The organism is Modicisalibacter tunisiensis (assembly GCF_020148005.1).
Lineage (GTDB): Bacteria > Pseudomonadota > Gammaproteobacteria > Pseudomonadales > Halomonadaceae > Modicisalibacter > Modicisalibacter tunisiensis.
The window spans coordinates 1424620-1481241 of sequence record NZ_JAGXFD010000001.1; the positions used below are offsets into that span (position 1 = coordinate 1424620).

The following is a 56622-nucleotide window of genomic DNA, read 5'->3' on the forward strand; positions in this document are numbered from 1 at the left end:
GATGGTGCCCAGGAGAGGACTTGAACCTCCACGTCCGTAAGGACACTAGCACCTGAAGCTAGCGCGTCTACCAATTCCGCCACCTGGGCCGGGGCAAGTGGCCACGAATCATACCGATTCCTGGCACGAATGCAAGCCCCTCGGCGGCAATTCGTCGGTGGATGGCGGCCGCGGGTTGCCGGCCGATGGTTGGGTCGCCTTGCGCACGGCGCTATACTGCGCGCATGACAAGCCCCTTATCAGCCGCGCCGCGTCCGTCATCGCCCGCAACGACAATCAAGGAAGCAACAACATGAATCACTGGACGTTAAATGACGATCCGCACGCCGCGCGCGAAGCCGAGAAATACGACAAGCCGGTGCCCAGCCGCGAATACCTGCTGGACCGGCTCGAGGAATACGGCAAGCCGATCACCGACGAGAACATGAGTCGCATGCTCGGCCTGACCGACGACGACCAGGTCGAGGCCGTGCGCCGCCGTCTGGCAGCCATGGAGCGCGACGGCCAGATCCTGCGCAACCGTCGTGGCGCCTACGCGCTGATCGACAAGCTCGATCTCATCAAGGGCAAGGTGCTGGGCCATCGCGACGGCATCGGCTTCCTGCTCCGCGACGACGGCAAGAAACCCGACCTGGTGCTGCCGCCGCGCCAGATGCGCCGCGTGTTCCACGGCGACCACGTGCTGGTGCGCATCAGCGGCCGTGATCGCCGCGGTCGCGACGAGGCGACCATCGTCGAGGTGCTGTCCCGCAACACCCAGGCGCTGGTCGGCGTGTTCCGCGAGCGCTCGAGCGAGTTCGGCGTGCTGATCCCCGAGAACACCCGCATCACCCAGGAGGTGATCGTTCCCAACAGCGCCACCGGCGGCGCCCGGGACGGCCAGGTGGTGTCGGTGCGCATCACCCAGCAGCCCGAGACCCGCGTGCAGCCGGTGGGCGAGGTGACCGAGGTGCTCGGCGAGCGCATGGACCCGGGGATGGAGATCGACATCGCCATCCGCAGCTACGAGATTCCCGACGCCTTCCCGCCCGAGGTCGAGGCCCAGATCGACGGCATGTCGGATCAGGTGGCCGAGGCCGACAAGCACCATCGCATCGACCTGCGCGACACCCCGCTGGTGACCATCGACGGCGAGGACGCCAAGGACTTCGACGACGCCGTCTGCGCCTGGAAGACCAAGTCGGGCAGCTGGAAGCTGCTCGTGGCGATCGCCGATGTCTCGCACTATGTGCGTCCGAGCTCGGCGCTCGATCAGGAGGCGCACGTCCGCGGCAACTCGGTGTACTTCCCCGGCCAGGTGGTGCCGATGCTGCCCGAGCTGCTCTCCAACGGGCTGTGCTCGCTCAACCCCGAGGTCGATCGCCTGACGCTGGTCTGCGAGATGAACATCTCGAAGACCGGGGCGATCAGCCGTTATCGTTTCTACGAGGCGGTGATCCGGTCGCACGCCCGCCTGACCTACACCCAGGTCGGCGAGATGCTCGAGTCCCCCGACAGCCCGCTGGGTCAGGAGCTCTGCCAGCGCTATCACAGCCTGCTGCCCTCGCTGCACAATCTGCACGCGCTCTACAAGCTGCTGCGCCAGTCCCGCGAGGAGCGTGGCGCCATCGATTTCGAGACCACCGAGACCGAGATCCTGTTCAACGCCGAGCGCAAGATCGAGGCCATCGTGCCGCGCTCGCGCAACGACGCCCACAAGCTGATCGAGGAGTGCATGCTGGCCGCCAACGTGGCCACGGCCCGCTTCCTCGACAAGCACGACCTGCCTGCGCTGTATCGCATCCACCAGCCGCCGGCCGCCGAGCGCCTCGACAAGCTGCGGCTGTTCCTCAACGAGCTGGGCCTGACCCTGCCGGGCGGCGACGAGCCCACGCCGCAGGACTTCCAGACCCTGCGCGAGACGATCAAGGACCGCCCCGATGCCGACATCATCCAGACGGTGATGCTGCGCACCATGAGCCAGGCGGTCTACTCGCCCCACAACGAGGGGCACTTCGGGCTGGCCTACCAGGCCTATGCGCACTTCACCTCGCCGATCCGCCGCTACCCGGACCTGCTGGTGCACCGCGCGATCCGTTCGGTGATCCGCGGGCCGCGCCAGACCAGCAACGTGTTGCGTGCCGAGGGGGCGCCGGTGGAGAAGCCCTCCACCTGGTGCCCCTACACCTTCGAGCAGATGATCGAGCTCGGCGAGCACTGCTCGATGACCGAGCGCCGCGCCGACGACGCGACCCGCGACGTCACCGACTGGCTGAAGTGCGAGTTCATGTCCGACAAGGTCGGCGACACCTTCGAGGGCACCATCGCCTCGGTGACCCAGTTCGGCATCTTCGTGCGTCTCGACGACGTCTACGTGGAGGGGCTGGTGCACGTCACCTCGCTGCCCTCCGACTACTACCACTACGAGCCCGAGAAGCACCGTCTCAAGGGCGAGCGGGGCGGCTTCGCCTACCGCCTGGGTGACGGCGTCACCGTGCAGGTCGCGCGGGTCGACCTCGACGAGCGCAAGATCGATTTCGAGCTGGTCGACGAGCATCCGCGTCGCCAGAAGCCGCCGCGCAAGGCCGGCGGGACCCGCGGCAGCGGTGACGAGAGCGGCGGGCGCAAGCGCTCGCGGCGCAAGTCGCGGCCCGGCAAGCGCGAGCGTCGCGGCGGGGAGTCGTCGTGAGTCGCCGTCAGGCCCGCGCGCCCGTCGGCGGCAAGGGCCGGGGGCGCGGGCCGGCGAAGGCGCCGCGCATCGCGACCCCGCCCGGGCTGGACGGCGTGTTCGGCGTGCATGCCGTCGAGGCGCTGCTCGAGCGTGGCGAGACCCCCCGCGAGCTCTGGTATCAGGAGGGGGTCGCCGAACGCCGGCTCGGCGAGCTGCTCGCCCGCGCCGAGGCGGCCGGTGCGCGGCTCGTCGCCCAGCCCCGCGAGGTGCTCGACGGCCTGGCCCAGGGGGCCAGTCATCAGGGGGTGATCGCCTTCTGTCCGCCGCTCGAGGCGCAGAGCGAGGAGACGCTGTGGCATCGCCTCGGCGGCTGGCCGCACGCCGAGCCGCCGCTGCTGCTGGTGCTCGACGGCGTCACCGACGTGCACAATCTAGGCGCCTGCCTGCGCAGTGCCGACGCCGCGGGCGTGCACGGCGTGGTGGTGCCCAAGGACAAGTCGGCGCCGCTCAACGCCACCGTGCGCAAGGTGGCCTGCGGGGCCGCCGAGAGCGTGCCGGTCTATCGCGTCACCAACCTGGCGCGCGCCCTGGGCCGGCTCAAGGGCGCCGGCGTCTGGGTGCTGGGCACCGCCGGCGAGGCGACCGACGACGTCTTCGCGGCCGACTTCGCCCGCCCCGTGGCGCTGGTGATGGGCGCCGAGGGCAAGGGGCTGCGGCGGCTCACCCGCGAAGCCTGCGACACCCTCATCAAGCTGCCCATGGCGGGCAGCGTCTCCAGCCTCAACGTCTCGGTGGCCACCGGCGTGTGCCTGTTCGAGGCCGTGCGCCAGCGCCGCGGGGCGGCCGGCGGCTGAACGCCGCTTGCATGGGGTGGGGCGCATCACTACAATTGTGCGGTTCTTTGAACACCCTCACCCCGTACTCAAGACTCCTTGCTTCCGCATGGCCGGTTCCACTGTCGCCATCGGGAAGCTGTCAAACCGAAAGGAGATACCATGCGTCATTACGAAATCGTGTTCATGGTCCACCCGGATCAGAGCGAGCAGGTTCCGGCGATGGTCGAGCGCTACACCAGCCTCGTCACCGACAACGGCGGCACCGTGCATCGTCTCGAGGATTGGGGGCGCCGTCACCTGGCCTACCCGATCAACAAGATTCACAAGGCCCACTACGTGCTGATGAACATCGAGTGCCGCGGCGAGACTCTCGAGGAAATCGAGAACATCTTCCGCTTCAACGATGCCATCATCCGCAGCCTGGTGGTGCGCTGCAAGGAAGCCGTGACCGAGGCGTCGCCGATGATGAAGGCCGCCGAGGACAAGGGTCGTCGTCGTGACGAGAAGTCCGACAAGCCCCGCGCCGAGCGCACCGAAGCCGCCGCCAACTGAATCGCTGCCCGTCCAGGAGGATAATCCATGGCACGCTTTTTCCGTCGCCGCAAGTTCTGCCGCTTTACCGCCGAGGGCGTGAAGTATATCGATTACAAGGATATCGATACCCTCAAGGCCTACATCACCGAGACCGGCAAGATCGTTCCCAGCCGCATCACCGGCACCCGTGCGCGGTACCAGCGTCAGCTGTCCACCGCCATCAAGCGGGCCCGTTACCTGGCGCTGCTGCCGTACACCGATAGCCACCAGTAAGCCGATACCACGCAATGCTACCCCTGGCTCGCTGGGTCATGCGCGGCACGCCGCATGCCGCGGGTGCCGCTGCCGCCGCCGCCCTCGTGCCGTGGCTGTTCTGGCTGAGCGCCGCGATCGCCTCGCTGGTGACGCTGCGCCGCGGCCTGGCACCGGCCATGCCGGTGATCATCGCCGCCGCACTGCCCACCGGCTGGTGGTGGACGCGGGGTGACAGCATCCCGCTGGCCACGCTGCTGCTGGTGACGCTGATGGCGGTCGTGCTGCGTGCGCGCCGTCGCTGGAGCGAGACGCTGATCGTCGGTGCGCTGGCCGCGGCCGTCATGGTGCAGCTGGGCGTGTTCCTGCCGCCTGGCGGCGTCGATCCGCTGCTCGAGACGCTGCGCCAGAGCTCGCCGGAGTTCGCCCGCATGCTCGACGAGCTGGCCGCCCAGGGGGTGTCCACCGAGCGGCTGGCCACGCTGCTGATCGGCGGCATCACCGGGCTGATCGTCATGCTGGCCAGTGTGGCCTGCCTGGCGCTGGCCCGCAGCTGGCAGGCCGGGCTCTACAACCCGGGCGGCTTCCGCAGCGAGTTCCACGGCCTGCGCCTGACCCGCCGGGAACTGCTGGGGCTGTTCGCCATGGCCATCGTCGGCGGTCTGGTGACCTGGCCGGCGCTGGTGTTCATGAGCTGGGTGCCGCTGCTGATCGGTGGCATTGCGTTGATTCACGGCCTGATTGGTCTCAAAGGGATGAACGGGTTATGGCTGGTCGCCTTCTATGCGCTGCTGCTGACCACCTGGCCCATGATTCTGATCGTGCTGCTGCTGGGCCTGGTCGATACCTTCGCGGATTTCCGCGGCCGGCTGGCCCGCAGCCAATGACAAGAGGTTAACGAGATGGAAGTCATTCTGCTCGACAAGATCGGCAAGCTGGGTGCGCTGGGTGACAAGGTCACCGTCAAGCCTGGTTACGGCCGCAATTATCTGGTCCCCTACGGCCTGGCCGTGCCGGCGACCAAGGACAACGTCGCCGCCTTCGAGGCACAGCGTGCGGAACTCGAGGCCCAGGCCGTCGAGCGCCAGCGTGAAGCCGAGGAGCGCGCCGAGCAGCTCAACGACATCGAGCTGTCGCTGGTCGCCAAGGCCGGCGACGAAGGCAAGCTGTTCGGTTCCATCGGACCGCGCGACCTGGCCGATGCCCTGACCCAGGCCGGCCTCGACGTCGCCAAGAGCGAAGTCCGCATGCCCGACGGTCCGATCCGCGCGACCGGCGAGTACGACGTCCAGCTGCACCTGCACGCGGAAGTCGACGCCACCGTGCGTATCGTGGTGGTGGCCGAGTAACACGCCCTGCACGGCCGGCCCGGCCGGTCGAGAAACAGCGCGGCGCCTTCCGGGGTGTCGCGCTTTCTTTTGCGCGCGCGCCGGCGTTCGGGCCGGCGCGCGGCGCGACGAGATAGGCTAGAATGGCGCGGCGGTCGACACGACCTTCCCGCCCCCGATGTCGGAACGAGCCCATGAGTGACTCCCTGGAACTGGATCCGGAAGCGGCCGCCCTCAAGGTGCCGCCGCATTCGCTGGAGGCCGAGCAGTCGGTGCTGGGCGGCCTGATGCTCGACAACGCCGCCTGGGATACCGTCTCCGAACGGCTGGTGGCGGATGACTTCTACCGCTACGAGCATCGCCTGGTCTTCAACGTGATGATCCAGCTGGCCGAGGGCGCGCATCCGCTCGACGTGGTGACGCTCTCCGAGGCGCTGGAGTCCCGGGACCAGCTCGATACCGTGGGCGGGCTGGCCTATCTCGCCGAGCTGGCCCGCAACACGCCCTCGGCCAGCAACATCCGCGCCTACGCCGACATCGTTCGCGAGCGCGCCACCCTGCGCAAGCTGATCCAGGCCGCCAGCCAGATCGCCGACGGCGCCTTCGCCCCGCAGGGCCGCCCGGCCGACGAGCTGGTCAACGAGGCCGAGCGGCTGGTCTTCCAGATCAGCGAGTCGCGGCCCAAGATGGGCGGACCGATCGGCATGAGCGACCTGCTCACCAAGGCGGTGGACCGCATCGACGAGCTGTTCAACATGCAGGGGCAGATGACCGGGCTGTCCACCGGCTTCCGCGACCTGGATGACATGACCTCGGGCCTGCAGCCCTCCGACCTGGTGATCATTGCCGGGCGTCCGTCGATGGGCAAGACCACCTTCGCAATGAACGTCGTCGAGCATGCGGTGATCTCCAGCGACAAGCCGGTGATGGTGTTCTCGATGGAGATGCCCGCCGAGGCGCTGATGCTGCGCATGCTTTCCTCGCTGGGGCGAATCGACCAGACCCGGGTGCGCACCGGCCAGCTCGAGGACGAGGACTGGCCGCGGCTGACATCGGCGGTCAACCTGCTCAAGGACAAGCAGCTGTTCATCGACGACACGGCGGCGCTGTCGCCCAACGAGATGCGCTCGCGCATTCGGCGTATCGTTCGCGAGCACGGCAATCTCGGCATGATCATGATCGACTACCTGCAGCTGATGCAGATTCCCGGCTTCTCCGAGAACCGCACCGGCGAGATCTCCGAGATCTCGCGTTCGCTGAAGGGCCTGGCCAAGGAGTTCGGCTGTCCGGTGATCGCCCTGTCGCAGCTCAACCGCTCGCTGGAGCAGCGGCCCAACAAGCGTCCGGTGATGTCGGACCTGCGCGAGTCCGGCGCCATCGAGCAGGACGCCGATCTGATTGCCTTCGTCTATCGCGACGAGGTCTACAATCCGGATAACCCCGACAACAAGGGGCTGGCCGAGCTGGTCATCGGCAAGCAGCGCAACGGGCCGATCGGCACGGTGCATCTGGCCTTCATCGGCAAGTACACGCGCTTCGAGGATCTCGCCCCCGACAGCTACGGCCAGCACTTCGGCGAATGACCCGGGGTTGAGGCCGGGCGGTGCGGCCGTATAATGCCGCCCCTCGGGCGTCAACCGGCCCCGGGTGACCATCGACGGCACAGACGACAGAGGAGAGAGGCATGGCGGGCGGATATCGTCGCGGCTATCGCAAGCGTACCCCCAAGCTGGAGGCACGCGGCACGCTCGAGAGCATCGAGCGCGAGGGCCCCTTTCAGGAATGGCTGGGCATGCCCGACCTGTACCGCTACACGCTGGTGGTCGACGGCGAGACCTACAGCTACCAGACCGAGGACGCCGAGCTGCCGGTCGGCGAGGGCGACTACGTGGTGTTCCGTTACAAGCAGACCAAGGCCGGCAACTGGGTCGACCGCAATTCGCTGGGCATCGCCATCGATCCCTCGACCTACCGGCCCGATGCCTGAGGAGCGCCGCCGCCGTGGGCGGCGCCGGTCGCGAAAGGATGCGTTTGTCACGAGAGTGTCATCGTCATGCCGCTCAATGGCGGCATGAATCCCGACATCTCCTGTATCTCGCCAGTTGCCGGGCTGGATGCCTTCATCGACACGGCGGCCATCACGGTTCACTTTCAGCCGATCGTGTCGGTGCATTCCGGCCATGTCTTCGCCTATGAAGCCCTGTCCCGCGGGCCGGCCGGCACGTCGCTCGAGCCGCCGCTGGCGCTCTTCCGGGCCGCCCGGGCGCAGCGCCTGCTGGCACCGCTGGAAGCGGTGTGTCGCGAGCGGGCCATGACCCGCTGGGTCGATGCGGGCCTCGACGAGCGGCTGTTCATCAACGTCTCGCCGGAGGTGCTGCTGGACCCGCAGCATCGCAGTGGCGAGACACGGCGCCTGCTCGAGATCCTGGGGTTGCCGCCCCATCGCGTGGTGATCGAGCTGACCGAGCAGTCACCGGGCATCGATCCGACGCTGATGGCCGAGGCGGTGCGCCACTATCAGTCGATGGGCTTCGCCATCGCCCTGGACGATCTCGGCGAGGGCTATGCCGGGCTGCGCCTGTGGTCGGAGATCGCCCCGGATTTCGTCAAGCTCGACCGGCATTTCGTCAGCGGGCTCGACGGTGACCCGGTCAAGCGTCGCTTCGTGCGGGCGATCATCGACATCGCCCACAGCATGGGCTCGCAGGTGATCGCCGAGGGCGTCGAGCGGGAGGCGGAGCTGGCCTGCCTGGGGGAGCTGGGGGCCGACTACTGCCAGGGCTGGCTCTTCGCCCATCCGGCGCCGGACCCGGCCCGACGGCGGCCGGCGCTGGACGAGCGGCTCGCGACCCTGACGCGGCGCCACCGTCGGCCGCTGGAGGCGGTGATCATCGAGCGACTCTGCACCGCGGTGACGCCGCTGCCGGCAGACGCCAGCGTGGCCGAGGCCAGCGAGCGCTTCGCCGCCGAGCCCGACTCGCGCTGCCTGGCGGTGGTCGACGAGCAGGGCATCCCCATCGGCGTGCTCGACCGCCAGCGCCTCCTGGCACTGGTCGGCAAGCGCTTCGGCTTCGACCTCCACGGGCGCCAGCGGGTCACCCGGGTGATGCGTCACGCCCCGCTGTGCGTGGAGGGCAGCGCCTCGCTGGATCAGGTCTCGCGCAAGGTCACCGGGCGCGAACGCGACCTGCGCGACGAGGACTTCGTGATCACCGCGGCGGGGCGCTATCGCGGCATGGGACGGGTGGTCGACCTGCTGCAGGTCATCACCGAGCAGCGCGTCGAGATCGCCCGCCAGGCCAATCCCCTGACCCAGCTGCCCGGCAATGCGCCAATCCGCGCCGCCCTGGACCGCTTCGCCGGGCGCGCCCGGCCCTTCATCGCCGCCTATCTGGACCTGGATCACTTCAAGCCGTTCAACGACCGCTTCGGCTACGCCCTGGGCGATCGCCTGCTGCTGGTGCTGGCCGAACTGCTCGGCGAGTCGCTGCGCGACGGCGACTTCCTGGGGCATCTGGGCGGCGACGACTTCGTGCTGCTGCTCGACGACACCGGCGATCGCCACGCCCGCCTGGCCGACATCCAGCGGCGCTTCCGGCGGGCCTGCGAGGCGCTGGTGCCCGACGCCATCGTCCGGGCCGGCGGTTTCGACGGGGTGGACCGCTTCGGCCAGCGGCGTGTCTTCGGCCTGCCACGGCTGTCCATCGCCGCGCTGGTGCTCTCCGGCACGCACCGGCCGACGAGCTTCGGGGACTGCTGGCGCAACCTCAAGGCACAGGCCAAGCGCGACGCCACGGGGCGCGTGGTGGCCCGTTATCCGGCGTGAACTTCAGCCGCGTTGCGTGGTCTGGAAAGATTGACCGATGACATGGACCTGTCACACCCGGTGGCTAGCCTGAGTGGATAAGCAGGCCCACCAAATGGATCGACAAGCACAAGGAGGGAGCCTCATGGAGCTTCACGCACTCAAGCACTACGTGCACGAGCACGACAATTTCGAAGTTCGCGTCATCAGCCACGCCGGCAGCCGTTTCTACCAGGTCGAGCTCGAGGACCTCGAGGGGCAGCGCCACCTGCTGACCCGCCGGGGCAAGCCGATGCTGTTCCGGGCGCTGGACGATGTCTACCTGGAACTCAAGCGGGCCGGCATCCATCGTGCCTATCTGGTCCAGTTCGTCGCCCACGACGAGATGATCGGCCACGAGGCCCACTATCACGAGCCGCTGGCCTCGCGCATGCCGCTGGTCTTCTGAGGCTCAGTACCGGGTCGGCAGCAGCCGGCCCAGGGTGAAGCGGTGCCGCGCCACCCACAGATAGCCCCGATCGAGCAGCCCCTTGAGCCCCGGCCGGAGTGACAGCCACACCAGCCGGCGATAGCCCAGCAGGGCGAGCATCGCCCGAACCGCCGCCATTCCCGCGAACCACTCGCCTCGCCCGTCGCGGGCGAACATGCGTCCCAGCAGCTCCTGCCACTCGCGTCCCCAGGCCGCCGGCGAGAAGTCCGCCGCGCGGATGTTCACGCAGCGGATGCGCTCGCGATGGCGTTGCCGCTGAATCCAGGCGACCTGACGTTGGCAGATCGGGCAGTCGCCGTCGTAGAGCATCGTCAGTGGTGGCTGGGCGGTGGCCGGTGAGGTCATGACGCCTCCGAGCGTTGCCGAGGCAGGCGTACTGCCCTGGTGTTCAGTTGTTCAATGATTGTACAAATAACCGGCATAGTCATGCTTCATTCCCCTGGCGAGCCGGGGGCTTGATAGACTGCCCGCACTGTCACCTGCTTGCGTTCAAGGAGAGTCGTTCATGTCCCAGCCCCGCTTCGGTGTCCTGCTGGCCAACCTCGGTACCCCCGATGCGCCGACCCCGGCGGCGGTACGCCGCTATCTGGCGGAGTTCCTGTGGGACGAACGGGTGGTCGATGTCTCGCGGCCGCTGTGGTGGCTGATCCTGCACGGGGTGATCCTGCGCGTGCGCCCGGGCCGAGTGGCCCGCAACTATGCCGCGGTCTGGCAGGCGGAGGGCTCGCCGCTGCTGGCGATCGGCCGCCGCCAGCAGCGCGCCCTGGCCGAGCGTCTCGCCGAGTGCTTCGGCGAGACGATCCCCGTGGAGCTGGCAATGACCTACGGCAACCCGAGCATGGAGCGGGCCGGCCAGGCCCTGCGCGATGCCGGGGTGTCGCGCATCCTGGTGCTGCCGCTGTTCCCGCAGTACTCGCGCTCGACCACCGCGGCGGTCTTCGACCGTCTGGCGCGGGCGCTCAAGCCCTGCCCGCATCTGCCCGAGCTGCGGTTCGTGAACAGTTATCACGATCATCCGGCCTACATCGAGGCGCTCGCGGCCAGCGTGCGCGAGCACTGGGCGAGCCACGGTGGCGAGCGGGGGCGGCTGCTGATGTCCTACCACGGCATTCCCCGGCGCTATGCCGAGTCGGGCGACCCCTACCCCCAGCAATGCGCGGCCACCAGCCGGGCGCTGGCCGAGGCGCTGGATCTCGCCGACGACGCCTGGCTGATGAGCTATCAGTCGCGCTTCGGCCGCGAGGAATGGCTTCGGCCTTACACCGACGAGACGCTGCAGGCCTGGGGCGGCGAGGGTGTCGAGCACGTCGACGTGATCAGCCCGGCCTTCGCCGCCGACTGCCTGGAGACCCTCGAGGAGCTCGAGGTAGAAAACCGTGACAACTTCCTCGGCGCCGGCGGCCGGGTCTATCGCTACATTCCGGCGCTCAACGACCGTGCCGATCACATCGCGCTGTTCGCCCAGCTGGTGGAGCAGCACTCCCGCGGCTGGTAGGGCGTCAGGGCAGGCGGTCGCCGTTGGCCTCGTGCTCCTCGTCCTCGGCCAGTTCCTCGATCTCGCCCCGGGTGCGCGGATCGCGGGGGAGCTTCTGGTGCAGCGCGCTCTTGGCCAGCAGGTGGGCGGACACCGGCGCGGTGATGAACAGGAAGACGGTGATCAGCATCTCCTGGAAGCTCGGGCCCTTGCCGACCAGCGAGAAGTAGAGCATCGAGGCCAGCAGCACACAGCCCACCCCGAGGGTGGTGGTCTTGGTGGGGCCGTGCAGGCGCATGTAGATGTCGCGCAGGTGGGTCAGCCCCAGCGAGCCGATGAAGGCGAACGCGCCGCCGGCAATCAGCAGGCAGGCGATCACGCCCTCCATGAGGTTGTAGAAGCCGATCATGTCTCGCTCCTTGGCCGGTGTCGCGCCGGCGTCATTCGATGATGTCGCCGCGCAGCAGGTACTTGCAGACGGCCACGGTGCTGATGAAGCCGAGCATGGCGATCAGCAGGGCGGCCTCGAAATAGGTCTTGTCGTTGAGCCAGATGCCGAGCAGCACGATCAACGCGATGGAGTTGACATACAGGGTATCCAGCGCCAGCAGGCGGTCGGGCTGGCCGGGACCGATCGCCGCGCGATACAGGCACAGCAGCATGGCGGCGGTGAACAGGGCCAGGCTGATCCAGAAGGCGATGTCTAGCATCCGAAGATCTCCTTGAGCGGTCGTTCGTAGCGCTCGCGTATCGTGTCGATGGTGGCCGGGATATCGTCGGTGTCCAGCACGTGGATCAGCAGCGTGCGGCGGTCCTGGCGCAGGTTGGCCGATACCGTTCCCGGCGTCAGCGTGATGGTGCTGGCGAGGATGGTGATGGGGAACAGTTCCTCGAGCTCCAGCGGATACTCGATGAAGGCCGGCTGCATGCGTCCGCGCGGGTCGAGGATCAGCTTCGAGACCTCCAGGTTGGCGACGATGATGTCGCCGAGCAGACGCAGGATGTAGCGCACCAGCAGCCAGGGGCGCTTGATGGTCGGCTGGTGTTCCCAGAAGCGCCGGGTGAGCAGCGGAATGACGATGGCCAGAAAGCCACCCAGCAGCACCTGGCCGAGGGCCAGGCTCTGCTGCAGCATCAGCCAGACTGCCAGCAGCAGGATCGACAGCAGCGGCATGGGCAGCCACGGTTGCGCGGGAATCATGAGTCACCCTCCGTCCGGTGGCGTTCGAGGATCGCCTGGATGTAGGCCTCGTGGTCGGCCAGCTGGTCGGCCGCGGCCTCGGTGTAGGCGCTCAGCGGCCCGGCGAAGGCCACCAGCAGCGGCGAGGCGCCGATCAGCAGCAGCAGGCCCAGCGTGCGCAGGGCACCGATGCCCGGGGCGTCCCCGCTGTCCCGGGATTCGCTGCGCTCGCCGCCCCCCGAGGCGCGCCAGAACACCGTGGAGCCACTGCGCGACAGGGCGACGATCGCCGCCAGGCTGCTCGACAGCAGGATCGGCCACAGCCAGGCCTGCTGATCCGGGGTCGCCGCCTGCAGCAGCAGCGCCTTGCCCACGGCCCCCGAGAAGGGCGGCACCCCGGCGACGGCCAGGGCGGCGACGAAGAACAGCGTGCCGAGCAGGGCGACCTGCTGCACCGACCGGCCGCGCACGATGCGGGCGCCGGCCTTGCCGCGCTGGCGGGCGATGCTGTCGACGAGCAGGAACAGCCCGCCGGTGATCAGCGTGGTGTGCACCATGTAGTAGAGCAGGGCGCCGTGGGCGTCGAGGCTGTTCATGCCGATGCCGGCCAGCAGCGTGCCCACCGAGATGATGATCAGGTAGGCCACCTGGGTGCGCAGATCCCGCGACGACAGCACGCCGATCCCGCCGAGCGCCAGGGTGGCCAGCGCCAGCCACCACACCCAGGGCTGGGCCAGGTTGGCCAGCGAGCCCGCCTGGGGGCCGAAGATCAGCGTGAACACGCGCAGGATGGCGTAGATGCCCACCTTGGTGAGGATCGCGAACAGCGCCGCGACGGGCGCCGGCGCCGCCGCATAGGCGCGCGGCAGCCAGAAGTACAGCGGCAGGATCGCCGACTTCATGCCGAAGACCACCAGCAGCAGCATGGCCCCGGCCTCGGCCAGCACCAGCCGGCCGCTGTCCAGCCCCGGCGCCCGGGCGGCCATGTCGGCCATGTTGAGGGTACCGATGGTGCCGTAGAGCACGCCCAGGCCGATCAGGAACAGCGCCGAGCCGGCCAGGTTGAGCACCACGTAGTGGAAGCCCGAGTGGATGCGCGCCTTGCCGCCGCCGTGCATCAGCAGCGAGTAGGAGGCGATCAGCAGCACCTCGAAGAACACGAAGAGGTTGAACAGGTCGCCGGTCAGGAAGGCGCCGTTGATGCCCATCAGCTGCAGCTGGAACAGGCCGTGGAAGTTGGAGCCTTCCTCGTCGCTGCCGGCGCTGGCATAGCACAGGCTGCCCAGCGCCAGCAGGGCGGTGAGCGTGACCATCAGCGCCGAGAGCCGGTCGAGCACCAGGATGATGCCGAACGGCGGCTGCCAGTCGCCCAGCGCATAGTACTGGATGATGCCGCTGGCGCTCTGGCGCATCAGCAGCACGCCGCAGACCAGCAGGGCCACGGTGGCGGCCAGGGCGATCAGGCGGCGCGGCGTCGCCGGCCCCTCGCGCTTGAGCAGCAAGCCCAGCCCGCTGAACAGCGGGATCAGGATCGGCAGAACGATCAGGTGATTCATCAACTGCGTTCCTCCCGCGGCTCGTCCACCCGGTTGCCGTTGACGTGGTCGCTGCCCAGATCGCCGCGCGCCCGCATGGCGAGAATGACCGAGAAGGCCGTCATGGCGAAGCCGATCACGATCGCCGTGAGCACCAGGGCCTGAGGCAGCGGGTCGGCGTGGCTGCCGCCCTTGTCGTCGAGCACCACGGCGCCCCCCGTATCCAGCCCGCCCATGGAGAACAGGAAGAGGTTGACCGCATAGGAGAGCAGGGTCAGTCCCACCACCACCGGGAAGGTGCGGCCGCGCAGGGCGAGGAACAGACCGCAGGCGGCGAGCACGCCGGTGGTCATCGAGAACAGCGCTTCCATCAGGCCTTCTCCTTCTGCTTGCTGGGGCGGTGGGGCGTGGTCAGCTTGCCCAGATTGGCCAGGATCATCAGGGTGGCGCCGACCACCGTGAGGTAGACGCCGAGGTCGAAGAGCATCGCCGTGGCCAGCTCCACGTCGCCGATCAGCGGGATATGGAAGTGGCCGAACGACGAGGTCAGGAACGGGTACCCGAACGCCCAGCTGCCCAGGCCGGTCAGCGCGGCGACGCCGACCCCGGCGACGGCGATCGGCTGGTACTGGAAGGACAGCCGGCGCTGGCTCCAGTCCACCCCGCGGGCGATGTAGATCAGGATCAGGGCCACCGCGGTGACCAACCCGGCGATGAAGCCGCCGCCCGGGGCGTTGTGGCCGCGCAGGAAGATGAACACCGAGACCAGCAGGGCCAGCGGCAGGATGGTCTGGGAGACGCTGACCAGGATCATCGGATGGCGATCCTTCGACCAGGGGCGGCCGTCGGCATCGCTCGAGGGCATGAACAGGCGCAGCCGGTTGAGCAGCTTGTAGATGCCCACCGCGGCGATGCACAGCACGGTGATCTCGCCCAGGGTGTCGAAGCCGCGGAAGTCCACCAGGATCACGTTGACCACGTTGTGGCCGCCGCCGCCGGGCACGCTGTTGTCGACGAAGTACTGCGAGATCGACTCCAGCGGCCGGGTCAGCACCGCGAAGTTGAGGCTGGCGACGATGCCGCCGAAGCCCGCCGCCAGCAGGGCATCACGCAGGATACGCGGCGCGCCGGATTCCTTGGGGGTGCGCTGCGGCAGGAAGAACAGCGCCAGCATCAGCAGGATCATGGTCACCACCTCCACCGCCAGCTGGGTCAGCGCCAGGTCGGGCGCCGAGAAGCGCGCGAAGGCCAGCGAGGTCACCAGGCCGACGATCGACAGCATCAGCAGCGAGACCAGGCGCCGACGGTGCAGCACCGCGGTGGCCAGGCCGGCGAACATCGCCATCAGCGCCCCGGCGACGAGCAGTCCGTCCAGCGGCTGCAGCGGCAGGGGGCCGCGCAGCTGCACGGTATGGGTCAGCGTGCCGCCGACCAGGCAGAGAATGGTGATCACCAGCCACAGCATGTAGCGCTGCAGGGAGCCGTTCTCCAGGGTATCGATCAGCTGCTGGGCGCCGCGCACCACCCACTGCACGGCCGCCTCGAAGTTCAGGCGGGCGTTCTGGATGCGGAACTGGCGCTGGAAGGCGAACAGGTGGCGGCGCTGGACATAGAGCACGGTACCGCCGATCAGGGCGATGGCACTCATCAGCAGCGGCAGGTTGAAGCCGTGCCACACCGCCAGGTGCAGTTCGGGCACGGGGCCGACGAGGGCGGCCCGGGCGGCGGCGTCGATCAGGGTCGTGGCGGTCAGCGCCGGCATCACGCCGACCACGATGCACAGCGCGGCCAGCAGCAGGCCCGGCGCGACCATCGGCAGCGGCGGCTCGTGCGGGGTCCGAGGCAGCTCCCGCGGCGGGCCGTTGAAGAAGACGTTGTGCACCAGGCGGATCGAATAGGCCACCGACAGCAGGCTGCCCAGGGTCGCCAGCGCCGGGATCAGCCAGCCCAGGCCGCCGAGCAGCGACGTCTCCAGGGTCTCGGTGAGCATCATCTCCTTGGACAGGAAGCCGTTGAACAGCGGCACCCCCGCCATCGCCGCGCCGGCGATCACCGCCACGGTCGCGGTCAGCGGCATGGCCCGCCACAGCCCCTGCAGCTTGCGGATGTCGCGAGTGCCGGTCTCGTGGTCGACGATGCCGGCGGTCATGAACAACGCCGCCTTGAAGGTCGCGTGGTTGAGGATATGCAGCAGCGCGGCGACCACCGCCATGCGCTGGTCGAGCCCCAGCAGCAGGGTGATCAGCCCCAGGTGGCTGATCGTGGAGTTGGCCAGCACGCCCTTGAGGTCGTACTTGAGCAGCGCGAAGTAGGCGCCGTAGAGCAGGGTCGCCAGGCCGGTGAGACCGACCAGATAGAGCCAGGCCTCGCTGCCGGCCAGGGCCGGGTGCAGGCGGGCCAGCAGAAAGACCCCGGCCTTGACCATGGTCGCCGAATGCAGGAAGGCCGAGACGGGGGTCGGCGCGGCCATGGCATGCGGCAGCCAGAACTGGAAGGGAAACTGGGCCGACTTGGTGAAGGCGCCCAGCAGCACCAGCAGCAGCGCGGGCAGGTAGCGCGGGTCGGCCTGGATCATGTCCCGACTGTCGAGCACGGTCTGCAGGTCGTAGGTGCCGACGATATGGCCGAGCAGCAGGAAGCCGGCCAGCAGGCACAGGCCGCCCGCACCGGTCACCGTCAGCGCCATGCGCGCGCCCTTGCGGGCCTCGCTCTGGTGGTACCAGAAGCCGATCAGCAGGAAGGACGACAGGCTGGTCAGCTCCCAGAAGAACCACAGCAGCAGCAGGTTGTCGGCCATCACGATGCCCAGCATCGCCGCCATGAACAGCATCAGGAAGGCATAGAAGCGCGGCAGGTTGTCCTTCGGCGACAGGTAGTAGCGGGCATAGAGGATGATCAGCAGCCCGATGCCCAGAATCAGCAGCACGAACAGCAGCGACAGGCCATCGAGGCGCATGGCGAATTCGAGCCCCAGGGCCGGTATCCAGTCGAAGGCGGCGCGTGGAACGCCGCCGGCGAAGACCGTGCCGGCATGCAGGCCGGCGACGATCAAGGCGAGCGCCGGCGGAATCGCCGTCATCAGGGCGCAGCGGCCGCGTCGGTCATTCGAGCCCATGACGGGCAGCAGGCTGCCGACCAGGGGCAGCAGCACGATCAGTAACACGGACATGAACGACTCGCTCTTGTCGTTGGCATTCTGGCGGGCCGGGCGCTCGGCACCGCGGCATGGCTCACAGTTCAGTCGTCGCGGCGACGACCATCAAGCGCAAATGCGGGGCGGGTCGGTCAGGAAGGGGCGGCGTACGGCGCGGGGCGTCAGCATCCAGGCGGGCGTGCGATCCGCGAGACGCGCGATGGGCAGAGTGTCGGCACCGAAATGGCGGCGCGCACGGCCGGTACCGTGCGGGGGACGATCCGTCATGGTGTCTTCCTCCCTTCATGGCTCCCTGGCGCGTCGGGAATGGCTAGTCGACTGATTTTATTATGAAAATAAGTCGGAAAGACAGCGCCGAAATGAAGTCAGTGTTCGACTCTACCACGCCCCCTGCAGTGTATCCAGCCGCCGTGCCGGCCCAATAATGTACAAAATATGTACCTTTAAGGGTAAAATGTTGTACAGCAATGGTTCCCGGAAAGCCGAGACGACGCGGGCGATGCGCGCCCGGCGGGTCGCAAGGAGGTGCAATGAGTCGCGTGCTGGTGTGGTTGCGCAATGATCTGCGCGTTGCCGACAACCCCTTGTGGTGCGTCGACACGCCTGCCGAGACGATGCTGTGCGTCTATGTGCTCGATCGTCGCTGGCTGACGCCGTGGCGGCCGGGCGATGCGCGGGCCCGGATCGGCCCGGCGCGACTGCGCTTTCTCTGGGAAAGCCTGATGGCGCTGCGCGGCGAGCTGCTGGTGCGGGGCAGCGATCTGCTGGTGTGCGTCGGCGACCCGGTCGACGAACTGCAGGGCGTGCTGCGGCGTGCTCCCGCGGACGTGATTCGCGTGCGCGAGGACCCCGGCTGGCAGGAGAGCGACGACGTGCAGCGCCTGGCCAGCCGTCTGCCGTCGGCGGTGAAGCTCGAGACCGTCTCCGGCGGCACGCTGTTCACCCGCGAGCAGCTGCCCTTCTCCCCGGGCGCGTTGCCCGACACCTTCAGCGCCTTCCGCCGCCGCGTGGCGGGGCTGGCGCCGCGACCCTCGCGGATGGCGCCGGTGACGCTGCCGCCGTGGCCCGACGAGGCGCCGCGCGGCCTGCCGCCGCTGGCCCGGGTGTCGCCGGAGGCCGCCGGGTGGCGGGTCGACCCCCTGGGTGGTCCCTGGCCCGAGGGCGGCGAACGGGCCGGGCGCGAGCGGTTGCAGCGGTTTCTCGCCGGGCCGCTCGATCATTACCGGGACACCCGCAATGCGCTGCTGGGCGACGACGTCTCGAGCCGGCTGTCGCCCTGGCTGGCCTGGGGCTGCCTGTCCGCGGGGCAGGTCATGGCGCAGCTGGCCGAGCGACCGGCCGACGATGACGCGGCCGTGACCGCGTCCCGCGAGGCCTTCGTCGACGAGCTCCTGTGGCGTGAGTACTTCCACTGGGCCGCCCGTCAGGACGGGGCGGCGCTGTTCGGCGAGCACCGCCTGCCGGTGGCGCACGAGCCGGCCCTGGAGGCCTGGTGCGCGGGAGCCACGGGGGTGCCCTTCATCGATGCCGCCATGCGCGAGCTGGTGGGTACCGGCTGGCTGTCCAACCGCGCGCGGCAGAACGTGGCGAGCTTCCTGGTCAAGGACCTGCAGGTCGACTGGCGGCTGGGTGCCGCCTGGTTCGAGCGCTGGCTGGTCGACTACGATGCCGCCAGCAACTGGGAGAACTGGCGTTACGTGGCCGGGGGCGGCCGTGACCCTCGCCGGGATCGCTACTTCAACGTGATGCGTCAGGCGCTGCGCTACGACGCCGACGGGGACTATGTCGCCCACTGGCTGCCCGATCTGGCGTCGCTGCCGCCGGGACCGGCCCGACACGCCCCCTGGCGTCATCGGCCGGCGCGCTTCGGCAGGCCCTGGGTGGAGCCGGAAGCATGGCGGACGGTCATGACGTCATCGGCGGTTGTTACTGGTCAGTAACCGGCAAGCCGGCTAAGCTGTGGCGTTGCACGGATAATCAACGGTTGCAAGGATGCTGCCATGTTCACTGAGGTATCGCCCTCCGTCCGCCTGCCCTTCGGGCTGGGGGCCGTGGGCCTGTTGCCCTTCGTCATTGCCACGGCCGGGGTCTACATCGCTCCGGTACTGTGGCAGGCCCTGGCCATCAAGGCCTTCCTGTTCTACAGCGCGCTGTGCCTGACCTTTCTGGGCGGCGTCCACTGGGGCGTTGCCATGAGCCGCGACCGCGAGTCGAATCCGGCGTTCGCCACGCGGCTGTGGGTGAGCCTGATGCCCGGCCTGGTCGGCTGGGCGGCGCTGATGATCGAGTACCGGCTGGCGACGCTGGTGCTGATGATCGGCTTCTGGCTGCTGCGCTTCTACGAGCGCACCGATGCCAGTCTCGTGCGGTTGCCGGGCTGGTATCAGGGGCTGCGCAGCCTGCTTTCGCCCGTGGTGGTGGCCTGCCACCTGGCGGTGGTGGTGCGCCTGAGCCTGCTCGGCTGAGTACCGCGCAGGATCGGCAGGCGTGCAGGGGGCGTCTGCCGTGTCGCCTCTCGGCCCCGGGGCAGGCTCACGAGGCGCGGCAGGGATCATGGCGCTCGGGTAGGGGCCAACGAAAAAAAGCGGACCGGTCAATGACCGATCCGCTTCTTCGAAATTTGGTAGCGGGGGCCGGATTTGAACCGACGACCTTCGGGTTATGAGCCCGACGAGCTACCAGGCTGCTCCACCCCGCATCAAATTGTGGAGCCCAGTATACGCAGAAACTGAGTCACGTCAAGAGTCCGTCGGGAATTCGCACAGCGAGCCGAATATTGACCATACTGGCGGGGCGAGGTCACAAAGATGACATCGTCGGTCGAGGAGACTGTTAGTGGTTGAACGTCATGACTCAGGGGGAGAACACATGACACAAGCAGCACCCGTCGCCTGGGTAACCGGTGGCACCGGCGGCATCGGTACCGCCATCTGTCGTGAACTGGCCAGGGAGGGTTATCAGGTCGTGGCCGGCTATCACAATCCCGACAAGGCCCGGAACTGGCTCGAGGAGCAGCGAGCGGCCGGTTTCGACAACATCGCGCTGTCGGGCGCCAACCTGATCGACTACGAGGACTGCGAGGCGGGGGTCCGCGAGATCCGTGACACCTACGGGCCGGTCAGCGTGCTGGTCAACTGCGCGGGCATCACCCGCGACACCACGCTCAAGAAGATGAGCCCCGAGCAATGGCGCGAGGTGATCGACTGCAACCTCAACAGCGTCTTCAACACCTGCCGCTGCGTCATCGAGGACATGCTCGAGTCGGGCTACGGGCGGATCATCAACATTTCCTCGATCAACGGGCGCAAGGGCCAGTTCGGCCAGGCCAACTACTCGGCGGCCAAGGCCGGCATGCATGGCCTGACCATGGCGCTGGCCCAGGAAACGGCGGCCAAGGGCATCACCGTCAACACCGTGTCGCCCGGCTACATCGCCACCGACATGATCCAGAAGGTGCCGGAGAAGATCCGCGAGTCGATCCGCGAGTCGATTCCGGTCAAGCGCTTCGGCGAGCCCGACGAAATCGCACGGGCGGTGTGCTTCCTGGCCGACAAGGGGTCCGGCTTCATCACCGGGGCGAACCTGGACATCAATGGCGGGCAGTTCATGGGGTAAGCCCTGGCCGGCGCCCCGTCACTCATCACCCGCACCCGCGAGCGAGGCCCCGGCCTCGCTCGCGGCGTTTCGGGGCTCGCTCAGGGCGGCGGTAGCTCGGCCAGGGCCGCCAGGTGGTGATCCATGTCGGCGGCTTCGCGCCGCCAGGGATCGGGGGCGACCGGGCCGGTGGCGAGGATAGCGGCGAGTACCCCCTCCAGTTCCTCGGCGCGGGTCAGGTCGCGTCCCAGCCCGTCGTTGAGCCGCTGTACCTGGATGGCCAGCCGCAGGGGCTCGTCCTCGCGACTCACCGCGGCGCCGGCCAGCAGGGCGAGGTGCACGCGCAGGCGGGTCAGGTGCTCCGCGACCTCGGCGGCCGGCGGCGGGTCCAGCCGGGCCGCGTTGCGCCGCTCGTGGGCCGACTGCAGCGGGGCGCCCAGCGCCGGAGGCGCCGGGACGTCCTCGGGCGGGCGGCCGTCGATCAGCCGGGCGTCGGCGGCCAGATGGGCCTCGAGCAGCGGCCGCAGTGCCTGCCAGCGAGCGATCGTCTCGCTGACCGCCAGGCGTGCCAGGCGGTCGCGGCGCGCGCGGACGATGCCCGACCACCGTCGGCGCATGCCGTCGCTGCGCCGCCCCTGGGGCAGCGGCTCGAGGCTTTCGGCCTCGGCGATGGCCGCCTCCAGCGTGGCCACGTCGTCGCTGGAGGCGGGCTGCCAGGCATCCAGGCGCTCGATCAGGGCCTGCATGGCCTCGAGGCGCTGGCGGCTGCGCTGGGCACGGTCGTCGCGCTCGTTCTCGCGCGCCGCGAAGATGGCGTCGCAGTAGCCGCGAAACGCCCGCCACAGGGTCTGCTCCTCGCCCTTGGGCGCCCGGCCGAGCTCACGCCAGCGCCGCTGCAGTGCCTTGGCCTGCTCGGCGCGGGAGGCCGCCCGGGTGTCGGTGTCCTCCTGCAGCAGGCGGGCCGCCTCGACCAGCTCGCGCTTGGCCGTGGCGATCTCCTGGGCGCGGTGATCGATCAGTTGCTGCAGGGCGTGACGGATGCGGCCGAAGCGCTGGCCGATCGTCCGGGCCTGGTCGCGGGGCACGGGGGCGAAGCGCTGCCACTGCTCGCGCGCACGGTCACGGATCTGGCGCAGGGCGTCCGGATCGGCATGCGGGTCGGGGTTGTCGAGCAGCGCCTCGAGCTGCTCGCAGAGGCCTTCGCGGGCGGCCAGGTTCTGTTGCCGCTCGGCCTCGCGCCGCTGCTTCCAGGGGCCCAGGCGCTCGTGGATGCGGTCCGAGGCGGCCCGAAAGCGCGTGGAGAGCGCGCGGTCGGCGGCGGCGTCGCCGAGGTTCTTCCAGTCCTTGACCAGCTGCCGGTGCTGGCGATCCAGTTCGGCATCGCTGTGGGTGGTGTCCTCGGCCAGCGCCTCGATGGCGTCGCACAGCTGCTCGCGCTTGGGGCCGGCGACGAAGCCGCGCCAGTCGCGCAGTTCGGCAAGCTGGGCGCCGAGCCGCTTGAGAGTCGGCTGGTGGCGACGACGTTCCGCCTCGGGCAGCAGGGCGAGGCGCTGGCGCAGGCTCTGGTGCAGGCGGCTGGCGCGCTTGAAGGCGCCGCGGTCGAGCAGGTCGTCCAGGGCGTCGAGATCGCGGGCGAAGCGGGCGCTCTGCTGCGGCGACCCGGCCGGCTCCGCGGGCGGCGTGGCGAGTACCTGCCGGGCGCGGGCGAGCTGCGGCGTGGGCGGCAGGTCGCCGGGCCAGTCGATGCGGTCCAGGATGCCGGTCAGGGCGGTGGCGTCCTCGGCCTCCAGTGCCGCCGCCAGCTCGGCCCCCTGGCGGTCGAGCCGTTCCCAGGCCTGCAGCAGGCGATCGTACTCCTCCAGCGCGCGGGCATAGCGTTCGCTGAGTGCGGCCTCCGGCGCGTGACGGTCGGAGAGAGTCTGCCACTGGTGGGCCACCAGGTGCTTCTGGGCCTGCAGGCTGGCCATGTCCTGGTCGGTGAGGCATTCGCCCTGGGTGAAGCTGGCCAGGGTGTCCTCCAGCGACTCGATCAGCGAGCGCCGGGTCTCGTCGGCGTCGTCGCGCCGCTCCTCGGCGGCGGCCAGGGCATGATGCCGGGCCTCGTGGTCGGCGATCACCTTGCGGCAGCGCTGCGAGGCCTCCTGGTAGCGCTGCTCCTGGCTGGCGGTGGGCAGATCGCCGAGCGCTTCCCACTCGCGCTCGAGATGGCGATAGCGACCCGGGTAGAGGGGCTCCCAGGCATGCTGGGCGTGGGCCTCGAGGGCGGCAAGGATGCGTTCCCGGCGCTCGCGGGCCTCGCGGGCCTGGGCCTCGTCCTCGCGCAGCCGGTTGAGGCGGGCCCGGGCCAGCCGGGCCACCTGCTTGTCGCGCCGCGAGCGGCGGGCCAGGCGGGTCAGCCCGGTCTCGCTGGTGATCCGCTCGGCGGCGGCCTGGCGTACCGCGGCGATGCCGTTGTCGCAGGCCTGGCGCAGCAGGCGCTCCTCGTCGTCGAGGCGGGCCAGGGCGGCCAGGCGCAGTGCCTGATTGTCCCCTTCCCGGGCCAGGGTCTCGAGCAGGTCGGGGTCGTCGAGCGTCTCGACCAGCGTCAGGCGTTGCCCCAGTGGGGTACTGCCCTCGCGGCCGCTGAGCAGCTCGCGCAGGCGCTCCTGCAACTCGGGACTGTCGTGCGTGTCACGCAGCGCCAGCAGAGCGGCCGGCTCGTCGAGCGCCGCCAGCGCGGCGCGGCGCACGGCCGCGTCGGGGTCGCCGGCAAGTCGCTCGAGACGCCGCCGGTCGTCGTCGGTGTCGGGGTCGAGGCGCGCGATGGCCTGGCGACGCACGGCGGGGTCGTGGTGCTGCCAGCGGGGCGCGAAGAATCGTCGTAGGAATCCGGGCATAGGTCGCGATACATCCCTGAAAGAGGCGCGGAAGACGCCGGTCGACGCGGCGTGCGCGCAAGGCGTTCCAGCCATTTATCTAAGCATGGCTCGGCGTGGCCGAAAAGGTCGGGGGCGTCGGTACCCGGAGACACTGACAGGCCGTATCCACAGGGCGTATGATCGGTTGCAGCCCGGCAGCCCCTCGCTTAGCTTTAAATGTCACCATCCGACTGTGGAGACCGGCAATGAGCCTCAACATGGACAGGGCCGGCAGTGCCTTCGCCTTCAAGGGGGGAATGCTGCCCATGACGGTCATGGAGCTGACCAGTGCAGACCCCGAACAGATACGCGAGCAGCTGGTCGGCAAGCTCAATCAGGCGCCGGCCTTCTTTCAGCATACGCCGGTGATGCTGAGTGTCGAAAAGCTCGAGGAGCCGCACCTGGCGCTGGAGCGGATCTGTGCCGTGTGCCGCGCCCACAAGCTGCTGCCGGTGGCCGTGCGGGGCGGGGGTGACCCCGTCAAGCAGTCGGCCTGGGCCCTGGGGCTGGGCTGGTTTCCGCCCCAGGAGGTGCGCCCGCGTACCCTCGAGAGCGTGCTGCCCGGGGCCGGCGAGCCGCCCGCGGAGGATGGCGCGGCCCCGGAGGCCGAGGCGCCGATCGTGCAGGGCGGGGTCGGCAGCCGCATTCATCGCGGCACGGTGCGTTCGGGGCAGCAGGTCAGCGCCCCGGAGGGCGACCTGGTGGTGGTCGGTGCGGTCAATGCCGGGGCCGAGGTGCTGGCCGGCGGCAACGTGCATGTCTACGGCGCGTTGCGCGGGCGGGCGCTGGCCGGCATCCACGGCGACCGCGACGCCGGCATCTTCTGCCGGGAGCTGCGGGCGGAACTGCTGTCGCTGGCAGGAAACTACAAGCGTCTCGAGGATATCGACCCTCGGCTGCTGGGGCGGGCCGTGCAGGCGACCCTCGACAACGACCAATTGAGCATCACGCCGCTGGACTGATGAGCAGGGCGTGAACGGACGATCTTCGATTTCAGCAACAGGAAGCTTACCTTGGCCAAGATCATTGTAGTGACCTCCGGCAAGGGCGGGGTCGGAAAGACGACCAGTGCAGCGGCAATCGCGACCGGACTGGCGCTGCGTGGAAAGAAGACCGTGGTGATCGACTTCGACGTGGGGCTGCGCAACCTCGATCTGATCATGGGCTGCGAGCGGCGCGTGGTCTACGACCTGATCAACGTGATCCAGGGCGAGGCGGGGCTCAACCAGGCGATGATCCGCGACAAGCGGGTCGAGAACCTGCACATCCTGCCGGCCTCCCAGACCCGGGACAAGGATGCGCTGACCGCCGAGGGCGTGGAGAAGGTGCTCGACACCCTGTCCTCGGACTTCGACTATGTGGTCTGCGATTCGCCGGCGGGCATCGAGCGCGGCGCCCAGCTGGCCATGTACTATGCCGACGAGGCGGTGGTGGTCACCAACCCGGAGGTCTCCTCGGTGCGCGACTCCGACCGCATCCTCGGCCTGCTGGGTTCGAAGACCCGCCGTGCCGAGCAGAATCGCGAACCGGTCAAGGAGCACCTGCTGATCACCCGCTACGATCCGGAGCGGGTGACCGGTGGTGACATGCTCAACCTCGAGGATATCCAGGAGATCCTGGCCATCCACCTGATCGGGCTGATTCCCGAGTCGGAGGCGGTGCTGCGGGCCTCCAACCAGGGGATTCCGGTGACACATGACCAGAAGAGCGATGCGGGGCTGGCCTATGTCGATACCGTGGCACGGCTGCTGGGCGAAGAAGTCCCGCTGCGCTTCCACGAGTATCAGAAGAAGGGGCTGCTCTCGCGCATGTTCGGAGGAGGTCGTCGGTGAAGCTACTCGAGTTTCTCAAGCGTGAACGCAAGAAGTCGGCGTCGGTGGCCAAGGAGCGGCTGCAGATCATCGTGGCGCACCAGCGCAGCCAGCGTGATCAGCCGGATTATTTGCCGCTGCTCGAGAAGGAGCTGCTGGAAGTGATTCGCCGTTATGTCAACGTCGACCAGGAAGCCATCAACATCAGCCTGGACAGCGAGGACGACTGCTCGGTGCTCGAGCTCAACGTCACGCTGCCGCGCTGAGGTGCGGCTGAGTCGTCGCCGGGGCTGTGCTAGGCTGGGCGCTTTCCTCTGAGGCGTTGGGAGAGCGTGCATGGCCCGTCGCGGCGATTCGCAGCAGACCTTTCTCTGGCACGACTACGAGACGTTCGGCGCCGACCCCCGGCGTGACCGGCCGTCCCAGTTCGCGGCAATCCGTACCGACGGCGACTTCCGGGAGATCGGCGAGCCGCTGACGCTCTATTGTCGGCCGGCCGACGACTACCTGCCCTCGCCGCAGGCCTGCCTGATCACCGGCATCACCCCCCAGGCCGCGCTGCGCCGCGGGCTGCCCGAGATGGCCTTCGCCGAGCGCGTCAATGCGCTGATGAGCGAGCCCGGCACCTGTGCGCTGGGCTACAACAGCCTGCGCTTCGACGACGAGGTGTCGCGGCATCTCTTCTATCGCAACCTGCTCGATCCCTATGCCCGCGAATGGCAGAACGGCAATTCGCGCTGGGACCTGATCGACGTGGTGCGTGCCTTCCATGCGCTGCGCCCCGACGGGATCGCGTGGCCCCGGCGCGAGGACGGCTCGCCGAGCTTCCGGCTCGAGGACCTCACCGCCGCCAACGGCATCGCCCACGCCGGTGCCCACGATGCCCTGGCCGACGTGCGCGCCACCATCGACCTGGCTCGCCTGCTCAAGCGCTGCAACGCCCGGCTCTTCGACTACCTGCTGACGCTGCGCGACAAGCGCGTCGTGGCCCGCCAGCTGAACGTGCCGGCGGGCAAGCCGATGCTGCACATCTCGCGCCGCTATCCGGCCAGCCGAGCCTGCAGCGCGCTGGTGATGCCGCTGGCCGAACATCCCTCGAATCCCAACGGCGTGATCGTCTACGATCTCGCCGTCGATCCCGCGCCGCTGTTCGAACTCGATGCCGCGGCGATCCGTGAACGGGTCTTCGCCAGCGCCGACGAACTCAGCGAGGGCGAGTCGCGCATCCCGCTCAAGGTCATCCACATCAACCGCAGTCCGGTGGTCATGCCGGCGACCTTCCTCAAGGACGTCGACGGGCCGCGGCGTGGCGAGTACGGCGACATCGTCGAGCGCCTGGGGCTGGACATCGCCGCCTGCCGCCGCCACTGGAAGGCGCTGAGCGGCCGGCCCGAGGCGGCGCGCAAGGCGGCCGAGGTGTTCGCCGAGCCGCCTCCCGAGGGCCCTCGGGATCCGGATTTCATGCTCTACTCGGGCAGCTTCTTCTCGCCGGCCGACCGCCAGCAGATGCAGCGGGTCCACGAGACGCCACCGGAGTCGCTGGGCGACACCGTCTTCGCCTTTCAGGATCCGCGGCTCGAGGAGATGCTCTTTCGCCTGCGCGCGCGCAGCTACCCGGACACCCTGAGTGCCGAGGAACAGGCGCAGTGGGAGGCCTACCGCTGGGCGCGCATGAACGATGCCAGCCTCGGCATCCTGACCCTCAAGGGCTTCGCCCGCGAGATCGAGCGGCTCAACCAGCAGCCGCTCGGTGATCGCGAGCGGCAGATTCTCGAGGAGCTGGTGATGCACGTCGAGGCGATCGTCCCGCCCCAGGCCTTCGGGTAATCGCCCGCCTCGTGGCGGGCGGGCTGCTTTCAGCGAGTTTCCGGCAACGGCGTGAAGCCGTCGGTCAGTTCGCCGACGTTACTGGCAGTGTCGCCGGGCGCGAAGCGAATGCTCAGCGGCGTGCTGTCGCGCAGGGCCTGCCAGGCGCCGCGAACGTCCTCCGGCGTCAGCGCGGTGACCGTCTCGGCGAGGTGCCGGCGGCGCTGGAAGTCGGGCGTCGGGTGGACGGTTTCCTGCCACAGCCGTCCGGTCAGCTCGGACAGCGACGAGGGGCGCTCCAGCAGATGGTCATGAACCGCCTTGCGATAGGGCGCCAGGGTCGCCTCGTCGAGGCCGGCGATGCGCTGGTCGAAGTCGCCCAGGAAGGCGTCCATGCGCGAGCGGATCGTCGCCACGTCGGTGCTCGGCGACTGCACCAGCAGGCCCAGCCCCGGGGCGTCGAGCAGCGGCTGGTAGCCGGCGTTGACGATGTAGCCGAGCTGCTCCTGAGTGCGCAGCCGGCTGTAGAAGGGCGCCTGGATCAGCTGGCCGAGCACGGCCAGGCGGGCCTGGCTGGCGAGGCTGCGGTCCGGCCCCTGGAGATAGCGCAGCACGGCGCTGTCGTTGCGCGTCGAGGCCGGATGCAGCACGGGCGGCGTGGCGGGCACGGCCAGCGGGGCCAGCTCGGGCACGCCGGCCTTGTCGAGGGTCGGCGAGAGCGCGCGCCGGACCAGCGTGTCGACCTGCCGGGCCTGGTCGGCCTCCAGATTGCCCACGGCCATGCTTTCCAGATGCAGCCGGTCCAGGAACCGGCGACGATAGTCGCGAAGGGCGTCCAGCGAGGTGTCGTCGAGGGCCGCGAGCAGGGTCTCGGGGGACCAGCTCGGGCGCATCAGGGCATCGCCCAGGGTGCGCTGCATCTGCTGGTAGAGCGGCGAGTCCGGGGCGTTCTGCCACTGCTGCTTCAGCTGCAGTCGGACCCGCGCGACGCTGTCCGCGTCGATGGCGGCCGTCTTCAGCTGCTCGAGCACCCGTTTCACCAGCACGTCCTGATGATCGCGCCACCCCGAGAAGGCCAGGGTGATGCCGCGGCCGTGGGCATAGGCGGAAAACGACTGGCCGGCCAGGCGGGCGGGGTACAGCGCCTCGTTGAGGCTGTCTCCCAGCCAGCCGGCGAGCAGGCGAGCGAGCACCGCATCGCGCGGCGTGTCGGCGGCGTCCGGGGTCTGCAGGCTGAAGCGCCACTCCACCCGCGGCGTGCCGAAGTGGCTGTCGGGCCGGTACCAGAGGGTGTGCTCGGCGGTGTCGACGAGCGCCTTCGGCGGCTGGGCCTCGAGCGGCAGTACCTCGAGGTCATCGGCGATGTAGGGGTTGTGGCCGGGCAGGGCCAGGCCGTCGAGCGGCGTGGCCCCGGGCCAGTGGTCGACCCGGGCGAGGCGGTAGGGCGCGTCGAACCAGCGGGTGGTCTTGTCGCCCTCGACATCCGGACCGCTGTAGACGCGCAGCAGGTGCTGCGGCGTCAGCCGGCCGAGCAGGTCACGCAGCTTGCCGGGCTCGAAGCCGTCCATCCGGTAGGGGCCGTACTGGGCATCCTTCAGGGGATAGTAGCTCAGGTTCATGGCCAGGCTGCTGGCCGTGTGGATCGGCTCGCCGCGCTGCTGGAAGCGGAAGTCCTGCTCGGCGAGCTCGGCCTGCTCGCGGTAGCGCCAGGCGTCGATGCCGTCGTCGCGGATGCGCCGGATCATCGCGAACAGGCTGGCCTGGATGCGGTCGAGATGCCGGGCGCCCTCGGGGGTCAGGTCGACGTTCACCACGAACAGGGCATCGTCGCCGTCGCCGCGGGCGCTGCCCGCCGACAGGCCGTCGGCCCAGCCGGCGCGGCGCAGGGCCGCCAGCAGGCTGCCCTCGCCCTCATGGCCGAGCAGGTTGGCCAGGTAGTCCACCGGCTTGTGGCGATAATCCTGCTGCGGGTCGGGAATCGGGAAGGCGAAGCGCACCTGGCGATGCTGCTTGAGGCTCTGGACTCGCAGTCGGGCCGGCAGCTGGGCCGGGGTCACCAGGGCCTCGGGGATCGCCGGGCGCGACAGGCCGCGGTCGGGCACCGCCGAGAAGTCCTGGCGGACCCAGCTGCCCAGCTGGTCCAGTGGCTGGGGGCCGATCACCACCAGATCCATGACGTGGGCCCCGTAATGGGCCTTGTAGAAGTCGATCAGCGACTGGCGCAGCGGCTGCTGGCCGTCCTTCAGCGTCTCGAGGCTGCCCACCGAGAAGCGCGTGGCGGGGTGGTCGGGGTTGAGCGCCCGGTCCATGGCCTCGTTGACCCGCCGGGCATCGTCGCGCAGGCGTGCCTGGTATTCGGAATGCACGGCGTGGCGCTCACGGTCGACATACTCGGCGTTGAAGCGCGGGGCGACGAAGAACTGGCTGAAGCGATCGAGGGCGCCCTTGAGCGCCGTCGGCTCGATGTCGAAGAAGTAGTTGGTGTCGCGGTCGGCGGTGAAGGCATTGTGATCGCCGCCGTGCTGGCTGATGAAATGCTGGTAGCTGTCGGCCTCGGGGTACTTGTCGGTGCCCAGGAACAGCATGTGCTCGAGAAAGTGGGCCAGCCCGGGGATGGCGTCGGGGTTCTGGTCGCTGCCCGCCGCCACGTTCATCGCCGCGGCCGCCTTGTCGGCGTCGGGATCGTGGATCAGCAGCGCCTCGAGGCCGTTGTCGAGGGTCAGGGTCCGGTAGTCGCGCTCGTCGTTGGGGCTGACGATCACGCCGCCGGAGGTCGGCAGGGACGCCGCGGTGCTCGGGGCGTCGGCCGCCGCGGCCGCGGCGGGGCCGCCGAGCGCGGTGGCGATGACCAGCGCCCAGGCGCCGAGGGGGAGTCGCAGTGCAGGCATCATCTCTCCTGTTCGGGGTCCCAGCGGAGCATCCGGCCGGTGGGGCGTCCGCAGGCCCAGTCCTGATTCGAAGGATCATTCACCTGTCTTGATACCGGAAATGCGCCCAACAGTTCCGCAGGCGCCGGTTTCAGCAGGGCCCGGGCCGTGGTCAGCGGGGTGGCGGGATCGAGCCAGGCGGCAAGGTCCGCGGCGGCGATGAGGGCCGGAAGGCGGTCGGTCAGCGGGCTCAGCAGCGGGCTGGTGGCCACCGTGATCAGGGCCGTGGAGTCGGTCCAGGTGGTCAGGGTGGTGTGGTAGCGGCACCACAGGGCGGCCAGCAGCAGCGGGCCGCGATCGGCGCGAGTGATCAGGAACGGCTGCTTCATGCGTGGCTGGGGCCGCCAGGCATAGACACCGCTGGCCGGCACCACGCAGCGCCGGGCAGCGAAGGCGTCGCGAAACATCGGGCGTTCGTCCAGCGACTCGGCCCGGGCGCAGTGCGGCGCGTGATCGAGCACCTTGAGCCAGGGCGGCGTGAGGCCCCAGAACAGGGTGGCGAGGTACGGCTCGCCGCTTTCCAGGCGGATCGCCGACAGCGGGTGGCGGGGGGCCCGGTTGGGGCTGGTGCGCAGCGGCTGGTCACGTCGCAGCGACGGCACCAGGGAGTTGAGCGCCAGGTCGGCGATGTGCAGGCGTCCGGCCATCGGGCCTCCCGATCTCGATAGGCGAGCGAAACGACACGGGTCCGCCGGGACCCGGCCAGCCGTGTCGCGGGTGGCATGGTAGCAGTCGCCCCGGGAAACCGGGTAGCGCAAGGGCCTCGACAGGCTTGCGTTTGCGCGCGGTGTCGATATGCTGGGGTGAAAACACTGTTCGACCACGCCGTCCCCCGGGGACGAGCGACTGACGAGGCGATTTCATGGCACGTCCCAGACAGCACGCGCCAGAGGCGCTGCATGCCCAGGTCATGGCAGCATGCGATGCCTGGCTGCGGGAAAACCCCGTGCACACGCTGTCCCTGCGTGCGCTGGCGCGCGAGATCGGCTGTGCGCCCAGCACCCTGCTGAAGCTCTATGGCAGCTTCAACAATCTGTTGCAGTACGTCAACATCCAGACACTGGAGCATCTGGGCGGCGCCGTCGAGGGACTGCACGACGCCCCGCCCGAGCCGCGGCTCAAGTCGCTGGCCCTGACTTACTGGCAGTTCGCGCAACGCGAGCCCTACCGCTGGCAGCTGCTCTTCGACTACCCGCTGGCCCAGGAGGGCGAGCTCGATCAGCGCCAGCACAGCATGATCGAGGGGCTGTTCACCCGGGTCGAGGCGACGCTCAAGGAGTACCAGCCGGCGCTCGGCGACCTGGATGCCCGGCGCATGGCGCGAACCCTGTGGGGCAGCGTGCACGGTCTGGTGCAGCTGGGGCTCAACGAGCGGCTGGGCTACTGGCAGGGGCAGCCGCTCGAGGTCAGCGAGCTGCTCGACCAGCTGCTCTCCACCATACTCGCCGGCCTCAGGACATCACCGGGGACGGCATGAGTCGTTCCCTGCTGCTGCGCCGCGAGTTCGCGCCCTTCTTCTGGACCCAGGCACTGGGCGCCTTCAACGACAATGTCTTCAAGAACGTCCTGCTGCTGCTGCTGACCTTCGTCGCGGTACCGCGTTTCGGCTGGGACACGGGGCTGCTCAACAATCTGGCCGCGGGGCTGTTCATCCTGCCGTTCCTGTTGTTCTCCGCCTGGGGCGGAACCCTGGCGGACCGTCTCGACAAGCAGGTGCTGGTGCGCCGGCTCAAGCTGCTCGAACTGGCGACCATGACCCTGGCGGCGGCGGCGGTGTGGTTCGAGCAGTTCCTGCTGCTGCTGGCGCTGCTGTTCCTGATGGGGACCCAGTCGGCGCTGTTCGGGCCGGTCAAGTATGCCATCCTGCCACAGCACCTGCCGCGCACCCAGCTGGTCAAGGGCAACGCCTGGGTCAATCTGGGGACCTTCGTGTCGATCCTGCTGGGCACCCTGCTGGCCGGCGTGCTGGCCTCGCTGGGGGGAGAGCTGGCCCGCGGCGCCATCGCTGCCGCGTTGATCGGCGTGGCGGTGATGGGCTATCTGGCCAGCCTGGCGGTGCCGGCGGCACCGTCCAGCGATCCCGGGCGCGTCAGCTGGCAGCCGCTGGCGGGCAGCATTGCCGTGCTGCGCGACAGCTGGCGGCATCGGCGCATCTTCCGGGGGCTGCTGGGGATCAGCCTGTTCTGGTTCCTGGGCGCCTGCTACCTGACCCAGCTGCCGGCCTGGGTGCGCGACATGGTGCACGGCCAGGAGACCGCGGTGAGCTGGCTGCTGGGCGCCTTCGCGCTGGGCGTCGGCGGCGGGGCGCTGCTGTGCGCGCGGCTGTCCGGCGGGCGGCTCGAGCTGGGGCTGGTGCCGCTGGGGGCGCTGTTGATCGCGCTGGGGGGCTTCGACTTCGCAGCGCGGCCGGCCCTGGCGGGAAGCGGGACGGGGCTGCCCGCGCTGCTGCTCATGCCCGGCTTCTGGCGCATGAGTCTCGACCTGGCCCTGGTCGGCGTGGGCGGGGGGTTGTACATCGTGCCGCTCTATACCCTGGTGCAGGTGGCCAGCAGCGACGGTCACCGGGCGCGGATGATCGCCGCCAACAACCTGCTCAACGCCCTGTTCATGATCCTGGCCGCGCTGTTCGGCATCCTCCTGCTGACGGTGCTCGAGCTGCCCCTGTCGGCCTTCTTCGCCGCGCTGGCGGGGATGGCGCTGGTCATCTGCCTGGGCGTGGTGGCCCTGAATCCCCGGGCGGTGCTGCGTCTGGCGGTCTTCACGCTCATGCACCTGTTCTATCGGCTGCGCTTTCGGGGCCGCAGCCGGGTGCCCGCCGAAGGGCCGGCGCTGGTGGTCTGCAATCACGTCAGCTTCATGGATGCGCTGATCATCGGCGGCGCCTGTCCGCGGCCGCTGCGCTTCTTGATGGACCGGCCGATCTACGAGTCGCCCGGGCTGAGCTGGTTCTTCCGCCTGGCCGGGGCGATCCCGGTGGACTCCGAGCGGCGCGACCCGGGCGGTGTGCGTCGGGCCATGGCGGAGGTCAGCCGGGCACTGCGTGCCGGCGAGGTGGTGATGGTGTTCCCGGAGGGGCGCCTGACCACCGACGGCGAGATCCATCGCTTCCGGCGCGGCGTCGACATGATCCTCGCCCGTGACGCCGTGCCGGTGGTGCCGGCGGCGCTGGCCGGACTGTGGGGGTCGTGGACCTCGTATTGTCACGGGCGAGCCTTTTCCACGCGTCCGCGTCGCTTTCGGGCGCGGGTGGCGCTGGTCTTCGGCGAGCCGGTGGCGCCCGAGGCGGCCGATCGCGGGACGCTGGAGGAGCGCGTGCGCGCGCTCAAGCGCGAGGCCGACGCCTTCCTGAGCGACTGAGCCCTTTCAGGCGTTGCGCTGGCGGCGGACCGGAGGCTGCCAGCAGCGCGCCGCGGTGATCAGGTTGTCCTTGACCTGCAGGATTTCCATGCGGGTCTGGCCGAGCTGCAGGCAGGCCGGGGCGTCGGGGAAGGACTCGAGATGCTCGATGATCAGGCCGTTGAGGGTCTTGGGGCCGTCGGTGGGCAGCTGCCAGCCCAGCGTCTTGTTGATCTCGCGGATGTTGGCGGTGCCCTCGATGACGTAGCTGCCGTCGTCCTGCAGGTGAATCTCCTGGTGCATGCCGGCCACGTCGGTGGTGAACTCGCCGACGATCTCCTCGAGGATGTCCTCCAGCGTCACCAGACCTTCCACGTCCCCGTACTCGTCGACCACGATGCCGATGCGGCGCTTCTGCTGCTGGAAGTTGAGCAGCTGGGTGTGCAGCGGGGTCGACTCGGGGATGAAGTAGGGCTCGCGGGCTTCCTGCACGATCGAGGCCTTGGTGACCTCGGGTCTGGAGAGGAAGCGAGCGGCGTTGCGCAGGTGCAGGATGCCGATGACGTTGTTGATGTCGCCCTTGTAGACCGGCACGCGGGTGTGCTGGCTGGCGCGAATCTGGGCGAGGATGCTGTCGAGGTCGTCGTCGAGGTCGATGCCGGCGATCTCGTGGCGCGGCACCATGATGTCGTTGACCGTGACGTTCTCGAGATCGAGGATCGACAGCAGCATCGACTGGTGACGCCGCGGGATCATGGTGCCGGCCTCGTGGACCACGGTGCGCAGCTCGTCGCGGGACAGGCTGTCGGCGCCGCCCTCGATGTTCTTCACCCCCATCAGGCGCAGCAGGCCGTTGGAGATGGCGTTGACCAGCCACACCAGCGGGTAGAGCAGCTTGAGCAGCGGCTCCAGTGCCAGCGACGACGGATAGGCGATGCGCTCGGGCTTGATGGCGGCGTAGGTCTTGGGCGTGACCTCGGCGAAGATCAGCACCACGATGGTCAGCGCCAGGGTGGAGATGGCCGGGCCGGAGACCTCGCCGAAGTAGTGGATGGCGATGATGGTGCCGATCGAGGCGGCCAGGTTGTTGACGAAGTTGTTGCCGATCAGGATCACGCCGATCAGCCGGTCGGGGCGGGAGAGCAGGCGCAGCACGCGCTGGGCGCGACGTTCGCCGCTTCTCGCCTGATGGCTCAGGCGGTAGCGGTTGATCGACATCATGCCGGTCTCGGAACTCGAGAAGTAGGCAGACAGGAGTATCAGCAGGGCAAGCAGGCCGAACAGCAGTCCCAACGGGATGTCGTCGCTCAAGGTCGGAGGATCCTCAGTCGCGTACCAGGCTCGTTTGTAGGGAATGGGAGCGCGCGGTGTCAAGGCGCGACGTGGCTAGACGTCGTGGAAGACCACCTCGATGGCGAACTTGCTGCCGAAGTAGGCGAGCAGCAGCAGCAGGCAGCCGCCGAGCGTCCAGCGGGCCGCCCGGGCGCCGCGCCAGCCGAAGAAATGGCGCCCGGCGAGCAGGGCGGCGAAGATCACCCAGGCGGCCAGCGACAGCACGGTCTTGTGCACCAGGTGCTGGGCGAACATGTTGTCGATGAACAGCATGCCGCTGATCAGCGAGACGGTGAGCAGGATCATGCCGGCCCAGATCAGCTCGAAAAGCACCCGCTCCATGGCGGTCAGCGGCGGCAGCGACTGCACCAGGCCGCGGGTATGGTGGCGGCGCAGGGCCTGATTCTGGCGGGCCAGCAGCATGGCCTGCACGGCGGCGATGGCGAACAGCGCGAAGGCCAGGATCGAGGTCAGCACATGGACCATGATGCCCGGTGTCAGGCCGGCGGGGTGGCTGCCCACCGGCAGCTCGGTGGCCAGCACGATGGTCAGCGCGGCGAGCGGAAACAGCCCGGCGGCGGCGCTGAGCACCGGCTTGATGAAGCTCGTCAGCACCAGCAGGATGGCCACCAGCCAGCTGATCAGCGAGGCGCTGGCCGAGATGCCCAGGCTGACCTCGCCCAGCTCGCGCAGGGCGGAGGCCACCACCACGGTATGACAGGCCACGGCCAGCAGGCCGAGGCCGCGGACCAGGACCGGACGGGCGGGGACGCGGCGCAGCAGCACGAGGCTCTGCCAGGAACCGGCGCCGAGATAGAAGGCGATGGCCAGAAACGCGAACGGAAGCACCTGCATGAGGACCTAATCGACCCGTGGAGTGGCTCAACGAGAGAGAATCATTCGCGGGTCACTATATCGGAATCGCCCGGCGCCGCCCAGCCTGATCGCGGCGCGGGGCAAGCATGGAGACGGCGCGGCGTAACGCGTATAATCGTCGGCCAACGCGTCGGCACCCGCCGGGCCGGCCATCACGGCCCGCCCCGGGGCCTCGTGCACCCACTGCCGGAGAGTCACATGTTCGAAAGTCTCTCGCAACGTCTGTCGAGGACGCTCAAGTCGATCACCGGTCAGGCGCGCCTGACCGAGGACAACATCAAGGATACGCTGCGCGAGGTCCGCCGGGCGCTGCTCGAGGCCGACGTCGCCCTGCCCGTGGTCAAGGCCTTCGTCGAGCGCGTGCGCGAGCGGGCGGTCGGCCAGGAGGTCTCGCGCAGCCTGTCGCCGGGCCAGCAGTTCGTCAAGATCGTCCAGCAGGAGCTCGAGGCGATCATGGGCGAGGGCAACGTCCCGCTCGAGCTCAAGCAGCAGCCGTCGGTGATCCTGATGGCCGGCCTGCAGGGGGCGGGCAAGACCACCTCGGTGGCCAAGCTGGCCAAGTACCTGCGCGAGCGCGAAAAGAAGAAGGTGCTGGTGGTCTCCGCCGACGTCTATCGCCCGGCGGCCATCGACCAGCTCGAGACGCTGGCCAGGGAGGTCGAGGTCGACTTCTTCCCGTCGCGCAGCGACCAGCAGCCGGTGGCCATTGCCGAGGCGGCGCTCAAGCACGCCCGTATCCAGTTCCATGACGTGGTGATCGTCGATACCGCGGGGCGCCTGCACGTCGACAGCGACATGATGGACGAGATCCAGGCGCTGAATAAGGCCATCGCGCCGCAGGAGACCCTGTTCGTCGTCGATGCCATGACCGGCCAGGATGCCGCCAATACCGCGAAGGCCTTCCACGAGGCCCTGCCGCTGACCGGGGTGATCCTCACCAAGGCCGACGGTGACGCCCGCGGCGGGGCCGCGCTGTCGGTGCGCCACATCACCGGCAAGCCGATCAAGTTCATGGGCATGGGCGAGAAGGTCGATGCCCTCGAGCCCTTCCACCCGGATCGCGTGGCCTCGCGCATCCTCGGCATGGGCGACATGCTGTCGCTGATCGAGGAAGCCGAGCGCACGGTGGACAAGGGCAAGGCCGAGAGGTTGGCCAAAAAGGTCAAGAAGGGCGACGGCTTCGACCTCGAGGACTTCCGCGACCAGCTCCAGCAGCTCAAGAAGATGGGCGGCATGGGCGGCCTGATGAGCAAGCTGCCGGGCATGGGGCAGATGGCCGAGATGGCCCAGGGCCCCGGTGTCGAGAAGGAGCTGGGCAAGCTCGAGGCGCTGATCAATTCGATGACGCCGAAGGAGCGCCACAAGCCGGAGATCATCAACGGCTCGCGCAAGCGGCGCATCGCCGCGGGCGCCGGCCTCCAGGTGCCCGACCTCAACCGTCTGCTCAAGCAGCACAAGCAGATGCAGAAGATGATGAAGAAGGCCGGCAAGAAGGGCGGCATGCAGAAGATGATGCGCGGCATGGGCGGCATGCCGGGCATGGGCGGCTCCGGTGGCATGGGTGGCCCTGGCGGCATGGGCGGCCCGGGCGGCTTCGGCGGCGGCTTTCCGAAGCGCTGAACGGGGCGCGCCGGCCGCGTTGTCAAGGAAAAAGGTTCCCAAGCCGGGCCGATTTCCGTAAAATGCTGCGTCTTCGTGGCAGGCTGCGCGTAGGCGCGTGGCACGAGATGCCGTCGCCGCGAGTGCGGCGGCGTAATGTCTGAATTCAACCGAAGGACTCATAACGCAATGGTTACCATTCGTTTGGCACGGGGTGGCGCCAAGAAGCGTCCCTTCTATCACGTGACCGTCAGCGATTCCCGCAAGTCTCGCGATGGCCGTTTCATTGAGCGCGTCGGCTTCTTCAACCCGGTCGCCCGGGGCCAGGAAGAGCGCCTGCGTCTTGACCTGGACCGCGTCAGCCACTGGGAAGGCCTGGGCGCCCAGGTGACCGAGCGCGTCGCCGAGCTGGTCAAGGAAGCCCGCAAGCAGCAGGCTCAGGCCCAGGCCTGAGGATGACCCCCGGCATGCCGATGGACGCAGCGCCCGAGGCGGCAGCGGACGATTACGTCGTGCTGGGCAAGCTGACCAGCCCCTATGGTGTCAAGGGCTGGCTCAAGGTGTACTCGTACACCGACCCGATGGAAGGCATCCTCGACTATCCGGAGTGGATCCTCGTGCAGCGCGGCACGCAGCATGTCTACCGCGTGGCCGGGGGGCGGCGCCACGGCAAGGGCCTGGTCGCCGGTCTGGAAGGCGTGGAGACCCGTGAGCGGGCCGAGCAGCTGGCCGGTGCCGAGATTCGTCTGGCCAAGCAGCAGCTGCCGAGGCTCGAACCCGGGGATTACTACTGGCACCAGCTCGAGGGCCTGCGGGTCGTGACGCGCGAGGGCGTCGACCTGGGCTTCGTCGACTACCTGTTCGAGACCGGCGCCAACGATGTGCTCGTGGTGCGCGGTGACGCGGACAGTCGCGATGCCGAGGAACGTCTGCTGCCGTTTCTGCCCGACGAGGTGATCCTCGAGGTGGATCTCGAGGCCGGTCGTCTGACGGTCGACTGGGATCCGGAATTCTAGACCGGGGAAACCCGGGAGCATGCCGCGCATGGCGTGGCAGCCGTGATTGGGCCATGGGGCAAGCCGTGTGGATTGGTGTCGTTTCCCTGTTTCCGGAGATGTTCGAGGCCGTGACCGGCTACGGCGTGACCGGGCGGGCGGTCAAGCAGGGGCTTCTGGACATCGAGTTCTGGAATCCGCGGGAGTACGCCACGGACCGCCATCGTACGGTGGACGACCGGCCCTATGGCGGTGGCCCCGGCATGCTGATGAAAGTCGACACGCTGCGCCAGGCGATTCACGCGGCGCGTGATCGCGGCGAAGCGCAGTTCGGCGTCCCGCCGAAGGTGGTCTACCTGTCGCCGCAGGGGCGACCTCTGGATCAGCGGGGCGTGGGCGAGCTGGCGGCCGACGGCCCGTTGGTACTGGTCGCCGGGCGTTACGAAGGTATCGATGAGCGCGTCGTGGAAAGCGACATCGACGAGGAGATCTCGATCGGCGACTATGTGCTCAGCGGCGGCGAGCTGCCGGCCATGGTGCTGATCGACGCCGCGGCCCGGCTGGTGCCCGGCGTGCTGGGCCACCAGGGCTCGGCCGAGGAGGACTCCTTCACCGATGGGCTGCTGGACTGCCCGCACTACACGCGCCCCGAGGTGATCGACGGGCGTCGGGTGCCGGATGTCCTGCTCAGCGGCAACCACGAGCGGATTCGTCGCTGGCGTCTCCAGCAGGCGCTGGGCCGCACCTGGCTGCGGCGCCCGGAACTGCTGGAGGGGCGCACGTTGAACACGGAGCAACGCGCGCTGCTCGAGGCGTTCATCGAGGAGCACGCCGCAATGGCGGAGGAGCGTGACGGTTCGGTCGTCGACGACTGAGCGCCACGCGTCACCCATACAGTCGTTCCCGCGTCTTCGAACGTCGGGATCACACGCCGGGCGGGTATCGCCACGGCCCCGGGCCGTCAGCGCAACGCGGCGAGCCCGCCCGGCACATTATCAGTCAAGGAGTTTGCATCATGAGCAGCAAGAACAAGGTGATCCAGGCGTTGGAAGCCGAGCAGATGGAAAAGGCCATTCCGGAGTTCGGCCCGGGTGACACCGTGGTCGTGCAGGTCAAGGTCGTCGAGGGCAACCGCGAGCGTCTGCAGGCCTTCGAAGGCGTGGTGATCGGCAAGCGCAACCGGGGTCTGAACTCCGCCTTCACCGTGCGCAAGATCTCCCACGGTGTCGGCGTCGAGCGGACCTTCCAGACCTACAGCCCGCTGGTCGACTCCATCGCCGTCAAGCGTCGCGGCGACGTGCGCCAGGCCAAGCTCTACTACCTCCGCGAGCGCAGCGGCAAGTCGGCACGCATCAAGGAAAAGCTGGCCTGATACGGCCTTCGTTCCGGGGCGCGGCGTGAGCCGTGTCCCGTGTCGTGCGACCCCGTCGCCGCGTCATGCGGGGCGGGGTTTGTCGTATCCGGAAGGAGGCGAGTCGCGTCCATGAGCCACACGCGGGAGCGCGATGAACGGCGCATCGAGGCGTTCCTCGATGCGCTGTGGCTGGAGCAGGGCGCCAGCGAGCACACCCTGAGCGCCTACCGCCATGACCTGCTGGCCTGGCTCGCACAGCTGGACGAGGCGGGCGGGTCGCTGCTGCAGCCGGCGGCCGAGGCGCTGCCGGCCTGGCTGGACGGCCGTCGGGAGGCCGGCTATCAGCTGCGCAGCAATGCCCGGCTGGTGTCCAGCCTGCGGCGCTTCTACCGCTGGGCCCTCGAACAGGGTGAGTGCGAACACGATCCGCTGGCCGATGTGCGCCTGCCGCGGGTGCGGGCGAAGCTTCCCGATACCCTCGACGAGGACGAGGTGGAGCGCCTGCTCGAGGCGCCGGCCACCGATACCCCGCTGGGGCTGCGCGACCGGGCCATGCTCGAGGTGCTCTATGCCTGCGGGCTGCGGGTCTCGGAGCTGGTCGGCCTGCGCCACGACAGCATCAACAGCCGCCAGGGCGTGGTGCGCGTGCTGGGCAAGGGCGACAAGGAGCGCCTGGTGCCGCTGGGCGAGGAGGCGCAGGCGTGGCTGGAACGCTACCTGCGCGCAGGCCGGGCGGCGCTGATGAGCGACGTGCGGCGGGCGCCGCTGTTTCCCGGTCGCGGCGACAACTTCATGACCCGCCAGACCTTCTGGCATCGCATCAAGCACTACGCGCGCCTGGCCGGGATCGACAAGCCGCTCTCGCCACACACGCTGCGCCATGCCTTCGCCACGCATCTGCTCAACCATGGTGCCAATCTGCGTGTCGTGCAGCTGTTGTTGGGGCATAGTGACCTGTCGACGACCCAGATCTACACCCATGTGGCCCAGGCCCGCCTGGAAGCCCTGCATGCGGCACACCATCCGCGAGGTTGAATCATGCAGCGAATGACACGGATCCTGTCCCTTCTTTTCCTGAGCGGCCTGGTGCTGGCCGGCGTGGCCCGGGCGGCGGTCCCCGAGGCGCTGACCGATACCTTCACCGTCAACGGCAAGCCGGTTCCGGTCAAGACGGTCAACGAGACGCCCCTGAAGGGCCTCTACGAGGTGCGCCTGACCAGCGGGGAAACGCTCTACAGCGATGCCGAGGGGACCTACTTCGTCGCCGGTGAACTCTATGCCAATCGCGATACGGGGCTGGTCAACCTGACCCGGCAGGCCGAGAACGCCGAGCGCGACAAGCGGCTGGCCGCCATTCCCGAGTCGCAGCGCGTCATCTTCCGCGGTACCGGCGAGCCCAGGGCGGTCCTGCGGGTATTCACCGACGTGACCTGCCCCTACTGTCGCAAGCTCCACGAGGAGGTACCGACCCTCAATCGCATGGGCATCGCGGTGGAATACCTGGCCTTTCCGCGCAGCGGGCTGGGTTCCGCCGGCGCGCGGCAGATGGCGCAGGTCTGGTGTGCCGACAACCGTCAGGAAACCCTGACCGACGCGATGCACGGCAAGGCACCCACCAACCCGCCGGACTGCGACAATCCGGTGGCTGACCAGTATCATCTGGGCCTGAAACTCGGCGTTCAGGGCACGCCGGCGATCGTCCTGCCCGACGGCCGCCTGGTGCCCGGCTATGTGCCGCCCAGGCGCCTGGCCGCCATGCTGGGGCTGGACCCGGCCGGCTGAGCCGCCCACGGCGCCGCTCTCGGGGCAACCCGGGCGCCGATCGACAATGACATGCCCCGGGTTCTCGGGGAGACTGGACACAGGCGGCCCTCGGCGGGCCGCGATCGAAGCACGGAAAATCGGGGGAGCAAGACGTTGAAACCGGTGAGAGTTGGGATCTGTGGACTGGGGACCGTCGGCGGCGGCACCTTCAATGTGCTGATGCGCAATGCCGACGAGATCGCGCGACGCGCGGGGCGGCCGATCGTCATCGAGCAGATCGGTGCCCGCCGCGACAACCCCGAGTGCGACACCGCCGGGGTCAAGGTCACCGCGGACATCTTCGAGGTCGCGCGCAACCCCGACGTCGACGTGCTGGTCGAGCTGATCGGCGGCTATGACGTGGCCCGCGAGCTGGTGCTCACGGCCATCGAGCACGGCAAGCACGTGGTCACCGCCAACAAGGCGCTGATCGCCGTGCACGGCAACGAGATCTTCCAGGCCGCCCACGCCAAGGGCGTGATCGTCGCCTTCGAGGCCGCGGTGGCCGGCGGCATCCCGGTGATCAAGTCGCTGCGCGAGGGGCTGGGCGCCAACCGCATCCAGTGGGTCGCCGGCATCATCAACGGCACCGGCAATTACATCCTCACCCACATGCGCGACGAGGGCCGGGCCTTCGAGGACGTGCTCGCCGAGGCCCAGGCGCTGGGCTATGCCGAGGCCGACCCGACCTTCGACGTCGAGGGCATCGACGCCGCCCACAAGCTGACCATCCTCGCTTCCATCGCCTACGGCGTGCCGCTGCAGTTCGAGAAGGCCTACACCGAGGGCATCTCGCGGATCACCGCCGAGGACGTCGAGCAGGCCGACAACCTGGGCTACATCATCAAGCACCTGGGCATCTCCAAGCGCACCGAGACCGGGCTGGAGCTGCGCGTGCATCCCACGCTGATCCCCAAGGAGCGGCTGCTGGCCAGCGTCCACGGGGTCAAGAACGCCATCGCCGTGATGGGCGACGCCGTGGGACCGACCCTCTACTACGGCGCCGGCGCGGGGGCCGAGCCGACCGCCTCGGCGGTGGTCGCCGACCTGCTCGACGTGGCCCGCGACATCACTACCGCCCATCACTACCGGGTGCCGTACCTGGCCTTCAGCGGCATCCGCGAGGGTGACCAGAGCCTGCCGATCCTGCCCATGGAGGAGATCGTCACCGCCTACTACCTGCGCCTGCTGGCGGTGGACCGCCCCGGGGTGCTGGCGCGGGTGGCGACGATCCTCTCCGAGCAGGGCATCTCGATCGAGGCGCTGATCCAGAAGGAAGCCACCGAGGGCGAACTGGTGCCGATCATCCTGCTGACGCACCGTACCCGCGAGCAGCACATGAACGAGGCGATCCGTCAGCTCGAGTCGCTGGCCGACATCGCCGGGCCGGTGATGCGGATCCGGGTCGAGTCCCTGGACGAACAGGAGTAAGTCACCCCGAATCCGGGGCTGCGCTCGGCCATGCGTCGTTGAAACGCGGCTTGGACTGCTCATTTACCTCGGTAAACTCCGCGTCCGCGCCACGTTTCGTCTAGCCTGGCCATCGCTCGCCTCCGCCTTCGGCGCGACTTGCAGTATGGGCTTACAGTAGGGGCTGATAGCCCACGACTGGGTGGAAATCAAGATGCGTTATATCAGTACACGCGGGCAGGCGCCGGCGCTGAACTTCGAGGATGTGGTGCTGACCGGCATGGCCAGCGACGGTGGCCTCTACGTGCCCGAGACGGTGCCGCAGCTGTCCCGCGACGAGCTGGCCGAGATGGCCGGGCTGTCCTACGCGGAGATCGCCTTCCGGGTGATGAAGCCGTTCGTCGGCGGCGAGATCGACGACGACACCTTCCGCGACATCGTTCACGACGCCTATGCCACCTTCAGCCACGAGGCAGTGGTGCCGCTCAACCAGCTCGGCGCCAACCACTTCCTGCTCGAGCTGTTCCATGGCCCGACGCTGGCCTTCAAGGATGTCGCCCTGCAGCTGCTCGGCCGGCTGCTCGATCACTTCCTGAAGAAGCGCGGCGAGCGGGCGGTGATCATGGGCGCCACCTCCGGCGATACCGGCTCGGCGGCGATCGAGGGCTGCCGTCACTGCGACAACCTGGACATCTTCATCCTCCACCCGCACAACCGGGTCTCGGAGGTGCAGCGCCGCCAGATGACCACGGTGCTCGCCGACAACGTCTTCAACATCGCCATCGAGGGCAACTTCGACGACGCCCAGGCGATGGTCAAGGCCAGCTTCGCCGATCAGGCGTTCCTGAACGGCACCCGGCTGGTGGCGGTCAATTCGATCAACTGGGCACGCATCATGGCCCAGATCGTCTACTACGTCGCCGCCGGCGTGGCGCTGGGCGCCCCGCAGCGCAAGGTGAGCTTCTGCGTGCCCTCGGCCAACTTCGGCAACGTCTTCGCCGGCTACACGGCCTACCAGATGGGGCTGCCGGTCGAGCGCTTCGTGATCGCCACCAACGCCAACGACATCCTGCATCGCACGCTGGCCGACAACGACTTCTCCAAGCGCGAGCTCGAGGCCACGCTGGCGCCGTCGATGGACATCGTGGTGTCGTCGAACTTCGAGCGGCTGCTGTTCGACGCCTACGAGCGCGACGGCGACGCCGTGCGCGCCCTGCTCGAGCGCTTCCAGAACGAGCCCACGGCGCTCGCCGAGGCGCCGCTGGCCCGGCTGCGCGAGAAGTTCGCCAGCCACAGCGTGGATGACGCGACGATCCTCGAGGTGATCCGCGAGGCGCACCATCGCACCAAGGAGATCCTCGACCCGCACACCGCCACCGGCTACCGGGCGGCCGAGGTCTGCCGCGGCGATGCGAGCGTGCCGATGATCACCCTGGCCACCGCGCACCCGGCCAAGTTCGCCGATGCCGTGGTCAAGGCCGGCTTCCCCGGCGTGCCGCTGCCCAGCCACATGGACGACCTGCTCGAGCGCGAGGAGCGCTACAGCGTGCTGCCGGCCGAGCTCGATGCCGTGCAGCGGTTCGTCGCCGACCACCGCCGATGAGTCTTCGTTGCCGGTGAGTGGACTCGCGAGCCGGACGAGGGGCACCGGGGGCTGGTCCAAAGAGGAGGTCCGGCGCCAGGGATGGCGCCGGTAGCGCCCAGGGAGGGGGTTACAGCGCCTCCTCGGCGAGCCTGCCCCCGGATCAGCCCCGTGCGACCGAATTCGCTATCCCTTCCAGAGGAGCCGGGCTTGGATGCCGTGACCGATTCCCACGACCTGCATGAATGTCTCGCCCCCCGCATCCTGCCGCGCGCGCGCGACGAGGCGCTCTACCGCCGCGCCCGGGAGGCGGGCCTGACCGAGCTTCAGGCGCGGGTGCTGGCCGGGCGCCTGTCCGGCTATCAGGGCGAGCTGGCGCCGCTGGTGACGCCGAGCCTGCGGCATCTCGCGCATCCCGAGCGGCTGGCGGATGCCCGGCGCGCCGCCGAGCGGCTCGCCCGGGCGGTGGCCGAGGGCGAGCACATCGGCATCCTCACCGACTACGATGTCGACGGCATCACCTCCCACGTGGTGATCCGGCGCACCCTGAGCGAGCTGTTCGGGGTGCCGGATCAGCGCATCCACAGCCTGATCGGTCATCGCATCTTCGACGGCTACGGCATCAGCCTGCCGCTGGTGGAGCGCACCCTGGCGCTGACGCCGCGACCCAGCGTGATCGTCACCGCCGACTGCGGGTCCTCCGATGAGCCGCGCATCGCCCGGCTCGCCGCGGCGGGCATCGACGTGATCGTCAGCGATCACCACGCCCTGCCCGAGGCGGGGCCGCCGGCCTCGGCCTACGCCACGGTCAATCCCACCCGCCGCGACTGCGGCTTCCCCGACCCGACCATCGCCGGCTGCATGGTCGCCTGGCTGGTGATGTCGCTGACCCGCGCGGTGCTGATCGAGATCGGCCACCTTCCGCCCTCGACGCCCAAGCTCTCGCCCTGGCTCTCCTACGTGGCGCTGGGCACGGTCGCCGACTGCGTGTCGCTGGGCGGCAGCGCCATCAACCGTGCCGTGGTCGCCCAGGGCCTGACGCTGATCAACCGCATGGAGGCGCCCTGCTGGCGGGTCATGGCCGAACGCCTGGGGCCCGACAGCGTGCCCTTCGACGCCGAGACGCTGGCCTTCCAGATGGGCCCGCGCATCAACGCCCGCTCGCGGCTCGACGACCCCTACGCGGCGCTGCACTTCGTGCTCGCCGCCGATGACGCCACGGCGCGCCGCCACCTCGAGGTGCTCGATGCCGACAACCAGTCGCGCAAGACGATCGAGGCGGAGATGGTCGAGCAGGCCCGGGCGGTGGCCACGGCGCAGGTCGCCGAGGGCGCGCGGGTGCTGATCGTCCACCTGGAAACCGGCCATGCCGGGGTCCAGGGCATCGTCGCCTCGCGGCTGGTGCAGGCCTTCGGCCGCCCGGCGCTGGTGCTGACCCCGGCGGCGCAGCCGGGCATGCTGACCGGCTCGGGGCGCTCGGTCGAGGCGCTGCACCTGCGCGACGCCCTGCAGCGCGCCCATGACCTTTCGCCCGAGGCGCTGCCGCGCTTCGGGGGCCATCGCGGGGCGGCCGGGGTCGGCGTGCCGCTGGAGCAACTCGAGGTGTTTCGCGAGGCATTCGCCCGCGCGGTGGACGAGCGGCTCGGCGAGCGCGAGCTCTATCCCTGCGTGTTCACCGACGGCGAGCTGGCCGCCGATCAGCTCGACCTGGCGACGCTGGACGAGCTCGAGCGCCTGGCGCCCTACGGCCGCGAGTTCGAGGCGCCGCTGTTCGACGGCGAGTTCCGGGTCGAGCAGCTGCGGGTAGTGGGCGCCGACGGCAGCCACCTGATGCTGACGCTGTCGCAGGGGGCCGTCAGCGTGCGGGCGATCTGGTTTCGCGCCCTGACGCCCGGCGAGCTGCCGGCGTTCGATCTCGGCGCACGGCTGCGCTGCGCCTACAAGCTGTCGCGCAATCGCTGGCGGGGGCGGGAGTCGCTGCAGTTGATGGTCGAGCATGCCGAGCGGCTGCCCGACCGAGGCGGGAAATGAGCGGGCCGGCCGAGCGATCGGCCGGCCCGACGTCGAGGTGGATCAGTGGCGGGGCGCCCAGAACCACCAGGCGATGCCGGCGATCAGCGCCAGGCCGATGACGTTGACGAGTACACTCATGCCGAAGCCTCCCGTGTCGTTTCCCGCGGGGTGAACAGGCGCAGCCGGTTGGCGTTGCTGACCACGGTGACCGAGGACAGCGACATCGCCACCGCCGCAATGACCGGCGACAGCAGCATGCCGGTGGCCGGGTAGAGCACCCCGGCGGCGATGGGAATGCCCAGCACGTTGTAACCGAACGCGCCCCACAGGTTCTGCTTGATGTTGCGCAGCGCCGCGCTACTGATGGCGATGGCGTCGGCGACGCCATGCAGCGAGTTGCGCATCAGCGCGATGCCGGCCGACTCGATCGCCACGTCGGTGCCGGCGCCGATGGCGAAGCCCACGTCGGCACGCGCCAGGGCGGGGGCGTCGTTGATGCCGTCGCCGACCATGCCGACGATCTCGCCGCGGGCCTGCAGCTCGGCGATGGCGTCGTGCTTGTCCTCCGGCAGCAGGCCGGCCCGGTAGTCGTCGATACCGGCCTCCGCGGCGATCGCGGCGGCGGTGGAGGCGGCATCGCCGGTGAGCATCACCACCCTGAGCCCCGCCTGGCGGAGCCGGGCGACGGCCGCCACGGCGTCCTCGCGCAGCGGGTCGGCGACGGCGAACAGCGCCGCCAGCCGGCCGTCGACGGCCAGGTGGATCACCGTGCGGGCCCGCGACTCGGCATCCTCGATCCAGGCGCGGCCCGGCGCGAGATCGACCCCGGTCTCCTGCATCAGGGCGGCGTTGCCCAGCAGCAGGCGCTCGCCGTCGGGCCCCCGGGCCTGGACGCCGCGCCCGGTGAGCGAGGTGAAGTCGCGGATGGCGGCGGGGGTGGCCGAGGCGGCCTCGGCATGGGCCACCAGCGCCGTGGCCAACGGGTGCTCGGAGCCGCGCTCCAGCGCCAGGGTCAGGCCCAGAATGCGCGCTTCGTCGTCGAAGGCCTGCCAGTCGGTCACGCTGGGCTTGCCCTCGGTCAGGGTGCCGGTCTTGTCGACCACCAGCGTGGTCAGGCGGCTGGCGGTCTGCAGCGCCTCGCCGCTGCGGATCAGCACGCCGTACTCGGCGGCCTTGCCGACGCCGATCATGGTCGAGATGGGCGTGGCCAGGCCCAGGGCGCAGGGGCAGGCGATGATCAGCACCGTGGTGGCGGCCACCAGCATGTGGATGATGCGCGGCTCGGGGCCGACGTTGAACCATACCAGCGCCGTGATCACGGCCAGGATCATCACGGTCGGCACGAAGACCGCCGCCACCCGGTCGGCCAGCCGGCTGATCGGCGGGCGCGAGTTCTGGGCGTTGCGGACCTGCTCGATGATCCGCGACAGCCGGGTCTGCTGCCCCACGCGCGTGGCGCGGTAGACCAGCGAGCCCTTGCCGTTGACGGTGCCGGCGGCCACTTCGTCGCCCTGACGCTTGGCGACCGGCATCGGCTCGCCGGTGAGCATCGATTCGTCGATGAAGCTCTCGCCCTCGAGCACCTCGCCGTCCACCGGCAGGCGCTCGCCGGGGCGGACCCGCAGCCGGTCACCCTCGCGGACCTCGTCGATGGCCACGTCGCGCTCCTCGCCGTCGCGGAGAACCCGGGCCGTCTGTACCTTGAGGTCGAGCAGGTGCTTGAGCGCCTGGGAGGTCCGGCCGCGGGCGCGGACCTCGAGGGCCTGGCCGACGTTGATCAGACCCACGATCATCAGCGAGGCCTCGAAGTACAGGGCGCGCGCCGCCTCCGGCACGATGCCGGGGGCCAGGGCGACGACCATCGAGTACAGCCAGGCCACGCCGGTGCCCACGGCGACCAGCATGTCCATGTTGGCCTGGTGATGGCGGAAGGCCTTGACCGCGCCGACGAAGAACACCCGGCCGGCGGTGGCCAGCACGCCGAGGGTGCCCAGCCCCACCAGGACCCACAGCCAGCGTTCGCCGCCGCCGAGCACCGGTTCGTGGACGAACATCAGGCCCATCAGCGCCAGCCCGGGGACCAGCGCGACCACGGTGTCGCGCAGCCGGCGGCGATACTCGCGGGCCTCGTTGGCCTCGCGCTTGGCCTCGCCGCGCTCCAGGTCCTCGATCACCTCGGCGCTGTAGCCGGCGTCTTCCACCGCCTTGACCAGCGCCTGCGGGGAGGCCGTGCCGCTGACCGAGGCGGTGCGGCTGGCGAAGTTGACCTCCGCCCGGGCGACGCCCTCGGTGGCGTCGAGCGCCTGCTGGATGGTCCGCACGCAGCTGGCGCAGGTGATGCCGGACAGCGCCAGTTCGAGGTTCTGCGGCTGGCCGCCGGTAGCGGCGGCTGTGAAAGCGGGCTCGCCGTCCGGCTCGGCATCCGGCTTGCTGGCCGGCGTCTCGGGCTCGGGGGCCGACGGCGAGGCGCGGCGCGCCTCGGGAGCGGCCGGTTCGGCGGTGGTGTCTTCCGGTGGATAGCCGGCCTTGCCGAGCACGGCGTCGATCAGGGCGTCCGGCAGGTAGCTGGCCACCATCAGGCGCTTCTCGGCGGGCTCGCCCTCGACCCGCGCCAGCGGGTCACGGGCCTGAAGGGCCTCGCGCATGCGCTTCACGCAGCCCTGGCAGGACATGCCCGGGACCCGGCGGGTGCGGGTCGTGAAACGCGCGGGTTCGGCATGGTAGCCGGCGGTCTCGGTGGCCTCGACCAGTGTCGCGGTGTCCAGCGCGCTGTCGACCGTCAGCCACCCGGCACTGGGCTCGCCCTCGACGACGGCCGCGGCGTCCTGCTCCTGAATGGTCCGACGAATCTTGCCGACGCACCCCTGGCAGCTGACCCCCTCGGTCAGGAAGGCGTGGGGCGCGCGGTCGACGGGCGCGGCGTCGAAGCCGGCCTCGCGGATCGCCGCGATGAGCGCCTCGGTGTCTTCGGTGGTGGTGACACGGGCCAGGCGCGTGTCGAGGTCGATGTCCGCCTCGCCGTCGAGCGCGCTCAGGGCCCGGCGTGTCTTGTTGACGCAGCCGTTGCAGGTCAACCCCTGCAGCGCCAGCGCATGCGGCCGGCGCCGAGTCGCGGTATCACTCATGATGTTCGGTCTCCTGCGGCAGGTTCCAGTGCTCGATCAACCGACAGATGGTATGGCCGTCCGGGGCGCCGTCGGGCATGTCGGACCAGTTGGCCAGGGCGTTTTCCATGCGCTCGGCCAGGCGTTCGAGCTCGATGATGCGCTGCTTGATCTCGGGCAGGCGGGCCGCGAGCAGATCGCGCACCATGGGGCAGGGGGAGTCGCCGTGGTCGGCATGCTCGAGAATCTCGCCGATCTCCCGGAGGCTGAAGCCCAGGGTCCGGGCGCGTTGAATGAAGCGCAGGCGGTTGAGGTCGGCCTGATCGTAGATCTGGTAGCCGTTGTCGGGGTCGCGCTCGGGGCTCAGCAGGCCCTCCCGCGTGTAGTGGCGCACGGTTTCCGCGGTCACGTTCGCCGTCTTGGCCAGTTCTCCCACTTTCATGCCTGGTTCCTCCCTGCTGTTGCATAGCAGTTTAAAACCCTTGGGTAACACAAGGGTCAAGGCGAGCCCGGTCGAATAAGGTTCGACCAATGGGGGAGGTGTCGGAGGTGTTAAAACGGACGTTTGTCCTTGACTTGATATCGGCGATCAGCCAAAACGGTGAGACGTTTCATTGTCCGGTATGGGCAAGCCGATCCACCGCCAGCCCCTCGGGGAACAGGATGTCGATAATCATGCATAACAACAGGAACAAGCTCGCCATCGCCATCGCCGCTGTCTCGGCCGCGATCTCGACCTCTGCCGCGGCCGGGGGCTTCCAGTTGAACGAGCAGAGCGTGAGTGCCCAGGGCACCTCGTTTGCCGGGCGCACCTCGAATGTCACCGACGCCTCGATCGTGTTCGGCAATCCGGCGGGGATGTCGTTTCTCGACCGCACCCAGGTTACCGCCGGGGCCACCTATCTCGACGTCAACAGCGATATCGACAACGCCGCGGGGACCACGGCGCTGGGCACCCCCGTCACGCCGGGGACCAACGAGGGCGACATGGTGCCGGGCAAGACGGTGCCCTTCGGCTACTTCGTCCAGCCGATCAACGACCACCTGCACTTCGGCCTCGGCGTCTATGCGCCGTTCGGGGTGATCACCGACTACGAGAGCCGTTTCGAGGGACGCTACTTCGGCAGCTACAGCGATGTGGAGGTGATCACCGTCCAGCCGACGCTGTCGATCAAGTTCAACGACCAGTTCTCGGCCGGTTTCGGCGTGACCTACAACCGCATCGATGGCGAGCTGGAAAAGGCCACCTATGGCGGGCCCTTCGGCGACGGCAGCGTCAATGTCCAGGGCGACGACGAGGCCTGGGGCTTCACCTTCGGCCTGATGTACAAGCCGGTCGAGTCCACCACCCTCGGCGTGACCTACCGCTCCGATGTCGACTACACCCTGGACGGCGACCTCAGGACCCGCAACGTCTACGCCGGTGGCACGCGCACGCTGCCCGATGCGACCTACGATGCCTCGCTGGACATCACCCTGCCGGAAACCATCGACTTCTCGGTGACCCACGACGTCAACGACCGCTGGACGCTGATGGCCGGGGCGGCGCTGGTCAAGTGGAGCAGCTTCGACCGACTGGTGATCGCCAACGACAGTCCGCTGGGCACGCGCACCGAAGTCCAGGATTACGACGATGCCTGGCAGTATGCGCTGGGGACCGCCTATCAGGTATCGCCGGCCTGGGTGCTGCGTGCCGGCATCGCCTACGATGACTCGCCGATCCGCGACGCGGTGCGTACCGTGCGCGTGCCCTCCGGAGACCGCACCATCTACTCGCTGGGCGCGGGCTGGACGCCGGTGCCGGACCTGACTCTCGACGTCGCCTATACCTACATCGACGAGGCGACCGCCTCGGTCGACGAAGCCTCCCGCACGGCCGGCCGCTACCGGGCCGACTACCACAACAAGATCCACGGCATCGGGGGCCAGCTGACCTACCGCTTCTGATCCCTTCACGTCCCCGCCGGGCTCGGCCGTTCGGCCGGGCCCGGCGCCCGTCATGCGGATGACGCCCTCGGGCTGTTTGGCTACAATGGGCGCCTTTCGACACGCGGCGCCCGGCCGTCGTCTCGCCGGCGTCCGGTGTCGCCATCGCCCATCAAGACGGGATCACCATGCAAGAGATCAATCCGATCAATCACCTCATCAAGGACCTGTCCGAACGGACAGACGTCCTGAGGGGGTATCTTTGACTATGCCGAAAAGAAGGATCGGCTAGAGGAAGTCACCCGCGAGCTCGAGAACCCGGACATCTGGAACGACCCGGACTATGCCCAGAAGCTGGGCAAGGAGCGCGCCACCCTCGAGAACATCGTCGCTACCATCGACCAGCTCGACCAGGGGCTGGCCGACAACCGCGAGCTGCTGGAACTGGCGGTGATGGAGGAGGACGAGGATACCGTCGAGGAGGTGAAGCGCGAGCTGGAAAATCTGCAGGCCAGCCTCGAGAAGCTCGAGTTCCGGCGCATGTTCGCCGGCGAGATGGACGAGAACAACGCCTACCTCGACATCCAGGCCGGCTCCGGCGGCACCGAGGCCCAGGACTGGGCCAACATGCTGCTGCGCATGTACCTGCGCTGGGCCGAGCATCACGGCTTCAAGGCCGAGATCACCGAGCTTTCCGCCGGCGAGGTGGCGGGCATCAAGTCGGCGTCCGTGCACGTCCAGGGCGAGTACGCCTTCGGCTGGCTGCGCACCGAGACCGGCGTGCACCGCCTGGTGCGCAAGAGCCCGTTCGACTCCGGCGGTCGTCGCCACACCTCCTTCGCCTCGGTGTTCCTGTCGCCGGAGGTGGACGACAGCTTCGAGATCGAGATCAACCCGGCCGACCTGCGCGTCGACACCTATCGCTCCAGCGGCGCCGGCGGTCAGCACGTCAACACCACCGATTCGGCGGTGCGCATCACTCACGAGCCCACCGGCATCGTGGTGGCCTGCCAGAGCCAGCGCAGCCAGCACGCCAACCGCGACTTCGCCATGAAGCAGCTCAAGGCGAAGCTGTGGGAACACGAGATGGAGAAGCGCAACGCCGCCAAGCAGGCGGCCGAGGAGTCCAAGGCCGACATCGGCTGGGGCAGCCAGATCCGCTCCTACGTGCTGGACGACCAGCGCATCAAGGATCTGCGCACCGGCGTGCAGTCCAGCAGCTGCGAGAAGGTGCTGGATGGGGATCTGGATCAGTTCATCGTGGCCAGCCTCAAACAGGGCCTTTGAGCGACGCTATTGCGCTCGACGAGGCGGTGTTGCGGTGTTGCTCATCATGCTCATGGACAGCCACGTCCACTGCGCTGATTCGCACCGCCGCGCCTTGCCTCGTCGTCGCTCATGACGCGTCTCGACCTGGGTGGCACCTTCATCGCGCCACAATCGATAGCGACCTTCCATAGACAGGCAGAACCATGGCGAACCAGGACAACCAAGCGGCCGTCGAGGGCCAGGACGAGAACCGTCTGATCGCGGAGCGTCGTGCCAAGCTGGCGGCGCGGCGCGAGCAGGCCGCCGAGCGCGGCACGAGCGTCTTTCCCAACGACTTCCGTCGCGACAGCAGCGCCGCCGCGCTGCAGGCCGAGCTGGGCGACCGGGACAAGGAGGCGCTCGAGGCGCTGGACCGCCGGGCCGCGGTGGCCGGGCGCATCATGCGCAAGCGCGGGCCCTTCGTGGTCATTCAGGACGCGTCCGGCCAGATCCAGCTCTACATCGACAAGAAGGGCCTGCCGACCGAGACCCTCGAGGACATCAAGGGCTGGGACATCGGCGACATCGTCGCCGGTCGCGGCCCGGTGCACAAGTCCGGCAAGGGTGACCTCTATGTCAAGATGGACGAGGCGCGGCTGCTGACCAAGAGCCTGCGCCCGCTGCCGGACAAGTTCCACGGCCTGACCGATCAGGAATCGCGCTATCGCCAGCGCTACGTCGACCTGATCATGAACGCCGACTCGCGGCGGGTGTTCGAGACCCGCGCCCGGGTGATCAGCGCCATGCGCCGGTTCTTCGAGGACCACGGCTTCATGGAGGTCGAGACGCCGATGCTGCAGCCGATTCCCGGCGGCGCCACGGCCCGGCCCTTCATCACCCACCACAACGCGCTGGATCTCGACATGTACCTGCGCATCGCCCCCGAGCTGTATCTCAAGCGGCTGGTGGTGGGCGGCTTCGAGCGGGTCTTCGAGATCAACCGCAACTTCCGCAACGAGGGGCTGTCGACGCGGCACAACCCCGAGTTCACCATGATCGAGTTCTATCAGGCCTACGCCGACTATCACGACCTGATGGATCTCACCGAGGCCATGCTGCGCGAGGTGACGCGCTCCGTGCTGGGCACCACCACGGTGACCAACACCGTGCGTGACGCCGACGGCGAGGTGCTGGAGACCTTCGAGTACGACTTCGGCCAGCCGCTGCGCCGGCTGAGCGTGTTCGACGCCATCCTCGAGTACAACCCGGATATCCGGGCCGAGGCGCTGGCCGACGAGTCCGCCGCCCGCCAGATCGCCGAGCGTCTGGATATCGACGTCAAGGACGGCTGGGGCCTGGGCAAGGTGCAGATCGAGATCTTCGAGAAGACCGTCGAGCATCGCCTCCAGCAGCCGACCTTCATCACCGACTACCCGACCGAGGTCAGTCCGCTGGCGCGGCGCAAGGACTCGGATCCCTTCGTCACCGACCGCTTCGAGTTCTTCGTCGGCGGCCGCGAGATCGCCAACGGCTTCTCGGAGCTCAACGACGCCGAGGACCAGGCCGAGCGCTTCGCCGCCCAGGTGGCCGAGAAGGAGGCCGGCGACGACGAGGCGATGTACTACGACGCCGACTACATCCGCGCCCTCGAGCACGGCCTGCCGCCCACCGCGGGCGAGGGGATCGGCATCGACCGGCTGGTGATGCTGCTGACCGACAGCGCCTCGATCCGCGATGTGCTGTTGTTCCCGGCGATGCGCCCTTCCGGAGATTGAAGGCGCTGCGCGTCGGCCAGACCTCGTGGCGCGGGGGTTCGCCTTGCTCATGTACCACCTCGTACATTCCGCCGGCGAATCCCCGCGCGCCTGGTCTGGCGCAGGCTCGCCGCCTTCCGCGTGTTCCGGTGGGGCGGCGCATTCCCGCACAAGAGGGCGCGGTCGGGAAGTGTTGGTAAGGGGCGTGGCGAGCGCCCATAATGATCGGCGTTTTACTGGCGCGGCACATCCGTCGCGGCACCTTCGAGGAGAGTCCCGATGAAACTGCTCAACCGCTCCGCGCTGAGCGTCAAGCCCACCCAGGCGTTCGTCGACTGGGTCAACTCGCTCGAGCCCGTGATGGGCGACGACGATCTGACGCTGGGGGATGTCGACAGCGAGAGCACGGTGTACCTGATCCCCGAGATGGATACGCCGGAGGCACTGCAGGCCTATGTCCGCGAGCGGTATCTGGACATCCTCGAGAACGAGCTGCGTGCCTGGGAGGAGGACACCCGGCAGTGGCCGGAATCCCTCGACTGGGCACTGTTCGAGCGCTTCCTGGTCGTCGAGCACAGCTATCTCGCCCTGGATCTCGAGAACGACGAGCCGATCGAGATCGCCGACATCGACGACGACCTGCTGATGGACGCCGACGAGGACTGAGCACGCGGTGTCGCCTTCGCCTTGCCCTGATTGCCGTTCCCGCCTCGGCCGCCGGACGCCTCCGGCGTGCTGATGCGCCGCCTGTTCGAGACCCGCCCCGGTGACACCGGCCTGCCCGGCCCGCAGCGGCGCTGGGCCCTGCTGGTGCTGGTGATGGGCACGCTGATGGCGGTGTTCGACGGCGGCATCGTCAATATCGCCCTGCCGACCCTGGCCCGGGAGCTGAATGTCAGCGAGTCCCGGGTGGTGTGGATCACCAACGTCTATCAGCTGGTCAGTGCCTCGTCGCTGCTGGCCTTCGCGGCGCTGAGCCGCCTGCTGGGCCGGCATCGCCTCTACATCGGCGGCCTGGCGGTGTTCACCGTGGCCTCGCTGGCCTGTGCCCTGGCGCCGGGCTTTGCCTGGCTGGTGGGGGCGCGGGTCGTCCAGGGGCTGGGGGCGGCGGCGATGCTGTCGATCGGCCCGTCGATGTACCGGGTGATCTTCCCGCCGCGGCTGCTGGGCTCGGCGATCGGCATCGGTGCGCTGGTGGTGGCCTTCGGCATCGCCTTCGGCCCCTCGCTGGGCGGCGGTATCCTCTATCTGGCCAGCTGGCCCTGGTTGTTCGCCATCAACGTGCCGATCGGCATCGCCGCCCTGCTCCTGGCGCTCAGGGCGCTGCCCCGCGAGGCGCCCGAGGCGGGGCGCTTCGACTGGCCGGGGGCACTGCTCTCCGCGGGCATGGTCTCCACCTTCGTGCTGGCGCTCGACCAGCTGGGACACGGCGGGCTGCACCTGGTCGCCCTGGCGCCGCTGGCGACGAGCCTGGCCTGCCTGGCGGGCTTCATCCGCCGCCAGCGTCGGGCGGCGACCCCGCTGGTGCCGCTGGCGATGTTCCACGAGGCTCGCTTCAGTTATGCGGCGACGATCTCGATGTGCGCCTTCATCGCCCAGGGGGCGGCCTTCGTGGGGCTGCCGTTCCTGTTCCAGAGCGTCATGGAGCGCAGTCCCCTCGAATCGGCGGCGCTGTTCACGCCCTGGCCGCTGGCGCTGATGGTCACCGGCCCCCTGGCCGGTCGCCTGGCGGATCGCTTCAATCCGGCGGTGATCTCGTCGCTGGGCCTGGTGCTGTTCTTGGCAGGCATGCTGTCGCTGGCGCTGCTGGGCGAGGACACCACCCTCGGTCATGTCGTCTGGCGGGTCGCGCTGTGCGGCATCGGCTACGGCCTCTTCCAGGCACCCAACAACCGCGAGCTGCTGGGCGGCGTGCCGATGGCCTACAGTGCCAACGCCTCCGGGGTGATGGCCTCGGTGCGCACCTTCGGCCAGGCGGTGGGCACGGCGCTGGTGGGGCTGGTCCTGGCGCTGTCGC

At 69.0% G+C, this 56622-nt stretch carries 50 protein-coding genes and 2 tRNA genes (1 of these 52 only partly in view); 35 read left to right on the plus strand and 17 right to left on the minus strand.

What is annotated here, in order from left to right:
• Positions 1 to 2: 2 nt before the first annotated feature.
• Positions 3 to 89: transfer RNA gene (locus tag KGQ91_RS06640), tRNA-Leu, on the minus strand.
• Positions 90 to 292: 203 nt separating this feature from the next.
• Between KGQ91_RS06640 and rnr the strand changes: the two genes are divergently transcribed.
• The 10 genes from rnr to KGQ91_RS06690 all read left to right on the plus strand — a co-directional run bounded on the left by rnr (position 293) and on the right by KGQ91_RS06690 (position 9853).
• On the plus strand, positions 293 to 2668 hold the full coding sequence (gene rnr / locus KGQ91_RS06645) for a ribonuclease R (protein WP_224420600.1): 2376 nt from the start codon (positions 293 to 295) through the stop codon (positions 2666 to 2668).
• A gap of 104 nt (positions 2669 to 2772) precedes the next feature.
• The gene (gene rlmB, locus KGQ91_RS06650; protein WP_224421393.1) at positions 2773 to 3504 is read left to right on the plus strand and encodes a 23S rRNA (guanosine(2251)-2'-O)-methyltransferase RlmB; all 732 of its coding nucleotides are present in this window, start codon (positions 2773 to 2775) and stop codon (positions 3502 to 3504) included.
• Between the two features lie 141 nt (positions 3505 to 3645).
• Positions 3646 to 4038, plus strand: coding sequence for a 30S ribosomal protein S6 (gene rpsF / locus KGQ91_RS06655; protein WP_163648265.1), 393 nt, complete (start codon positions 3646 to 3648; stop codon positions 4036 to 4038).
• Between the two features lie 27 nt (positions 4039 to 4065).
• A complete protein-coding gene (gene rpsR, locus KGQ91_RS06660) occupies positions 4066 to 4293 on the plus strand; it encodes a 30S ribosomal protein S18 (RefSeq protein ID WP_031382360.1) in 228 nt (75 codons plus the stop codon).
• A gap of 14 nt (positions 4294 to 4307) precedes the next feature.
• A complete protein-coding gene (locus tag KGQ91_RS06665) occupies positions 4308 to 5159 on the plus strand; it encodes a hypothetical protein (RefSeq protein ID WP_224415789.1) in 852 nt (283 codons plus the stop codon).
• A gap of 15 nt (positions 5160 to 5174) precedes the next feature.
• Positions 5175 to 5621, plus strand: coding sequence for a 50S ribosomal protein L9 (gene rplI, locus KGQ91_RS06670; RefSeq protein ID WP_224420601.1), 447 nt, complete (start codon positions 5175 to 5177; stop codon positions 5619 to 5621).
• A 173-nt stretch (positions 5622 to 5794) separates the two neighbouring features.
• Entirely contained in the window at positions 5795 to 7183 is a 1389-nt protein-coding gene (gene dnaB / locus KGQ91_RS06675; protein ID WP_224420602.1) for a replicative DNA helicase, read from the plus strand.
• A gap of 101 nt (positions 7184 to 7284) precedes the next feature.
• Positions 7285 to 7587, plus strand: a complete 303-nt coding sequence (locus KGQ91_RS06680; RefSeq protein ID WP_163648269.1) for a hypothetical protein — start codon at positions 7285 to 7287, stop codon at positions 7585 to 7587.
• A 66-nt stretch (positions 7588 to 7653) separates the two neighbouring features.
• Complete coding sequence (locus tag KGQ91_RS06685) at positions 7654 to 9426, plus strand: GGDEF domain-containing protein (protein ID WP_224415786.1); 1773 nt, start codon at positions 7654 to 7656, stop codon at positions 9424 to 9426.
• A gap of 124 nt (positions 9427 to 9550) precedes the next feature.
• Entirely contained in the window at positions 9551 to 9853 is a 303-nt protein-coding gene (locus KGQ91_RS06690) for a DUF6482 family protein (protein ID WP_224415785.1), read from the plus strand.
• Positions 9854 to 9856: 3 nt separating this feature from the next.
• Here the strand turns inward: KGQ91_RS06690 and KGQ91_RS06695 are convergent, their stop codons facing one another.
• Positions 9857 to 10240 carry a thiol-disulfide oxidoreductase DCC family protein gene (locus tag KGQ91_RS06695; protein WP_224415784.1) on the minus strand — a complete coding sequence of 128 codons (384 nt, stop codon included), beginning with the start codon at positions 10238 to 10240 and terminating at the stop codon, positions 9857 to 9859.
• A gap of 160 nt (positions 10241 to 10400) precedes the next feature.
• Here KGQ91_RS06695 and hemH point away from each other — a divergent pair, with 160 nt between their 5' ends.
• On the plus strand, positions 10401 to 11390 hold the full coding sequence (gene hemH / locus KGQ91_RS06700; protein ID WP_224415783.1) for a ferrochelatase: 990 nt from the start codon (positions 10401 to 10403) through the stop codon (positions 11388 to 11390).
• Positions 11391 to 11394: 4 nt separating this feature from the next.
• On the opposite strand, the gene KGQ91_RS06705 is transcribed toward hemH, so the two are convergent.
• The 7 genes from KGQ91_RS06705 to KGQ91_RS06735 form a co-directional block, all read right to left on the minus strand.
• The gene (locus tag KGQ91_RS06705) at positions 11395 to 11778 is read right to left on the minus strand and encodes a Na+/H+ antiporter subunit G (RefSeq protein WP_224415782.1); all 384 of its coding nucleotides are present in this window, start codon (positions 11776 to 11778) and stop codon (positions 11395 to 11397) included.
• 31 nt (positions 11779 to 11809) lie between these two features.
• The gene (locus KGQ91_RS06710) at positions 11810 to 12079 is read right to left on the minus strand and encodes a K+/H+ antiporter subunit F (protein WP_224420603.1); all 270 of its coding nucleotides are present in this window, start codon (positions 12077 to 12079) and stop codon (positions 11810 to 11812) included.
• On the minus strand, positions 12073 to 12570 hold the full coding sequence (locus KGQ91_RS06715) for a Na+/H+ antiporter subunit E (protein WP_224420604.1): 498 nt from the start codon (positions 12568 to 12570) through the stop codon (positions 12073 to 12075). Before KGQ91_RS06715 ends, KGQ91_RS06710 begins: the two co-directional genes overlap by 7 nt.
• On the minus strand, positions 12567 to 14108 hold the full coding sequence (locus tag KGQ91_RS06720; RefSeq protein WP_224420605.1) for a monovalent cation/H+ antiporter subunit D: 1542 nt from the start codon (positions 14106 to 14108) through the stop codon (positions 12567 to 12569). Before KGQ91_RS06720 ends, KGQ91_RS06715 begins: the two co-directional genes overlap by 4 nt.
• Positions 14105 to 14455, minus strand: a complete 351-nt coding sequence (locus KGQ91_RS06725) for a Na+/H+ antiporter subunit C (RefSeq protein WP_224420606.1) — start codon at positions 14453 to 14455, stop codon at positions 14105 to 14107. The genes KGQ91_RS06720 and KGQ91_RS06725 overlap by 4 nt, the downstream gene beginning before the upstream one ends.
• The gene (locus tag KGQ91_RS06730; protein ID WP_163648279.1) at positions 14455 to 17253 is read right to left on the minus strand and encodes a monovalent cation/H+ antiporter subunit A; all 2799 of its coding nucleotides are present in this window, start codon (positions 17251 to 17253) and stop codon (positions 14455 to 14457) included. Before KGQ91_RS06730 ends, KGQ91_RS06725 begins: the two co-directional genes overlap by 1 nt.
• A gap of 90 nt (positions 17254 to 17343) precedes the next feature.
• Positions 17344 to 17505, minus strand: a complete 162-nt coding sequence (locus tag KGQ91_RS06735) for a hypothetical protein (RefSeq protein WP_163648280.1) — start codon at positions 17503 to 17505, stop codon at positions 17344 to 17346.
• A 263-nt stretch (positions 17506 to 17768) separates the two neighbouring features.
• Here KGQ91_RS06735 and KGQ91_RS06740 point away from each other — a divergent pair, with 263 nt between their 5' ends.
• Positions 17769 to 19178 (plus strand): DASH family cryptochrome, encoded by a 1410-nt coding sequence (locus tag KGQ91_RS06740; RefSeq protein ID WP_163648281.1) that lies wholly within the window; start codon positions 17769 to 17771, stop codon positions 19176 to 19178.
• A 60-nt stretch (positions 19179 to 19238) separates the two neighbouring features.
• Positions 19239 to 19703 carry a DUF3429 domain-containing protein gene (locus tag KGQ91_RS06745; protein WP_224420607.1) on the plus strand — a complete coding sequence of 155 codons (465 nt, stop codon included), beginning with the start codon at positions 19239 to 19241 and terminating at the stop codon, positions 19701 to 19703.
• A gap of 156 nt (positions 19704 to 19859) precedes the next feature.
• Here KGQ91_RS06745 and KGQ91_RS06750 read toward each other — a convergent pair.
• Positions 19860 to 19936: transfer RNA gene (locus KGQ91_RS06750), tRNA-Met, on the minus strand.
• Between the two features lie 170 nt (positions 19937 to 20106).
• On the opposite strand from KGQ91_RS06750, the gene phbB reads away from it, so the two are divergent.
• The gene (gene phbB / locus KGQ91_RS06755) at positions 20107 to 20853 is read left to right on the plus strand and encodes an acetoacetyl-CoA reductase (RefSeq protein WP_224420608.1); all 747 of its coding nucleotides are present in this window, start codon (positions 20107 to 20109) and stop codon (positions 20851 to 20853) included.
• 80 nt (positions 20854 to 20933) lie between these two features.
• Here the strand turns inward: phbB and KGQ91_RS06760 are convergent, their stop codons facing one another.
• The gene (locus KGQ91_RS06760; protein WP_224420609.1) at positions 20934 to 23708 is read right to left on the minus strand and encodes a DUF349 domain-containing protein; all 2775 of its coding nucleotides are present in this window, start codon (positions 23706 to 23708) and stop codon (positions 20934 to 20936) included.
• A 227-nt stretch (positions 23709 to 23935) separates the two neighbouring features.
• Between KGQ91_RS06760 and minC the strand changes: the two genes are divergently transcribed.
• The 4 genes from minC to sbcB all read left to right on the plus strand — a co-directional run bounded on the left by minC (position 23936) and on the right by sbcB (position 27367).
• Positions 23936 to 24691: a septum site-determining protein MinC gene (minC, locus tag KGQ91_RS06765; protein ID WP_163648284.1), complete on the plus strand. Its 756-nt coding sequence runs from the start codon at positions 23936 to 23938 to the stop codon at positions 24689 to 24691.
• 51 nt (positions 24692 to 24742) lie between these two features.
• A complete protein-coding gene (minD, locus tag KGQ91_RS06770) occupies positions 24743 to 25561 on the plus strand; it encodes a septum site-determining protein MinD (protein WP_163648285.1) in 819 nt (272 codons plus the stop codon).
• Complete coding sequence (gene minE, locus KGQ91_RS06775; RefSeq protein ID WP_163648286.1) at positions 25558 to 25806, plus strand: cell division topological specificity factor MinE; 249 nt, start codon at positions 25558 to 25560, stop codon at positions 25804 to 25806. The genes minD and minE overlap by 4 nt, the downstream gene beginning before the upstream one ends.
• A 70-nt stretch (positions 25807 to 25876) precedes the next feature.
• The gene (gene sbcB / locus KGQ91_RS06780; RefSeq protein WP_224420610.1) at positions 25877 to 27367 is read left to right on the plus strand and encodes an exodeoxyribonuclease I; all 1491 of its coding nucleotides are present in this window, start codon (positions 25877 to 25879) and stop codon (positions 27365 to 27367) included.
• A 29-nt stretch (positions 27368 to 27396) separates the two neighbouring features.
• Here the strand turns inward: sbcB and KGQ91_RS06785 are convergent, their stop codons facing one another.
• Both KGQ91_RS06785 and KGQ91_RS06790 read right to left on the minus strand, forming a co-directional pair.
• Positions 27397 to 30234: an insulinase family protein gene (locus KGQ91_RS06785; RefSeq protein WP_224415771.1), complete on the minus strand. Its 2838-nt coding sequence runs from the start codon at positions 30232 to 30234 to the stop codon at positions 27397 to 27399.
• Positions 30234 to 30920, minus strand: coding sequence for an SOS response-associated peptidase (locus KGQ91_RS06790; protein WP_224415770.1), 687 nt, complete (start codon positions 30918 to 30920; stop codon positions 30234 to 30236). The genes KGQ91_RS06785 and KGQ91_RS06790 overlap by 1 nt, the downstream gene beginning before the upstream one ends.
• 215 nt (positions 30921 to 31135) lie before the next feature.
• Between KGQ91_RS06790 and KGQ91_RS06795 the strand changes: the two genes are divergently transcribed.
• Complete coding sequence (locus KGQ91_RS06795) at positions 31136 to 31750, plus strand: TetR/AcrR family transcriptional regulator (protein WP_224415769.1); 615 nt, start codon at positions 31136 to 31138, stop codon at positions 31748 to 31750.
• Entirely contained in the window at positions 31747 to 33630 is a 1884-nt protein-coding gene (locus KGQ91_RS06800; RefSeq protein ID WP_224415768.1) for an MFS transporter, read from the plus strand. The genes KGQ91_RS06795 and KGQ91_RS06800 overlap by 4 nt, the downstream gene beginning before the upstream one ends.
• 6 nt (positions 33631 to 33636) lie before the next feature.
• Here KGQ91_RS06800 and KGQ91_RS06805 read toward each other — a convergent pair whose 3' ends face one another.
• Both KGQ91_RS06805 and KGQ91_RS06810 read right to left on the minus strand, forming a co-directional pair.
• Positions 33637 to 34920: an HlyC/CorC family transporter gene (locus tag KGQ91_RS06805; RefSeq protein ID WP_224420611.1), complete on the minus strand. Its 1284-nt coding sequence runs from the start codon at positions 34918 to 34920 to the stop codon at positions 33637 to 33639.
• A 75-nt stretch (positions 34921 to 34995) separates the two neighbouring features.
• The gene (locus KGQ91_RS06810; RefSeq protein WP_224420612.1) at positions 34996 to 35796 is read right to left on the minus strand and encodes a cytochrome C assembly family protein; all 801 of its coding nucleotides are present in this window, start codon (positions 35794 to 35796) and stop codon (positions 34996 to 34998) included.
• 219 nt (positions 35797 to 36015) lie between these two features.
• Here KGQ91_RS06810 and ffh point away from each other — a divergent pair, with 219 nt between their 5' ends.
• The 10 genes from ffh to KGQ91_RS06860 all read left to right on the plus strand — a co-directional run bounded on the left by ffh (position 36016) and on the right by KGQ91_RS06860 (position 46591).
• A complete protein-coding gene (gene ffh, locus KGQ91_RS06815) occupies positions 36016 to 37437 on the plus strand; it encodes a signal recognition particle protein (RefSeq protein ID WP_224420613.1) in 1422 nt (473 codons plus the stop codon).
• A 168-nt stretch (positions 37438 to 37605) separates the two neighbouring features.
• The gene (gene rpsP, locus KGQ91_RS06820; RefSeq protein WP_163648295.1) at positions 37606 to 37869 is read left to right on the plus strand and encodes a 30S ribosomal protein S16; all 264 of its coding nucleotides are present in this window, start codon (positions 37606 to 37608) and stop codon (positions 37867 to 37869) included.
• Between the two features lie 20 nt (positions 37870 to 37889).
• Positions 37890 to 38432 (plus strand): ribosome maturation factor RimM, encoded by a 543-nt coding sequence (rimM, locus tag KGQ91_RS06825; protein WP_377172722.1) that lies wholly within the window; start codon positions 37890 to 37892, stop codon positions 38430 to 38432.
• A gap of 65 nt (positions 38433 to 38497) precedes the next feature.
• Complete coding sequence (trmD, locus tag KGQ91_RS06830; protein WP_224416805.1) at positions 38498 to 39286, plus strand: tRNA (guanosine(37)-N1)-methyltransferase TrmD; 789 nt, start codon at positions 38498 to 38500, stop codon at positions 39284 to 39286.
• A gap of 140 nt (positions 39287 to 39426) precedes the next feature.
• Entirely contained in the window at positions 39427 to 39783 is a 357-nt protein-coding gene (gene rplS, locus KGQ91_RS06835; protein ID WP_163648297.1) for a 50S ribosomal protein L19, read from the plus strand.
• Between the two features lie 111 nt (positions 39784 to 39894).
• Entirely contained in the window at positions 39895 to 40800 is a 906-nt protein-coding gene (xerD, locus tag KGQ91_RS06840) for a site-specific tyrosine recombinase XerD (protein WP_224415763.1), read from the plus strand.
• Positions 40801 to 40803: 3 nt separating this feature from the next.
• A complete protein-coding gene (locus KGQ91_RS06845; RefSeq protein WP_224415762.1) occupies positions 40804 to 41547 on the plus strand; it encodes a DsbC family protein in 744 nt (247 codons plus the stop codon).
• 135 nt (positions 41548 to 41682) lie between these two features.
• Positions 41683 to 42999, plus strand: a complete 1317-nt coding sequence (locus tag KGQ91_RS06850; RefSeq protein WP_224415761.1) for a homoserine dehydrogenase — start codon at positions 41683 to 41685, stop codon at positions 42997 to 42999.
• Positions 43000 to 43192: 193 nt separating this feature from the next.
• Complete coding sequence (gene thrC / locus KGQ91_RS06855; RefSeq protein ID WP_224415760.1) at positions 43193 to 44581, plus strand: threonine synthase; 1389 nt, start codon at positions 43193 to 43195, stop codon at positions 44579 to 44581.
• Between the two features lie 198 nt (positions 44582 to 44779).
• On the plus strand, positions 44780 to 46591 hold the full coding sequence (locus tag KGQ91_RS06860) for a single-stranded-DNA-specific exonuclease RecJ (RefSeq protein ID WP_224416804.1): 1812 nt from the start codon (positions 44780 to 44782) through the stop codon (positions 46589 to 46591).
• 116 nt (positions 46592 to 46707) lie between these two features.
• Here KGQ91_RS06860 and KGQ91_RS06865 read toward each other — a convergent pair whose 3' ends face one another.
• Both KGQ91_RS06865 and KGQ91_RS06870 read right to left on the minus strand, forming a co-directional pair.
• Complete coding sequence (locus KGQ91_RS06865) at positions 46708 to 49698, minus strand: heavy metal translocating P-type ATPase (RefSeq protein ID WP_163648302.1); 2991 nt, start codon at positions 49696 to 49698, stop codon at positions 46708 to 46710.
• Positions 49691 to 50119, minus strand: a complete 429-nt coding sequence (locus KGQ91_RS06870; RefSeq protein WP_163648303.1) for a MerR family transcriptional regulator — start codon at positions 50117 to 50119, stop codon at positions 49691 to 49693. The genes KGQ91_RS06865 and KGQ91_RS06870 overlap by 8 nt, the downstream gene beginning before the upstream one ends.
• 233 nt (positions 50120 to 50352) lie before the next feature.
• On the opposite strand from KGQ91_RS06870, the gene KGQ91_RS06875 reads away from it, so the two are divergent.
• From KGQ91_RS06875 to KGQ91_RS06895, 5 genes are all read left to right on the plus strand, one after another.
• Positions 50353 to 51624, plus strand: a complete 1272-nt coding sequence (locus KGQ91_RS06875) for an OmpP1/FadL family transporter (RefSeq protein ID WP_224420614.1) — start codon at positions 50353 to 50355, stop codon at positions 51622 to 51624.
• A gap of 167 nt (positions 51625 to 51791) precedes the next feature.
• Positions 51792 to 52890 (plus strand): peptide chain release factor 2 gene (prfB, locus tag KGQ91_RS06880; RefSeq protein ID WP_163648305.1). Its coding sequence is split into 2 segments (ribosomal slippage): positions 51792 to 51866 and positions 51868 to 52890, totalling 1098 coding nucleotides; the frame shifts between segments, so codons are not numbered across the junction.
• Between the two features lie 185 nt (positions 52891 to 53075).
• Positions 53076 to 54626: a lysine--tRNA ligase gene (lysS, locus tag KGQ91_RS06885; protein WP_163648306.1), complete on the plus strand. Its 1551-nt coding sequence runs from the start codon at positions 53076 to 53078 to the stop codon at positions 54624 to 54626.
• Between the two features lie 258 nt (positions 54627 to 54884).
• Positions 54885 to 55271, plus strand: coding sequence for a hypothetical protein (locus KGQ91_RS06890; RefSeq protein WP_163648307.1), 387 nt, complete (start codon positions 54885 to 54887; stop codon positions 55269 to 55271).
• 72 nt (positions 55272 to 55343) lie between these two features.
• Positions 55344 to 56622: the 5' portion of an MFS transporter gene (locus tag KGQ91_RS06895; RefSeq protein WP_163648330.1), read on the plus strand. The gene runs 122 nt beyond the window's last position; only the first 1279 of its 1401 coding nucleotides appear in the window; its start codon is at positions 55344 to 55346; its stop codon lies beyond the right edge, outside the window.

Excerpts from the sequence above, each read along its gene's own strand:
- KGQ91_RS06865 (WP_163648302.1), bottom strand. The coding sequence starts at position 49,698 with ATGAGTGATACCGCGACTCGGCGCCGGCCGCATGCGCTGGCGCTGCAG.
- KGQ91_RS06710 (WP_224420603.1), bottom strand. The coding sequence starts at position 12,079 with ATGCTAGACATCGCCTTCTGGATCAGCCTGGCCCTGTTCACCGCCGCC.
- thrC (WP_224415760.1), top strand. The coding sequence starts at position 43,193 with ATGCGTTATATCAGTACACGCGGGCAGGCGCCGGCGCTGAACTTCGAG.
- KGQ91_RS06760 (WP_224420609.1), bottom strand. The coding sequence starts at position 23,708 with ATGCCCGGATTCCTACGACGATTCTTCGCGCCCCGCTGGCAGCACCAC.
- rplS (WP_163648297.1), top strand. The coding sequence starts at position 39,427 with ATGAGCAGCAAGAACAAGGTGATCCAGGCGTTGGAAGCCGAGCAGATG.
- rpsR (WP_031382360.1), top strand. The coding sequence starts at position 4,066 with ATGGCACGCTTTTTCCGTCGCCGCAAGTTCTGCCGCTTTACCGCCGAG.
- KGQ91_RS06870 (WP_163648303.1), bottom strand. The coding sequence starts at position 50,119 with ATGAAAGTGGGAGAACTGGCCAAGACGGCGAACGTGACCGCGGAAACC.
- minC (WP_163648284.1), top strand. The coding sequence starts at position 23,936 with ATGAGCCTCAACATGGACAGGGCCGGCAGTGCCTTCGCCTTCAAGGGG.
- ffh (WP_224420613.1), top strand. The coding sequence starts at position 36,016 with ATGTTCGAAAGTCTCTCGCAACGTCTGTCGAGGACGCTCAAGTCGATC.
- KGQ91_RS06735 (WP_163648280.1), bottom strand. The coding sequence starts at position 17,505 with ATGACGGATCGTCCCCCGCACGGTACCGGCCGTGCGCGCCGCCATTTC.
- KGQ91_RS06730 (WP_163648279.1), bottom strand. The coding sequence starts at position 17,253 with ATGTCCGTGTTACTGATCGTGCTGCTGCCCCTGGTCGGCAGCCTGCTG.
- dnaB (WP_224420602.1), top strand. The coding sequence starts at position 5,795 with ATGAGTGACTCCCTGGAACTGGATCCGGAAGCGGCCGCCCTCAAGGTG.
- KGQ91_RS06740 (WP_163648281.1), top strand. The coding sequence starts at position 17,769 with ATGAGTCGCGTGCTGGTGTGGTTGCGCAATGATCTGCGCGTTGCCGAC.
- rpsF (WP_163648265.1), top strand. The coding sequence starts at position 3,646 with ATGCGTCATTACGAAATCGTGTTCATGGTCCACCCGGATCAGAGCGAG.
- KGQ91_RS06690 (WP_224415785.1), top strand. The coding sequence starts at position 9,551 with ATGGAGCTTCACGCACTCAAGCACTACGTGCACGAGCACGACAATTTC.
- KGQ91_RS06680 (WP_163648269.1), top strand. The coding sequence starts at position 7,285 with ATGGCGGGCGGATATCGTCGCGGCTATCGCAAGCGTACCCCCAAGCTG.
- KGQ91_RS06715 (WP_224420604.1), bottom strand. The coding sequence starts at position 12,570 with ATGATTCCCGCGCAACCGTGGCTGCCCATGCCGCTGCTGTCGATCCTG.
- KGQ91_RS06745 (WP_224420607.1), top strand. The coding sequence starts at position 19,239 with ATGTTCACTGAGGTATCGCCCTCCGTCCGCCTGCCCTTCGGGCTGGGG.
- KGQ91_RS06695 (WP_224415784.1), bottom strand. The coding sequence starts at position 10,240 with ATGACCTCACCGGCCACCGCCCAGCCACCACTGACGATGCTCTACGAC.
- KGQ91_RS06665 (WP_224415789.1), top strand. The coding sequence starts at position 4,308 with ATGCTACCCCTGGCTCGCTGGGTCATGCGCGGCACGCCGCATGCCGCG.
- phbB (WP_224420608.1), top strand. The coding sequence starts at position 20,107 with ATGACACAAGCAGCACCCGTCGCCTGGGTAACCGGTGGCACCGGCGGC.
- sbcB (WP_224420610.1), top strand. The coding sequence starts at position 25,877 with ATGGCCCGTCGCGGCGATTCGCAGCAGACCTTTCTCTGGCACGACTAC.
- KGQ91_RS06705 (WP_224415782.1), bottom strand. The coding sequence starts at position 11,778 with ATGATCGGCTTCTACAACCTCATGGAGGGCGTGATCGCCTGCCTGCTG.
- KGQ91_RS06890 (WP_163648307.1), top strand. The coding sequence starts at position 54,885 with ATGAAACTGCTCAACCGCTCCGCGCTGAGCGTCAAGCCCACCCAGGCG.
- KGQ91_RS06790 (WP_224415770.1), bottom strand. The coding sequence starts at position 30,920 with ATGGCCGGACGCCTGCACATCGCCGACCTGGCGCTCAACTCCCTGGTG.
- KGQ91_RS06800 (WP_224415768.1), top strand. The coding sequence starts at position 31,747 with ATGAGTCGTTCCCTGCTGCTGCGCCGCGAGTTCGCGCCCTTCTTCTGG.
- rimM (WP_377172722.1), top strand. The coding sequence starts at position 37,890 with ATGGACGCAGCGCCCGAGGCGGCAGCGGACGATTACGTCGTGCTGGGC.
- KGQ91_RS06785 (WP_224415771.1), bottom strand. The coding sequence starts at position 30,234 with ATGCCTGCACTGCGACTCCCCCTCGGCGCCTGGGCGCTGGTCATCGCC.
- lysS (WP_163648306.1), top strand. The coding sequence starts at position 53,076 with ATGGCGAACCAGGACAACCAAGCGGCCGTCGAGGGCCAGGACGAGAAC.
- KGQ91_RS06725 (WP_224420606.1), bottom strand. The coding sequence starts at position 14,455 with ATGGAAGCGCTGTTCTCGATGACCACCGGCGTGCTCGCCGCCTGCGGT.
- KGQ91_RS06685 (WP_224415786.1), top strand. The coding sequence starts at position 7,654 with ATGCCGCTCAATGGCGGCATGAATCCCGACATCTCCTGTATCTCGCCA.
- KGQ91_RS06810 (WP_224420612.1), bottom strand. The coding sequence starts at position 35,796 with ATGCAGGTGCTTCCGTTCGCGTTTCTGGCCATCGCCTTCTATCTCGGC.
- rplI (WP_224420601.1), top strand. The coding sequence starts at position 5,175 with ATGGAAGTCATTCTGCTCGACAAGATCGGCAAGCTGGGTGCGCTGGGT.
- KGQ91_RS06845 (WP_224415762.1), top strand. The coding sequence starts at position 40,804 with ATGCAGCGAATGACACGGATCCTGTCCCTTCTTTTCCTGAGCGGCCTG.
- rpsP (WP_163648295.1), top strand. The coding sequence starts at position 37,606 with ATGGTTACCATTCGTTTGGCACGGGGTGGCGCCAAGAAGCGTCCCTTC.
- hemH (WP_224415783.1), top strand. The coding sequence starts at position 10,401 with ATGTCCCAGCCCCGCTTCGGTGTCCTGCTGGCCAACCTCGGTACCCCC.
- rnr (WP_224420600.1), top strand. The coding sequence starts at position 293 with ATGAATCACTGGACGTTAAATGACGATCCGCACGCCGCGCGCGAAGCC.
- KGQ91_RS06875 (WP_224420614.1), top strand. The coding sequence starts at position 50,353 with ATGCATAACAACAGGAACAAGCTCGCCATCGCCATCGCCGCTGTCTCG.
- xerD (WP_224415763.1), top strand. The coding sequence starts at position 39,895 with ATGAGCCACACGCGGGAGCGCGATGAACGGCGCATCGAGGCGTTCCTC.
- KGQ91_RS06795 (WP_224415769.1), top strand. The coding sequence starts at position 31,136 with ATGGCACGTCCCAGACAGCACGCGCCAGAGGCGCTGCATGCCCAGGTC.